The 55,068-nt window shown below is 66.4% G+C and carries 59 protein-coding genes (2 of these 59 running past the window's edge); 27 read left to right on the top strand and 32 right to left on the bottom strand.

Annotated elements, in window-relative coordinates:
* The 3 genes from AAFP30_RS08415 to AAFP30_RS08405 all read right to left on the bottom strand — a co-directional run.
* Positions 1-12 carry the 5' portion of a type II toxin-antitoxin system VapC family toxin gene (locus tag AAFP30_RS08415; protein ID WP_419229425.1) on the bottom strand. The gene continues 396 nt to the left of window position 1, outside the view, so only the first 12 of its 408 coding nucleotides appear in the window; the start codon lies at positions 10-12; its stop codon lies off the left edge, out of view.
* Positions 13-20: 8 nt separating this feature from the next.
* Positions 21-248, bottom strand: coding sequence for a FitA-like ribbon-helix-helix domain-containing protein (locus tag AAFP30_RS08410; RefSeq protein WP_419229424.1), 228 nt, complete (start codon positions 246-248; stop codon positions 21-23).
* A gap of 85 nt (positions 249-333) precedes the next feature.
* Positions 334-1,173 carry an alpha/beta fold hydrolase gene (locus AAFP30_RS08405; RefSeq protein WP_419229423.1) on the bottom strand — a complete coding sequence of 280 codons (840 nt, stop codon included), beginning with the start codon at positions 1,171-1,173 and terminating at the stop codon, positions 334-336.
* A gap of 67 nt (positions 1,174-1,240) precedes the next feature.
* Between AAFP30_RS08405 and AAFP30_RS08400 the strand changes: the two genes are divergently transcribed.
* The 3 genes from AAFP30_RS08400 (at position 1,241) to AAFP30_RS08390 (ending at position 4,061) form a co-directional block, all read left to right on the top strand.
* Complete coding sequence (locus tag AAFP30_RS08400) at positions 1,241-1,609, top strand: winged helix-turn-helix transcriptional regulator (protein WP_419229422.1); 369 nt, start codon at positions 1,241-1,243, stop codon at positions 1,607-1,609.
* Positions 1,610-1,734: 125 nt separating this feature from the next.
* The gene (locus AAFP30_RS08395; protein ID WP_419229421.1) at positions 1,735-2,355 is read left to right on the top strand and encodes a TetR/AcrR family transcriptional regulator C-terminal domain-containing protein; all 621 of its coding nucleotides are present in this window, start codon (positions 1,735-1,737) and stop codon (positions 2,353-2,355) included.
* Positions 2,356-2,378: 23 nt separating this feature from the next.
* Positions 2,379-4,061 carry an acyl-CoA dehydrogenase family protein gene (locus AAFP30_RS08390; protein ID WP_419229420.1) on the top strand — a complete coding sequence of 561 codons (1,683 nt, stop codon included), beginning with the start codon at positions 2,379-2,381 and terminating at the stop codon, positions 4,059-4,061.
* A 163-nt stretch (positions 4,062-4,224) separates the two neighbouring features.
* Here the strand turns inward: AAFP30_RS08390 and AAFP30_RS08385 are convergent, their stop codons facing one another.
* On the bottom strand, positions 4,225-5,598 hold the full coding sequence (locus tag AAFP30_RS08385) for an FAD-binding oxidoreductase (protein ID WP_419229419.1): 1,374 nt from the start codon (positions 5,596-5,598) through the stop codon (positions 4,225-4,227).
* Positions 5,599-5,638: 40 nt separating this feature from the next.
* Here AAFP30_RS08385 and AAFP30_RS08380 point away from each other — a divergent pair, with 40 nt between their 5' ends.
* The 3 genes from AAFP30_RS08380 to AAFP30_RS08370 all read left to right on the top strand — a co-directional run bounded on the left by AAFP30_RS08380 (position 5,639) and on the right by AAFP30_RS08370 (position 8,717).
* Positions 5,639-6,061, top strand: coding sequence for a nitroreductase family deazaflavin-dependent oxidoreductase (locus AAFP30_RS08380; RefSeq protein ID WP_419229418.1), 423 nt, complete (start codon positions 5,639-5,641; stop codon positions 6,059-6,061).
* A gap of 10 nt (positions 6,062-6,071) precedes the next feature.
* Positions 6,072-7,055 carry a serine/threonine-protein kinase gene (locus AAFP30_RS08375; protein ID WP_419229417.1) on the top strand — a complete coding sequence of 328 codons (984 nt, stop codon included), beginning with the start codon at positions 6,072-6,074 and terminating at the stop codon, positions 7,053-7,055.
* Between the two features lie 156 nt (positions 7,056-7,211).
* On the top strand, positions 7,212-8,717 hold the full coding sequence (locus AAFP30_RS08370) for an amino acid permease (protein WP_419229416.1): 1,506 nt from the start codon (positions 7,212-7,214) through the stop codon (positions 8,715-8,717).
* A gap of 112 nt (positions 8,718-8,829) precedes the next feature.
* Here AAFP30_RS08370 and AAFP30_RS08365 read toward each other — a convergent pair whose 3' ends face one another.
* A complete protein-coding gene (locus tag AAFP30_RS08365; RefSeq protein ID WP_419229415.1) occupies positions 8,830-9,969 on the bottom strand; it encodes an amidohydrolase family protein in 1,140 nt (379 codons plus the stop codon).
* Between the two features lie 139 nt (positions 9,970-10,108).
* On the opposite strand from AAFP30_RS08365, the gene AAFP30_RS08360 reads away from it, so the two are divergent.
* Positions 10,109-11,260 carry an FAD-binding oxidoreductase gene (locus AAFP30_RS08360; protein ID WP_419229414.1) on the top strand — a complete coding sequence of 384 codons (1,152 nt, stop codon included), beginning with the start codon at positions 10,109-10,111 and terminating at the stop codon, positions 11,258-11,260.
* A gap of 45 nt (positions 11,261-11,305) precedes the next feature.
* Here AAFP30_RS08360 and AAFP30_RS08355 read toward each other — a convergent pair whose 3' ends face one another.
* The 5 genes from AAFP30_RS08355 to dnaK all read right to left on the bottom strand — a co-directional run bounded on the left by AAFP30_RS08355 (position 11,306) and on the right by dnaK (position 16,735).
* Entirely contained in the window at positions 11,306-12,397 is a 1,092-nt protein-coding gene (locus AAFP30_RS08355) for a hypothetical protein (RefSeq protein WP_419229413.1), read from the bottom strand.
* Positions 12,398-12,514: 117 nt separating this feature from the next.
* Positions 12,515-12,871, bottom strand: coding sequence for a heat shock protein transcriptional repressor HspR (locus tag AAFP30_RS08350; protein ID WP_419229474.1), 357 nt, complete (start codon positions 12,869-12,871; stop codon positions 12,515-12,517).
* Between the two features lie 45 nt (positions 12,872-12,916).
* Entirely contained in the window at positions 12,917-14,116 is a 1,200-nt protein-coding gene (dnaJ, locus tag AAFP30_RS08345) for a molecular chaperone DnaJ (RefSeq protein WP_419229412.1), read from the bottom strand.
* Between the two features lie 136 nt (positions 14,117-14,252).
* Positions 14,253-14,882 (bottom strand): nucleotide exchange factor GrpE, encoded by a 630-nt coding sequence (gene grpE / locus AAFP30_RS08340; RefSeq protein WP_419229411.1) that lies wholly within the window; start codon positions 14,880-14,882, stop codon positions 14,253-14,255.
* Positions 14,879-16,735, bottom strand: a complete 1,857-nt coding sequence (dnaK, locus tag AAFP30_RS08335; RefSeq protein WP_419229410.1) for a molecular chaperone DnaK — start codon at positions 16,733-16,735, stop codon at positions 14,879-14,881. Before dnaK ends, grpE begins: the two co-directional genes overlap by 4 nt.
* 314 nt (positions 16,736-17,049) lie before the next feature.
* Here dnaK and AAFP30_RS08330 point away from each other — a divergent pair, with 314 nt between their 5' ends.
* Positions 17,050-17,694, top strand: a complete 645-nt coding sequence (locus tag AAFP30_RS08330) for a TetR/AcrR family transcriptional regulator (protein ID WP_419229409.1) — start codon at positions 17,050-17,052, stop codon at positions 17,692-17,694.
* Positions 17,695-17,801: 107 nt separating this feature from the next.
* Here the strand turns inward: AAFP30_RS08330 and AAFP30_RS08325 are convergent, their stop codons facing one another.
* Together AAFP30_RS08325 and lon are read right to left on the bottom strand one after the other, a co-directional pair.
* A complete protein-coding gene (locus AAFP30_RS08325) occupies positions 17,802-18,170 on the bottom strand; it encodes a hypothetical protein (RefSeq protein WP_419229408.1) in 369 nt (122 codons plus the stop codon).
* Between the two features lie 91 nt (positions 18,171-18,261).
* A complete protein-coding gene (gene lon / locus AAFP30_RS08320; protein WP_419229407.1) occupies positions 18,262-20,625 on the bottom strand; it encodes an endopeptidase La in 2,364 nt (787 codons plus the stop codon).
* Between the two features lie 233 nt (positions 20,626-20,858).
* On the opposite strand from lon, the gene AAFP30_RS08315 reads away from it, so the two are divergent.
* Both AAFP30_RS08315 and AAFP30_RS08310 read left to right on the top strand, forming a co-directional pair.
* On the top strand, positions 20,859-21,332 hold the full coding sequence (locus tag AAFP30_RS08315; protein WP_419229406.1) for a hypothetical protein: 474 nt from the start codon (positions 20,859-20,861) through the stop codon (positions 21,330-21,332).
* 36 nt (positions 21,333-21,368) lie between these two features.
* On the top strand, positions 21,369-22,754 hold the full coding sequence (locus AAFP30_RS08310) for an MFS transporter (protein WP_419229405.1): 1,386 nt from the start codon (positions 21,369-21,371) through the stop codon (positions 22,752-22,754).
* 14 nt (positions 22,755-22,768) lie between these two features.
* On the opposite strand, the gene AAFP30_RS08305 is transcribed toward AAFP30_RS08310, so the two are convergent.
* Positions 22,769-23,125 (bottom strand): hypothetical protein, encoded by a 357-nt coding sequence (locus tag AAFP30_RS08305; RefSeq protein ID WP_419229404.1) that lies wholly within the window; start codon positions 23,123-23,125, stop codon positions 22,769-22,771.
* Positions 23,126-23,338: 213 nt separating this feature from the next.
* Here AAFP30_RS08305 and AAFP30_RS08300 point away from each other — a divergent pair, with 213 nt between their 5' ends.
* The 3 genes from AAFP30_RS08300 to AAFP30_RS08290 all read left to right on the top strand — a co-directional run bounded on the left by AAFP30_RS08300 (position 23,339) and on the right by AAFP30_RS08290 (position 25,372).
* Complete coding sequence (locus tag AAFP30_RS08300; protein ID WP_419229403.1) at positions 23,339-24,208, top strand: hypothetical protein; 870 nt, start codon at positions 23,339-23,341, stop codon at positions 24,206-24,208.
* A gap of 99 nt (positions 24,209-24,307) precedes the next feature.
* Positions 24,308-24,646, top strand: a complete 339-nt coding sequence (locus tag AAFP30_RS08295) for a PIN domain-containing protein (RefSeq protein ID WP_419229402.1) — start codon at positions 24,308-24,310, stop codon at positions 24,644-24,646.
* 261 nt (positions 24,647-24,907) lie between these two features.
* Positions 24,908-25,372, top strand: coding sequence for a YdeI/OmpD-associated family protein (locus AAFP30_RS08290; RefSeq protein ID WP_419229401.1), 465 nt, complete (start codon positions 24,908-24,910; stop codon positions 25,370-25,372).
* A 21-nt stretch (positions 25,373-25,393) separates the two neighbouring features.
* Here the strand turns inward: AAFP30_RS08290 and AAFP30_RS08285 are convergent, their stop codons facing one another.
* Positions 25,394-25,987, bottom strand: coding sequence for a hypothetical protein (locus AAFP30_RS08285; protein WP_419229400.1), 594 nt, complete (start codon positions 25,985-25,987; stop codon positions 25,394-25,396).
* A 260-nt stretch (positions 25,988-26,247) separates the two neighbouring features.
* Between AAFP30_RS08285 and AAFP30_RS08280 the strand changes: the two genes are divergently transcribed.
* The gene (locus AAFP30_RS08280; RefSeq protein ID WP_419229399.1) at positions 26,248-26,721 is read left to right on the top strand and encodes a hypothetical protein; all 474 of its coding nucleotides are present in this window, start codon (positions 26,248-26,250) and stop codon (positions 26,719-26,721) included.
* Here the strand turns inward: AAFP30_RS08280 and AAFP30_RS08275 are convergent.
* Positions 26,702-27,670: an aldo/keto reductase gene (locus tag AAFP30_RS08275; protein ID WP_419229398.1), complete on the bottom strand. Its 969-nt coding sequence runs from the start codon at positions 27,668-27,670 to the stop codon at positions 26,702-26,704. The two genes, AAFP30_RS08280 and AAFP30_RS08275, sit on opposite strands and share 20 nt — an antisense overlap.
* 90 nt (positions 27,671-27,760) lie before the next feature.
* On the opposite strand from AAFP30_RS08275, the gene AAFP30_RS08270 reads away from it, so the two are divergent.
* Positions 27,761-28,330 (top strand): TetR/AcrR family transcriptional regulator, encoded by a 570-nt coding sequence (locus AAFP30_RS08270; RefSeq protein ID WP_419229397.1) that lies wholly within the window; start codon positions 27,761-27,763, stop codon positions 28,328-28,330.
* A 16-nt stretch (positions 28,331-28,346) separates the two neighbouring features.
* Here the strand turns inward: AAFP30_RS08270 and AAFP30_RS08265 are convergent, their stop codons facing one another.
* Both AAFP30_RS08265 and AAFP30_RS08260 read right to left on the bottom strand, forming a co-directional pair.
* On the bottom strand, positions 28,347-28,994 hold the full coding sequence (locus tag AAFP30_RS08265; RefSeq protein WP_419229396.1) for a dihydrofolate reductase family protein: 648 nt from the start codon (positions 28,992-28,994) through the stop codon (positions 28,347-28,349).
* 71 nt (positions 28,995-29,065) lie between these two features.
* A complete protein-coding gene (locus AAFP30_RS08260; protein WP_419229395.1) occupies positions 29,066-29,419 on the bottom strand; it encodes a nuclear transport factor 2 family protein in 354 nt (117 codons plus the stop codon).
* A 113-nt stretch (positions 29,420-29,532) separates the two neighbouring features.
* On the opposite strand from AAFP30_RS08260, the gene AAFP30_RS08255 reads away from it, so the two are divergent.
* A complete protein-coding gene (locus tag AAFP30_RS08255) occupies positions 29,533-30,312 on the top strand; it encodes a helix-turn-helix domain-containing protein (protein ID WP_419229394.1) in 780 nt (259 codons plus the stop codon).
* Between the two features lie 116 nt (positions 30,313-30,428).
* Here the strand turns inward: AAFP30_RS08255 and AAFP30_RS08250 are convergent, their stop codons facing one another.
* From AAFP30_RS08250 to AAFP30_RS08240, 3 genes are read right to left on the bottom strand one after another with little or no spacing between them, the layout of a single operon-like run.
* Positions 30,429-30,875, bottom strand: a complete 447-nt coding sequence (locus AAFP30_RS08250) for a YdeI/OmpD-associated family protein (protein ID WP_419229393.1) — start codon at positions 30,873-30,875, stop codon at positions 30,429-30,431.
* A gap of 3 nt (positions 30,876-30,878) precedes the next feature.
* Positions 30,879-31,295, bottom strand: a complete 417-nt coding sequence (locus AAFP30_RS08245) for a VOC family protein (RefSeq protein WP_419229392.1) — start codon at positions 31,293-31,295, stop codon at positions 30,879-30,881.
* A 55-nt stretch (positions 31,296-31,350) separates the two neighbouring features.
* The gene (locus AAFP30_RS08240) at positions 31,351-31,737 is read right to left on the bottom strand and encodes a helix-turn-helix domain-containing protein (protein ID WP_419229391.1); all 387 of its coding nucleotides are present in this window, start codon (positions 31,735-31,737) and stop codon (positions 31,351-31,353) included.
* Positions 31,738-31,846: 109 nt separating this feature from the next.
* On the opposite strand from AAFP30_RS08240, the gene AAFP30_RS08235 reads away from it, so the two are divergent.
* The 5 genes from AAFP30_RS08235 (at position 31,847) to AAFP30_RS08215 (ending at position 34,920) form a co-directional block, all read left to right on the top strand.
* Positions 31,847-32,143 (top strand): hypothetical protein, encoded by a 297-nt coding sequence (locus AAFP30_RS08235; RefSeq protein WP_419229390.1) that lies wholly within the window; start codon positions 31,847-31,849, stop codon positions 32,141-32,143.
* A gap of 107 nt (positions 32,144-32,250) precedes the next feature.
* Positions 32,251-32,499 (top strand): hypothetical protein, encoded by a 249-nt coding sequence (locus tag AAFP30_RS08230; RefSeq protein ID WP_419229389.1) that lies wholly within the window; start codon positions 32,251-32,253, stop codon positions 32,497-32,499.
* Between the two features lie 58 nt (positions 32,500-32,557).
* The gene (locus AAFP30_RS08225) at positions 32,558-33,310 is read left to right on the top strand and encodes a cutinase family protein (protein WP_419229388.1); all 753 of its coding nucleotides are present in this window, start codon (positions 32,558-32,560) and stop codon (positions 33,308-33,310) included.
* A 107-nt stretch (positions 33,311-33,417) separates the two neighbouring features.
* The gene (locus tag AAFP30_RS08220; RefSeq protein WP_419229387.1) at positions 33,418-34,677 is read left to right on the top strand and encodes a S8 family serine peptidase; all 1,260 of its coding nucleotides are present in this window, start codon (positions 33,418-33,420) and stop codon (positions 34,675-34,677) included.
* Between the two features lie 9 nt (positions 34,678-34,686).
* Positions 34,687-34,920, top strand: a complete 234-nt coding sequence (locus AAFP30_RS08215; RefSeq protein ID WP_419229386.1) for a hypothetical protein — start codon at positions 34,687-34,689, stop codon at positions 34,918-34,920.
* Here the strand turns inward: AAFP30_RS08215 and AAFP30_RS08210 are convergent.
* The 3 genes from AAFP30_RS08210 to AAFP30_RS08200 are packed head-to-tail and all read right to left on the bottom strand — an operon-like array spanning position 34,906 to position 38,090.
* Positions 34,906-35,259, bottom strand: a complete 354-nt coding sequence (locus AAFP30_RS08210) for a DUF2834 domain-containing protein (protein WP_419229385.1) — start codon at positions 35,257-35,259, stop codon at positions 34,906-34,908. The genes AAFP30_RS08215 and AAFP30_RS08210 overlap by 15 nt on opposite strands.
* Positions 35,260-35,264: 5 nt before the next feature.
* Positions 35,265-36,713, bottom strand: a complete 1,449-nt coding sequence (locus AAFP30_RS08205) for an MFS transporter (protein ID WP_419229384.1) — start codon at positions 36,711-36,713, stop codon at positions 35,265-35,267.
* Positions 36,714-36,725: 12 nt separating this feature from the next.
* Positions 36,726-38,090, bottom strand: coding sequence for a glucose-6-phosphate dehydrogenase (locus tag AAFP30_RS08200; RefSeq protein ID WP_419229383.1), 1,365 nt, complete (start codon positions 38,088-38,090; stop codon positions 36,726-36,728).
* A 35-nt stretch (positions 38,091-38,125) separates the two neighbouring features.
* On the opposite strand from AAFP30_RS08200, the gene AAFP30_RS08195 reads away from it, so the two are divergent.
* Complete coding sequence (locus tag AAFP30_RS08195; RefSeq protein ID WP_419229382.1) at positions 38,126-39,910, top strand: glycoside hydrolase family 15 protein; 1,785 nt, start codon at positions 38,126-38,128, stop codon at positions 39,908-39,910.
* Here the strand turns inward: AAFP30_RS08195 and AAFP30_RS08190 are convergent.
* The 4 genes from AAFP30_RS08190 to AAFP30_RS08175 all read right to left on the bottom strand — a co-directional run bounded on the left by AAFP30_RS08190 (position 39,886) and on the right by AAFP30_RS08175 (position 44,010).
* A complete protein-coding gene (locus AAFP30_RS08190; protein WP_419229381.1) occupies positions 39,886-40,317 on the bottom strand; it encodes an SRPBCC family protein in 432 nt (143 codons plus the stop codon). The two genes, AAFP30_RS08195 and AAFP30_RS08190, sit on opposite strands and share 25 nt — an antisense overlap.
* 40 nt (positions 40,318-40,357) lie before the next feature.
* Positions 40,358-41,821, bottom strand: coding sequence for a catalase (locus AAFP30_RS08185; RefSeq protein ID WP_419229380.1), 1,464 nt, complete (start codon positions 41,819-41,821; stop codon positions 40,358-40,360).
* A 77-nt stretch (positions 41,822-41,898) separates the two neighbouring features.
* Positions 41,899-42,684 (bottom strand): DUF1932 domain-containing protein, encoded by a 786-nt coding sequence (locus tag AAFP30_RS08180; RefSeq protein WP_419229379.1) that lies wholly within the window; start codon positions 42,682-42,684, stop codon positions 41,899-41,901.
* 18 nt (positions 42,685-42,702) lie between these two features.
* Positions 42,703-44,010 (bottom strand): MFS transporter, encoded by a 1,308-nt coding sequence (locus tag AAFP30_RS08175; RefSeq protein WP_419229378.1) that lies wholly within the window; start codon positions 44,008-44,010, stop codon positions 42,703-42,705.
* A 65-nt stretch (positions 44,011-44,075) separates the two neighbouring features.
* Here AAFP30_RS08175 and AAFP30_RS08170 point away from each other — a divergent pair, with 65 nt between their 5' ends.
* Positions 44,076-44,519: a MarR family winged helix-turn-helix transcriptional regulator gene (locus tag AAFP30_RS08170; protein ID WP_419229377.1), complete on the top strand. Its 444-nt coding sequence runs from the start codon at positions 44,076-44,078 to the stop codon at positions 44,517-44,519.
* Position 44,520: 1 nt separating this feature from the next.
* Here the strand turns inward: AAFP30_RS08170 and AAFP30_RS08165 are convergent, their stop codons facing one another.
* Complete coding sequence (locus tag AAFP30_RS08165; RefSeq protein WP_419229376.1) at positions 44,521-45,270, bottom strand: SDR family oxidoreductase; 750 nt, start codon at positions 45,268-45,270, stop codon at positions 44,521-44,523.
* A 100-nt stretch (positions 45,271-45,370) separates the two neighbouring features.
* On the opposite strand from AAFP30_RS08165, the gene AAFP30_RS08160 reads away from it, so the two are divergent.
* The gene (locus AAFP30_RS08160) at positions 45,371-46,207 is read left to right on the top strand and encodes a helix-turn-helix transcriptional regulator (protein WP_419229375.1); all 837 of its coding nucleotides are present in this window, start codon (positions 45,371-45,373) and stop codon (positions 46,205-46,207) included.
* Here AAFP30_RS08160 and AAFP30_RS08155 read toward each other — a convergent pair whose 3' ends face one another.
* On the bottom strand, positions 46,208-47,143 hold the full coding sequence (locus AAFP30_RS08155; RefSeq protein ID WP_419229374.1) for an oxidoreductase: 936 nt from the start codon (positions 47,141-47,143) through the stop codon (positions 46,208-46,210). It abuts the gene before it with no gap.
* A 78-nt stretch (positions 47,144-47,221) separates the two neighbouring features.
* Here AAFP30_RS08155 and AAFP30_RS08150 point away from each other — a divergent pair, with 78 nt between their 5' ends.
* A complete protein-coding gene (locus tag AAFP30_RS08150; protein ID WP_419229373.1) occupies positions 47,222-48,238 on the top strand; it encodes an alpha/beta hydrolase family protein in 1,017 nt (338 codons plus the stop codon).
* A 3-nt stretch (positions 48,239-48,241) separates the two neighbouring features.
* Here the strand turns inward: AAFP30_RS08150 and AAFP30_RS08145 are convergent, their stop codons facing one another.
* Positions 48,242-49,600, bottom strand: a complete 1,359-nt coding sequence (locus tag AAFP30_RS08145; RefSeq protein ID WP_419229372.1) for a styrene monooxygenase/indole monooxygenase family protein — start codon at positions 49,598-49,600, stop codon at positions 48,242-48,244.
* Positions 49,601-49,747: 147 nt separating this feature from the next.
* Between AAFP30_RS08145 and AAFP30_RS08140 the strand changes: the two genes are divergently transcribed.
* Both AAFP30_RS08140 and AAFP30_RS08135 read left to right on the top strand, forming a co-directional pair.
* On the top strand, positions 49,748-51,865 hold the full coding sequence (locus AAFP30_RS08140) for an acyltransferase family protein (protein ID WP_419229371.1): 2,118 nt from the start codon (positions 49,748-49,750) through the stop codon (positions 51,863-51,865).
* A 147-nt stretch (positions 51,866-52,012) separates the two neighbouring features.
* A complete protein-coding gene (locus tag AAFP30_RS08135; protein ID WP_419229370.1) occupies positions 52,013-53,257 on the top strand; it encodes an acyltransferase in 1,245 nt (414 codons plus the stop codon).
* Positions 53,258-53,262: 5 nt separating this feature from the next.
* On the opposite strand, the gene AAFP30_RS08130 is transcribed toward AAFP30_RS08135, so the two are convergent.
* Both AAFP30_RS08130 and AAFP30_RS08125 read right to left on the bottom strand, forming a co-directional pair.
* On the bottom strand, positions 53,263-54,804 hold the full coding sequence (locus AAFP30_RS08130; protein ID WP_419229369.1) for an AMP-binding protein: 1,542 nt from the start codon (positions 54,802-54,804) through the stop codon (positions 53,263-53,265).
* Positions 54,801-55,068, bottom strand: partial view of a glycosyltransferase family 2 protein gene (locus AAFP30_RS08125; protein WP_419229368.1) — the final stretch only. The gene runs 482 nt beyond the window's last position; the window shows 268 of its 750 coding nt (coding positions 483-750); the start codon falls outside the window, past its right edge; it ends in the stop codon at positions 54,801-54,803. Before AAFP30_RS08125 ends, AAFP30_RS08130 begins: the two co-directional genes overlap by 4 nt.

Below are 55,068 nucleotides of genomic sequence, written 5' to 3'. Positions count from 1 at the left end.
GTTGGTGTCCAAGACATACCTCACAACTCAGCAGTTCGGACGGTTAAACCGAGGCGTTCTGGCTCGAAGTCGAAGTCGGCACCGTCATCAGAACTCAGCAGGTCGACGAGCGTAACCGGTTCCCGCGCAAGAGCTTCGCCGATGATCTCCCGCGCCTCCGCCTCGACCGATCGGTGATTCTCCTCGGCACGTGCCCGCAGGGCCGCCTTTGTTCCTGCGGGTAGGTTGCGGATCAAGATCTGTTCCACTACGACACCTCCGATATCATGTCTACGATATCACGTCGATTCGTTGACCGCCGCGTTCGAACAGATCACCTCCGGACCCGGTTGCTCACTCGGCGTCGAGGAACGGGCCGATGAGGTCGAGCAGTGGTCGCGGGGCATCGACCGGGATGATGTGGCCGCAATCCGGGATCACGTGTCCTCGGAGGTCGTCGGCGATGGGACGTAGCTGGCGGTACGTCGAGTCACCGACGGGCCTTGCACCTATTGCCATGGCCGGCACGGTGAGGCGCGCGCTAGCGGCAGCCGCGATGTCAGTGGAATTCGCCTGTGCCGCACGGTAGTACTCGAAAGCGCATCGCAACGACTCGGCGTCGCCATACGCGTCCAGAATCGACTCACGCACCTCGCCCTGCAGCCCCTGACCGTCGGCCGTACCCTGCCGCAGAAAGAAGTCGGTGTGGGCGCGTTCGTTTCCGGCCAACACCGACTCCGCCAGTCCCGGCACCGAGTGAAACCCGAACCACCACGGCAGACCACCGGCCAGGAAGTCCTCGGCGCCGGGCAACGACCCGATGAGACCCTCCATCACCACCAGACGCGCTACGCGGTCGCTGTGCTTCGCGGCCAGTAGGAAAGCCGGTGCAACGCCGGCGTCGAGTGCGACGACGGAGAAATGGCCTTCATCGAGTTCATCGAGAACGGCCAGCACATCGGAAGCAAGTGTGGTCGCGTCGTAGCCGCCGAGCGCACGTTCGCTGCCACCGATGCCACGCAGATCCGGCGCGATGACCCGGTGTCGCGTCGCCAACTCAGGGATGACAGCCGACCAGATCCGCCAGGTGTGTGGAAATCCGTGAAGCAAGATCACCGCCGGACCGTCGCCGGCAGTCGCGACATTGAGGTGGACCCCATTCACCTCGACGACTCGAGTCGAAATCGTGGACACTGACAAGGGACCTACCTTTGATTGACCTGAGCCGATCCGGCCACTTCTCGACGCTAAGGACATCCTCGTGAGCGCACAAGAACGCACTTTGCCCGCACCTGGTCACTCCGAAGTGACCGACCCCGACCTGTGCCCCACCCGCCGCCTGCTCGATCACCTCGGCACCCGATGGACCGCCCTCGTCGTCAAGATTCTCGCCCATTGGCCCGAGCAGGAGATGCGCTACTCCGACCTACGCCGAGAAACCGTCGGAATCTCGCCGAAGATGTTGGCCCACACCCTCCGAGAGATGGAACAGGCCGGGTTCATCGACCGCCGAGTAGAGCCGACAACGCCGCCGCGAGTCCACTATTCACTGACCCCGAAAGGTCGATCTCTTGAACAACTGCTGGTCACGGTTCGCAGCTGGGCGGAGCTAAACATGCAATCCGCCTGATTCACAGGAGGAACCGGGACTTCTCTCTCCCTCTTCTTCTCCCTGCTGCTGCTCCTCCTCCTCCTTGCAAAGCGCACTACTCTCGTTTATTGTTTGCCATACAAACACTTGAGAGAACCGAGTCCATGACCACCACCCGCCGCGCCACCCGCGACGCAGGTAAGGCAACACGGCAGTCCCTGCTGCGCGCCGCCACCGAGGTCTTCGCCGAGCATGGCGAGACCGCGTCGGTCGCGCAGATCTGCCAGCGAGCAGACGCCTATCCGAACCAGGTCACCTACTACTTCGGCTCCAAGGAGCAGCTGTTCGTCGAAGTCGCGTGCGCCGCCGTCCTGCGCGCCGGTCGACATGCCGAAGAATCCGCCGCGCAGGCCGCGACCGTTCGCGACTACACCAGCACCCTGGTCACCTCCCTACTCGGCGATCATGGCCGCGACATCGAACTCTTCACCACCGCAATGCTTCTCGTGTCCCGTCGCACCGACCTCCGCGAGCGCATCGCCGACACCCTGCGTACCCTTCATGAACGTGGCGAACAGGCGCTGGTCGCCACGCTGGTCCGCACCGGGTGGCAGTTGCGGGCGGGCATCGACGTCGAAGCCAAGGCGTTCTGGACGGCGATCTTCGGTATCGCGGTCCAGAAGGCCGCCACCGGAAGCGAATTCGACTCGACCCTCGAAGACGCGGTCACCATCATCTTCACCAATCTGCAGATCCCCGACGCCGTCCTCGACCACAAACTCTGACCCTCCAGTCGAAAGGTTTCATCATGACGCAGTCCACCACCCACGCCCACCCACAACCGCATGTCACCCACGAGGTGTTCAACCAGTCGACCCCGCGCGTCGACATCAACGAGTACGAGCTCAACACTGTTCTCGTCGAAGCAGTTACGCGCCACGACGGCGCGTGGGCGCAGGACGAACTGCGTGAGATCGGCGCGCTCGTCGGCACTGAGCAGTTCCAGCATGACGCCAAGCTCGCCAACACCATCACCCCGGAGCTGCACACGTTCAATCGCTGGGGGCAGCGCATCGACGAGGTCGAGTACCACCCGTCGTATCACCGCATCATCTCCGCGTCGATCGCCCATGGCGCCCACACCCGTTGCTGGGACGACCCGCAGCCCGGGTCGCACGTGGTGCGCGCGGCGGCGTTCATGCTTTTCGGCCAGATCGAGCCCGGCCACGCCTGCCCGGTGTCGATGACGCACGCGGTCATCCCGTCGCTCGAGATGCAGCCCGACGTGGCCGCTCTCTGGGTGCCAAAGGCGCTGTCGCGCAGCTACTCCCCCGAACTCTCCGCCGACAAGCAGTCGGCGATCTTCGGCATGTCGATGACCGAGAAGCAGGGCGGCTCCGATGTCCGCGCCAACACCACCGTCGCGGTGCCGGTCGGTGCCGGCGGCCCGGGCGCCGAGTACCTGCTGACCGGGCACAAGTGGTTCTGCTCGGCTCCGATGTCGGACGCATTCCTGGTGCTCGCGCAGGCGCAAGGCGCTGCGGGCGAAGGGCTCTCGTGCTTCCTGCTGCCGCGCGTGCTGCCCGACGGCACCCGCAACGTGTTCAAGATCCAGCGCCTGAAGAACAAGCTGGGCAACAAGTCCAACGCGTCGAGCGAGATCGAGCTCGACGGCACCGTCGCGGTGATGATCGGCGAACCAGGCCGCGGTGTGCGCACCATCATCGAGATGGTGTCGCAGACCCGCCTCGACTGTCTCCTCGGCAGCGCCGCCGGCATGCGTCAATCGGTCGCCGAAGCGGTGTGGCACGCGCGGCATCGCGCGGCCTTCGGTGCGACCCTGGCCGATCAGCCGGCGATGGCGGCGGTACTCGCCGACCTCGCGCTCGAGTCCGAGGCAGCGACGGTCACCGCGATGCGACTGGCCCGTGCGCACGACGAGGATGCCAACGACCAGGAGCGCGCCTTCCGTCGCCTCGCCGTCGCGGTGTCGAAGTACTGGATCTGCAAGCGCGGCCCGCACCACTCTTATGAAGCGCTGGAATGCTTGGGCGGCAACGGTTATACCGAAGACTTCCCCCTCGCCATGCGCTACCGCGAGCAGCCGGTCATGGCCGTCTGGGAAGGCTCGGGCAACGTGATCGCCCTCGACGTGCTGCGCGCGATGACCCGCGAGCCGGAGTCGGTCGCCGCCTTCGACGCCGAACTCCACCTCGCCCGCGGCAACAACCCAACCCTCGACGCCCACATCGACCGGCTGCGCATCGATCTCGGGGAGCTGCACCGCAATGGCGCAGAGTCTGCGCAGCGACGAGCCCGCGCGGTCGTCGAAGCGATGGCGCTGGCGTTGCAAGCCTCACTGCTGGTTCGGTTCTCGCCCGCCGCGGTCGCTGATGCGTTCATCGCGGCACGGATGGGTGAGCATCGGAACTTCGAGTACGGCGCGCTGCCGGAGGGTGCGGACCTCGGCGCGATTCTGGAGCGGCACTGAGTGCTCGCTGGTCATCGGATGGGGTTTCGACCAGCGTCGGACTCGCTTCGCTCGCTCGTCGCGCTCAACCAGCGGTAGGTGCGGTCGGGGCCGGTTTCGACCAGCGTCGGGCTCGCTGCGCTCGCTCGTCGCGCTCAACCAGCGGTGGGTGCGGTCGGCTGCTCTACAGAATCACGCCGGGATTGAGCAGGCCCTGCGGGTCGAGGGCATCCTTGATCCGCTGGGTCAACTCCATGACGTCGGGGCCGACCTGATCGGGGAGCCAGCCCTTCTTCAGCCGACCGACGCCGTGTTCGCCGGTGATGGTGCCGCCCAATTCGATGGCCAGATCCATCACCTGACCGAACGCGGTCTGCGCGCGGGCGGCCTCGTCGGCGTCGTCGGGATTGAACACGATCAGCGGGTGGGTGTTGCCGTCGCCGGCATGGGCGATCACCGAGATCATCACCTGGTTGTCGGTGGCGATCTTCTCCACCCCATCGATCAGGGCCGGCAACGCTGGTAGCGGCACGCCGACGTCTTCGAGGAGCAGTGAGCCGATCTTCTCCACCGCGGGAATGGCCGCGCGGCGAGCGGCGGTGAACGCCTCTCCTTCTTCTGCGTCACTGGTGGAGAACACCTCGTCGGCGCCATTGGACTCGAAGGCCTGCTGGATGATCTCCACCTCGGCGATACCGGCGGGCCCGGGGGCATCGGATTGGGCGACGAGCAGCGCACCGGCTTCGCGGTCGAGGTCCATGTGCAGCAGGTCCTCGACGGCGTTGATGGACACCTTGTCCATGAACTCGAGCATCGCCGGCCGGATCTGCGAGGTGATCGCGAGCACCGCCTCGCTGGCGTCGTGCACCGAGGCGAAGGTACCGACGACCGTGCACTTCGGTGCCTGCGGCGGCAGCAGCCGCAACGTCACCTCGGTGATGATGCCGAGCAATCCCTCGCTGCCGACGAACAGTTTCGTCAGCGGCAGGCCCGCCGAGTCCTTGAGTTGCTTGCCGCCGAGCCGCACCGCGCGACCATCGGCGAGCACCACCTCGAGCCCGAGGACGTAGTCGGTCGTCACGCCGTACTTCACACAGCACAGGCCGCCGGCGTTGGTCGCCGCGTTGCCGCCGATGGTGCAGATCTCGAACGACGACGGGTCCGGCGGATACCAGAGTCCCTCGGCGGCGGCCGCGGCCTTGACCTCGGAGTTGAACAAGCCCGGCTGGGTCACCGCGGTGCGTGTCGCGGTGTCGATGGTCATCTCCCGCATCTTCTCCGTCGAGATCATCACCGCACCGTCGACGGCGGTCGCACCACCGGACAGGCTGGTGCCGGCGCCGCGGGTGATGATCTTGACGTCGTTCTCCGCGCACCACCGCACGACGGTCTGCACCTCGGCGGTGGTAGTCGGCCGGATCAGCGCCAGCGGCGTCCCGGCGTCCGGATCCTGGGCGCGATCCTGCCGGTAACCGGCAAGGATGTCGGGATCGGTCACCACCATCCCGTCCGGGAGTGCGGTGGCCAACGATTCCGTGCTCAAGGTGGTGACGCTCATGTCACCACCATAGGCACCCGCACCCGGCACAATGAAGGGCGTGAGCGACTTCAATAGCCAGATCATCGACGAGTTCCGCACGAACAACGGACGCGTCACCACGGCCGGATTCGGGAGCAACCTGATCCTGGTGCACACCGTGGGCGCCAAGTCCGGTGCGCCACGCGTCAATCCGCTCCTGGCGCTGCCCGACGACGGAGCCTGGCTCGTCATCGGATCGGCCGGCGGCTCACCCAAGACGCCGGCCTGGGTCCACAACATCCGCGCGATGTCCGAGGTGACCGTCGAAACCCCGGCGTCCGACGGCATCACCGAGCACCACGCATCGGTGTCCGAGGTGCCCGACGACGAGTGGGACGCCGTCTGGCAGCGGTTCCTCGACAAGTCCGACGGTTTCCGCAAGTACACCGAGACCGCCGAGGGCCGACGGTTCCCGATCTTCCGGCTCACCCCCACCGACTGATACCGCTCCGATGGCCACCACCGGCGAACACTCGGGCATCCGAGGGGCACTGCGGTCCGACGGCGTGCTCGCTGCGGGCCGGGTGGTGGCCGACTACGTGATCGACGCCCATGTCGGCAGCGGCAGCAGCGCCGACGTGTATCGCGCGCATCGCATCGACGACGCACGACCGGTCGCACTCAAGGTGCTGCACACGCGGTCGGTTGATCCGATCCGACTCCGGGACCGATTCGACCGCGAGTTCACCATCGCCTCCCTCCTGCATCACCCAAACATCGTCGAAATGTACGCACGCGGCGAGATCCCCTCGGTCGATTCACCCGATACCGATTCTCCCGCAACAACGTTGTGGATCGCGATGGAGTACGTCGCCGGCACCTCCGCGATGAACTTGATCCCGTCCGAGAAAACCGAACCCGACATTGCTCGGATCGTGGCGCTCGGCGACCAGATCGCTGCCGCCCTCGACCACGCCCACCGCCACGATGTACTGCACCGAGATGTGAAGCCGGGCAACATCATCGTCGAATCAGACGGCCACTCGACGCATGCAGTCCTCACGGACTTCGGCATCGCACAACTCCTCGATGATGCACGCCCACTGGCCCGCAACGGTCGAGTCCAGGGATCTATTGCGTATGCCGCACCGGAACTCTTGACTGCACAACGCCTCTCACCGCAGACCGATGAGTATGCGTTGGCCGCCAGCATGTTCGAACTCCTGGTGGGTTCGCCGCCGTATCCGCGGCCGACCGCGTTCGCGGTGACCCATGCCCACCTGCACGACCAGGTCCCCCTGCTGACCCGCACCCGGCCCTGGTTACCGTCGTCGTTGAATTCCGTGTTCGCCAAGGCTTTGGCGAAAGATCCGCGTGACCGCTACGACACCTGCGGCGAGTTCACCGCGATCATCACCCGCACATTGCGCGACGTTCCGGTGCCCGAACCCGCCCCACCGCGGCGCTTCGGGTTGCCCCGTAAGTCCGATTCGTGACGCCTGTGGTTCGGTGACATAGATTTAACGTCCGTCGAGATGCCAGCGGTCGTGAGCGCGGCTAACGTTGGCTGACGTTGTGCCCGAAACCAATGGGGTTTGCGTGATCCGCGACGCCCACAACAATCAACCGCCACACCCGACACCGAGGGAATCATGACGGCCGAATCGCCCACGACATATGACAATTCAGCACTCGCCCATGAGGACGAGGGCTATCACAAGAGTCTCAAACCGCGCCAGATCCAGATGATCGCCATCGGCGGCGCGATCGGCACCGGCCTGTTCATGGGCGCCGGCAGTCGACTGCACGACGCCGGGCCGGGCCTGTTCCTGGTGTACGCGATCTGCGGTGTCTTCGTCTTCTTCATCTTGCGTGCGCTTGGCGAACTCGTGTTGCACCGCCCGTCGTCGGGCTCGTTCGTCTCGTATGCGCGTGAGTTCTTCGGCGAGAAAACGGCTTTCGTCACCGGATGGTTGTATTTCTTCAACTGGGCGGCCACCGCGATCGTCGACGTGACCGCTGTTGCGCTCTACGTCCACTATTGGGGCATGTTCGAGGCGATACCGCAGTGGCTGATCGCGCTGATCGCGCTGTGCATCGTGCTCACCATGAATGTCATCTCGGTGAAACTGTTCGGCGAGATGGAGTTCTGGGCGTCGATCGTCAAGGTCACCGCACTGGTCGCGTTCCTCGTTGTCGGAATCGTGTTCCTGGCCGGACGGTTCGAGATCGACGGCCAGCCCACCGGTATCAGCGTCATCACCGACAACGGCGGTCTGTTCCCGGTCGGCGTCTTCCCACTCTGTATCGTCACGTCAGGTGTCATCTTCGCCTACGCTGCAGTCGAATTGGTCGGCATCGCGGCCGGAGAAACCGCCGACCCGCCCAAAGTGATGCCCCGGGCGATCAACTCGGTGATCGTACGTATCGCGGTATTCTACGTCGGGTCGGTGCTGTTGCTCGCACTCCTGTTGCCCTACAACGCATATCACAAGGGTGAGAGTCCGTTCGTCACGTTCTTCTCCAAGGTCGGTATGCCCGCCGCCGGCGGGATCATGAACGTGGTGGTGCTGACGGCGGCGTTGTCGAGCCTCAATGCCGGCCTGTACTCCACCGGCCGCATCCTGCGGTCGATGGCGATGAACGGCAGCGGGCCCGCGTTCACCGCGAAGATGAACCGCAATGGGGTGCCGTTCGGCGGGATCGCGCTCACCGGCGCACTGACGCTGCTGGGTATCGTGCTGAATCTCTTTGTGCCCGAGGATGCCTTCAACATCGCGCTGGACCTGTCGGCGCTCGGCATCATCTCGACCTGGGCGATGATCGTGGCCTGCCAGATCCAGCTGTACCGCTGGGAGCGCAAGGGCATCGTCACTCGACCGAAGTTCCGACTCCCGGGTACCCCGTGGACCAGCTATGCGACGCTGGTGTTCCTGGCCGCGGTAACGATCCTCATGTGCTACGAAAACTATTGGAACGCAATCGCCATCGGCGTGCTGATCCCGATGCTGATCGGCGGCTGGTATGCGGTGCGCGGCAAGGTGATGGCGATGGCCGCGGCGCGTGAGGGGTACACCGGCGAATACCCGGTGGTACCGCAGCCGCCGGTGCCGGAGGGACCGCATCACGGCGACCACCGGGGCGGTGCGGAGGAGTGAGGGTTTTCGGGTAGCGGCTGTGGGTTTCGACCAGCGTCGGGCTCGCTCCGCTCGCTCGTCGCGCTCAACCGGCGGGGAGAACTCGTCGCGCTCAACCGGCGGATGGGCTCGATCAAACCGAGGGCGGCGGGTCGATCCGGTAGACGCGCAGGGCGGTCTCCCGGAACACGTTGCGCAGCACGTAATCCCCGCGGTCGGCCAAGAGGTCGACGAGAGCGCCGACCATCATGTCGATCGTGGCGTTGGGCTTGTCGATCGGGAAGTTGGAGCCGAACATGATGCGGTCGGAACCGAAGTGCCACATGAGGTGATGGACCAGCGGGCCGATCATCTCGGCCAGTGTCGCGCGACTGCCGATGTTGCCCCAGCGTTCGCGCCCGTAGCCGAGGATCGGGAGGGCGAGCCCGGACAGCTTCACCTTGACGTTCGGGTAGGCGGCGAGGGTGACCATGCGTTCACGCCAGAGGCGCAGGATGTCGGCGCGGGCGCTCGCGCTCTGACCGGTGCGCGCACCGACGGGGCCGAAGATGCCCACGGGTGCACCGAGATGATCGACGACGATGGTCACCTCGGGGAACTCGCGGGCCAGGGTCGCGACGTCGTAGAGCTGATGCGAGTAGACGAACGCGTCGAAGACGAGCTTGCGACGCGCCACCTCCTGGAAGCCCTTCAGGAATGCGCTGGTGGCGAGGATGCCGTCGGCGTCGACGCCGTCGCGCACACGCGGGTCGGGGTGTCGGGTGGTGATCCACCGGACGCCGCGGAGACGGTCGCTGACCTCGAGGTGATCGTCGAGTAGTTGACCGAACCGCTCCACCCGTGGATCGGCGTGCGCGACAATCGCACCGAGCCGTGGTGTCTGCCCCACCCCAAACGGCAGGCCCTCCACATATCGGGTTTCGTCGACGGCCGAGTCGCGGGTCACCGACGCGGTGGTGCCGGACAGTCCGGCTGCACGCCAATGGGACTCCATGTGCACCACGGTGTCGATGCGGACTCCCGCGATTGTCGGGACCGCTGCGGCATCCGCGAGATATTGCGGCGGCTCATACAGGCGGCCGACGGTGTTCGGGGTGAGGACGTACTCGCGGTCGGACTGCGGCACGACCATCGGGAAGATCCGGTCGCCGATGCCGGGGATGAAGCGGTACAACTTCGAGAGCCGGGTCGCGGCCCACGGGGTGGTGCGTGGATTCCACTGGTGCAGATGGGCATCGACAATGCCCGGCACCAGCCCCTCCAGCGACGTCACCACCTGAGCGTGCCACACGTGGCCGCCGGGCGATATCGGTTGTCCGATCCAAAGTTCCCGTCGAACACCTATTACCTTCGATAGTCTGGTCGGAGCCCGGAATCGGGGACGATCGGCGGTACGAGGAGGTGAGCGACGCGTGGCCAATCATTCACGGCACACGCTGCATCACCTTCGCCAGTTGATCAACCGTGACCCCGACCGCTTCTCGACCAACGTGTACAGCCGGATGTTCGCGATCGACCCGGACCTGCGTGACCTGTTCCCGGCCGTGATGGCCGGTCAGCGTGATGCGTTCTTCCGGGTGATCGATCACATCCTCGACGTCATCCCCGCCGAGACCGGACACACCGAACTCGTCGAGTTCCTCGCCCAACTCGGTCGCGACCACCGCAAGTTCGGGGTCCGGCCCGAGCACTACGAGGTCATCTACCGCGCGCTCATCGACGAGTTCGCCTACCTGCTGGGCGACCACTGGGATACCGAGGCCGAGGAGACCGTCGCCCAGGCCATGATGCTGACGACCGGGGTGATGCGCGGTGCGGCCGAGACCGCGCCGATGCCTGCGCTGTGGACGGCGCGGGTGGTGGAGAAGTTCCGCATCACCCGGGATCTCGCGGTGGTACGCCTGGTGACGACGGCGCCGCTGCGGTTTGCCGCCGGCCAATACCTCGAGGTCCACGTCCCGCAGCGGCCGCGGCTGTGGCGCAACCTCTCGCCGTCGATTCCGCCGAATCCGGCAGGCGAACTGGAGTTCCACGTCCGTGCCATCCCGGGTGGGGCGATGAGCGGCGCCATCGTCGCCGAAACGCGGCCCGACGACGTGTGGACGTTCTCGCAGATGCACGGCACCCTGCGGGTCGACCCGAGTCGGCCGGTCCTGATGATCGCCGGCGGCACCGGGCTGGCGCCGCTGCGCGCGCTGCTGATCGATATGGCCCGTCGCGCCGATTCACCACCGACGCACCTCTTCTACGGCATGCGGTACCCGGGTGAGCTGTACGACCTGTCCGTCCTCCGACGACTCGCTGCCACCAACCCCTGGCTGACCGTCACGGCCGTGTCCGAGGAGACCGCCGACCCATGGTGGATCACCTCACCGAACACGCCTGAGGCGCTCGGCATCGAGCATCTCGTCGGTACGCTCGCCGACGTCGTGCCACTGGCCGGCGACTGGACGGAACGGCAGGTACTGATCGCGGGGTCGGCGGGAATGATCGAGACCACGCGGCGACGACTGCTGATCGCTGGGGTGCCGGGACGGTTGATTCAGCACGATCCCGTGCACTGAGCTGTGGGTGCGCAGGCGCCCTTCGTGGCTCGCCTAGCGGCTCGCTCAGGGAGCGGGGGACACACCCCCGCCGACGCCTCCGTTGGCGGTTTCGGTGACGGTGACCGTCGTCGGGTCGGCGGTTTCGGTGACCGTCTCGGTGACGGTTTCCGTTGCGGTGCTGGGCTGGGCGTCTCGAGAGGCGGTGACGGTCTCGGTTTCACGCTGGGTCTCGACCTGGGTCTGCGTCACCGCTTGAGCGGTCTCGGTGACGGTGGTCGTCGACGCCGGTTGGGTGATGGTGGTCGTGGGTGCGGCCTCGTCCTGGTCGGCTTCGACACCGGCGAAGACTGCCGATGCGGCGATCGCACCGAGGGCGATGGCCCCCGCGAGGGCGGCGCCGATCAACCACCAGCGTCGCTGATTGGACGAATTACGGTGCGCGACAGTATTTTTGGCAGCCACCAGGGCGGCGCCGACGGCGGGTGCGAGGGCGGGTTGGTCGACGACGGTGACCGGACGGGCGAGTGCGTACTCCAGCGTGGATGCGGCATCGGGGATGTCGGCGCCGGGGCCGGTGCACACCACCGAGGTGACCGACGATCCGCCGGGGGCGGCAGTCAGGGCGTCGGCGACCTCCCGCGCACAGCTGGGATCGGTGACCGGGCCGGGTGAGCCGTAGGCGAACTCGGCGGTGCCGAGGACTTCGCCGGTGGCCGAGTCGAGGGTGACCAACGATGCGCCGGGCGAGGGCACCGCGGAACGGTCGAGGTCGATGGCCGCGATGATGCCGCGGGCGGGGAGTTCGTTGCGGGCGGTCTCGGCGAGGGCGGCCGGCAGGTCGGTGACCGACACCTTGGCGTACCACACCGGACGCGACGACCCGGGACTCAGATTGGCCTGCAGATAGTTCTGCGTGGCGGGCCGGGCGCAGGCGATACCGATCCGCTCGATCTCGTAGGGCACCGAGTCGACGAGTTCACCGATCGCGTTCTGTGCGCTCTGCGCAGACGGGTCGGCCAGGTCAACCAGGTTGCTGGCGATGATCGCACCGTCCGGATCACGCACCACCGACGCGATCTGATCCTCGATCACCGAGACGCCAAGGACCGAACCCACCGACGGACCGCCTGTGCGCGCGGCGGTGGTGTCGGCCATGGTTCGGTCCTGTCGTCGGGTTCGTGGTCGTAGACGGCCCGGCCACACGTATGCGACCGGACGGTTGCGGTGTCAGGGTAGCGAACCCCGCGCCGTGCAGGTCAGTCGGTGTCGCGGTCAGTCGGCGCTGCGTTTGCGGCGCGGCTGCCACACCACCAGCGCGCTGGTTCGCGGCACCGGCACGAGTTCGCCACCGCGTCGTTGGGTGGTCTGCTCGAGTTGGGCCTGCAGTTCCCGGACGCGCTGCTGCAGGGCATCGACCTGGTTTTCCAGATCGATGATCCGCTTGATGCCGGCGAGGTTGACGCCCTCGTCCTGGGAGAGACGCTGGATCTCGCGGAGCAGCTCGACGTCGCGCGAGGAGTACCGGCGCCCGCCACCGCTGGCCCGCTGGGGCGTGACGAGCCCCAGGCGGTCATAGGTGCGCAGGGTCTGCGCGTGCATCCCGGCGAGTTCGGCGGCGACCGAGATCATGAAGGTCGCCGTCGCGTCGAGGTCCTTGTCGCTGGCTGCCACGGCTCATCGCCCCCAATCCGATCGAGGGTCGAAACCGCTGGCCTTCTCGGCCTCGGCGTAGCTGCGCATCGCGTCGATGGCGGCGTCGTCGAGCTTGGGCGGCACGGCCACCTTGACGGTCACCAGCAGGTCGCCGGCGCCTCCGGAGCGCTTGGGCACGCCGCGTCCGCGGACGCGCAGGGTGCGGCCGTCGGTGGTGTTGGCCGGGATCTTGACCCCGACCGATCCCTCCAGCGTCGGCACGGACACCGTGGCCCCGAGCACCAGCTCGGAGATACTCACGGGCAGCTGCACTTTCAGGTCGTTACCGCTGCGGGTGAACACCTTGTCCGGCGTGACGTGCACGACGACGTAGAGGTCACCCGACGGGGCACCGCGTCGACCGGCCTCGCCTTGTCCGGCGAGCCGGATGCGTTGACCGTCTTCGACGCCGGCGGGGATGCGCACGTTGATGGTGCGCGCCCGTACCTTGACGCCGGAGCCGTCGCAGTCGCTGCACGGGTCGTCGATCCGCGATCCGGTGCCCTGGCAGTCCTGGCACGGCTCGCTGAAGCCGAACGCACCCTGGTTGCGGCTGACGAAACCGGAACCGTTGCAGTTCGGGCAGACCCGCGGGCTGGTGCCCGGCTTGGCGCCGCTGCCGTGACAGGTGGTGCACGGCGCGGGGCTCGTGACCCGGAGTTGCACGGTGGTACCAAGTGCGGCGTCTTTGAAGCTCAGCGTCGTCTCGGTTTCGAGGTCGTTGCCGCGCTTGGGTCGGCTCGCCGTCGAGGTGCGCTGACTGCGCCCCCCGCCACCGGTGAACAGGTCACCGAACAGGTCGCCGAGGCCTCCGGCGTCGGCTCCCCCACCGCCGCCGAACAGGTCACCGATGTTGAAGTCGCCACCGGTGGTTGTGTAAGTCGTGCCCCCACCCGGGTATCCCCCGGGGAATCCGTTGCCGCCGCCACGGAATCGTCCGCCGGCGAACATCGCGCGGGTTTCGTCGTACTCTTTGCGCTTGTCGGCGTCGGACAGGACGCTGTGGGCTTCGGACACCCGCTTGAAGCGTTCCTCGGCCGCCGTGTCGCCCGGATTGGCGTCCGGGTGCAGCTCGCGTGCGAGCTTGCGGTAGGCCTTCTTGATCTCTTCAGCCGAAGCGTCAGAAGCAACGCCCAGGTCCTTGTAGAAGTCTTGTTCCAACCACTCACGTTGCGGAGCCATCAGACGTCACCTCCTTCGATATGTCTGTTGTCTGGATGAAGTTGTGTGTTCGCCCCGTGCGGAGCGAGCCACGAAGGGCCACCTGGGCCCTTCGTGGCTCGGCTAGCGCCTCGCACCTCAGGGAGCGGGATTGCGCTTATTGTGCACCAGTCTCTTCGGTTTCCGGTGCTGCCGCGGGTGCGGCGCCTGGCGCGGGATCGGTGACCGTGACCATCGCGGTACGGATCACCTTCTCGCCGAGCCGATATCCGCTGCGGTACACCTGGCCGAGGACCGGGTTGGCGCCGTCACCGTCGTGCTGGACGGCTTCGTGCAGTTCCGGGGCGAACGCGTCGCCCGGTTCACCGAACTTGGCCAGTCCTTCACCGGTGAGGGTGCTGCCGAGCTTGTCGGCGATGGATTTCATCGGGCCGTCTTCGAGGTCGCCGTGCTCGCGGGCACGGTCGAGATCGTCGAGCAGCGGCAGCAGTTTCTCGATGAGCACCTGCTTGCCGAAGGCGACCGAACCCTGCTTCTCTTCCGCGGCACGCCGCTTGAAGTTCGCGAACTGGGCGCGCTCGCGCTGGAGCGCGGCGGTCAGTTCGGCGATCTCCTCGTCGGCCACCGAGCTGGGGACCGCCTCTTCCGAACCCGGTGCCGGCTCACCGGCCGGCCGGCGCACCTCTCCCGTGTCGGGATCGATGACGCGCCGGTCGGTCACGGTGATCGGCATGTCGACCTCGTTGTCGGGGTCAACCGGATCGAGTTCGGGACCGCTCTGGGTCACTTGTTGTCTCCGGAGTTGCTCGGCTCGTCGACAACCTCGGCGTCGACGACGTCACTGTCGGCGTCGGCGGTGGCGCCCTCGGGGCCTTCACCGTTCGACGACTCGGCAGCCGAAGCAGCGTAGATCGCCTGACCCATCTCCTGCGACTCCGTCGAGAGCTTCTCGATCGCGGACTTGATGGCCGCGATGTCGGTGCCCTTGAGCGCCTCGTTGGCCTCGGCGATGGCCGCGTTCACCTTGTCCTTGACCTCGCCGGGAACCTTGTCCTCGTTGTCCTTGAGGAACTTCTCGGTGTGGTTGACCAGGGACTCGGCCTGGTTGCGGGTCTCGGCCTCTTCACGACGCTTGCGGTCCTCGTCGGCGTGCGCCTCGGCGTCCTTGATCATCCGGTCGATCTCGTCCTTGCTCAGGCCGGAACCGTCCTGGATGCGGATCGAGTTCTCCTTGCCGGTGCCCTTGTCCTTCGCGGTGACGTGCACGATGCCGTTGGCGTCGATGTCGAAGGTCACCTCGATCTGCGGGACACCCTGCGGCGCCGGAGCGATACCGCCGAGCTCGAAGCTGCCGAGCAGCTTGTTGTGCGAGGCGATCTCGCGCTCACCCTGATAAACCTGGATCTGCACCGACGGCTGGTTGTCCTCAGCGGTGGTGTAGGTCTCGCTGCGCTTGGTCGGGATGGTGGTGTTGCGTTCGATCAGCTTGTGCATCACGCCGCCCTTGGTCTCGATGCCGAGGGACAGCGGGGTGACGTCGAGCAGCAGCACGTCCTTGACCTCGCCGCGCAGCACGCCGGCCTGCAGGGCGGCGCCGACGGCGACGACCTCGTCCGGGTTGACACCCTTGTTGGGCTCCTGGCCGCCGGTCAGTTCCTTGACCAGATCGGTGACCGCAGGCATACGGGTCGAGCCGCCGACCATGACCACGTGGTCGATGTCGCCGACCGAGATCCCGGCGTCCTTGATGACCGCCTGGAACGGAGCGCGGGTGCGCTCGAGCAGATCCGAGGTGATCTTCTGGAACTCGCTGCGGGAGAGCTGCTCGTCGAGGAACAGCGGGTTCTTGTCGGCGTCGACGGTGATGTAGGGCAGGTTGATCGAGGTGCTCTGCGAGGCAGACAGTTCGATCTTGGCCTTCTCGGCAGCCTCACGCAGACGCTGCATCGCCATCTTGTCCTTGGTCAGGTCGATGCCGTTCTGGCTCTTGAACTTCTCGACGAGCCAGTCGACGATGCGCTGATCCCAGTCGTCGCCACCGAGGTGGTTGTCACCCGAGGTCGCGCGGACCTCGACGACGCCGTCGCCGATTTCCAGCAGCGAGACGTCGAAGGTGCCGCCACCGAGGTCGAAGACCAGGATGGTCTGTTCCTTCTCGCCCTTGTCCAGGCCGTAGGCCAGAGCGGCCGCGGTCGGCTCGTTGACGATGCGCAGGACGTTGAGGCCCGCGATCTGTCCGGCTTCCTTGGTGGCTTGACGCTGCGAGTCGTTGAAGTACGCCGGCACGGTGATGACCGCGTCGGTGACGTCCTCACCCAGGTAGGCCTCGGCGTCGCGCTTGAGCTTCATCAGCGTGCGGGCGCTGATCTCCTGAGCGGTGTAGTTCTTGTCGTCGATGCTGACGGACCAGTCGCCTTCGCCGATGTGGCGCTTGACCGACCGGATGGTGCGGTCGACGTTGGTGACCGCCTGGTTCTTCGCCGGCTGTCCGACCAGCACCTCGCCGTTACGCGCGAACGCGACCACCGACGGGGTCGTACGGGAGCCTTCGGCGTTGGCGATGACGGTCGGCTCGCCACCCTCGAGCACGGAGATGGCCGAGTTCGTGGTGCCGAGGTCGATTCCAACTGCACGGGACATATGTTTTTCCTCCTAGTTCATGGGTGTGCACCCAAGTACGTGTCTTTCGAACCTGGACTTCAGCGCAACCGACTCATGTCTTACTGAACGATCGAGTCGGAGTCAACCCGACTTGAGCCTACATCACTCAGGTTCTCGTAGGGTCCAACGGGTCGGCTCCCGGGATTGTTCCCGAAACGCGAGAAAAAGTTGCGCGAGATCGACTCAAGTTTACGCGGGTGATTCAGCTCACCCTCTCACTGGTCTCCCGTCGCGGTGTCCGGCTGACCTCGGTCCGTTTACACTCACTGCAACGCGATGTGGGGGGCCTTGGGGTGAGCAGGAACGCGGGCACGAGGGGCGATGCCGCGCCGGATCGGCGCACACGGTTCGCCCGTGCGACGCTCGAGGTCATCTCGACGCGCGGCCTGCACGGCCTCACCCATCGCTCCGTCGACGAGGCGGCCGGACTGCCCGCCGGATCGGTCAACTACTACGCGCCAACTCGATCGAAGTTGCTCGCGCTGGCGATGGAAGCCGCCCATGAACTCATGTGGAACATCGCGATGCGGGCCTTCGGCCCGATGCTGGCCGGCGAGGACGCCTCACCCGATCTCGTGCTCGACTGCACCACCGACTTCGTGATCGCGGTGTGCGCCGAGGGCGAGGTCTTCGTCAAGGCGCACTTCGCGATTCTGGTGGAGGCGCAGTTCGACGAGGACCTGCGCGCGCTGATGCTGCGGAACCGGGCGGCATTCATCGACTTCACCGAACCGTTCGTGTCCCGCTACGAGCCGAACCGGCCCGAGCGCACCGCCGAACTGGTGGTCGCGTTGATGGAGGGACTGATCCAGCAGCAGACGCTGGTGGCCACCGAGATGTTCCCGCGGTTCATCATCAAGGGCACCATCGCCCGGATCTTCGGGTTTCCGGGTGGGGAGTTGGAGCGGATCGCCCCGCCCCCCTCGCTGGTCGAGTAAGCCCGGCGACGAAGGAGCCGAGCGCATCGAGGCCAAGGCGCACAGTCGATCTCGATGCGGTTCCTCGCAAGCTCGGAGCCTTACTCGATCAGCGAATGGGCACTCGATCAGCGGACAGGCGCCTCGGGCTCCGGCGGGAGCGCGTCCCCGGGGAACCCGCGCGCCGGGTGCACGTCGAAGGTGAAGACTCCACCCTGGACGCCGGGGTCGTCGTTCATCAGCGCCCGCGTCGTCTCGAGGTCACGGTCGAAGATGCCGACGCCGCAGACGTCGGAGTCGTCGATGACCGGCAGGACCACCGAGAGAGCGCCCGCCGCGCGCAGTGCCATGTTGCGGCGGCCGTGTTCCCAGATGATCTGCGCCGCTTCGGGTGCACCGTATTTCAGGCCGGCCCGCAGGATGACGATCGAATACGGCTGGGCGTATTGCAGGATCGTCTGCATTTCTTCATCGGTGATCTCCGGCAGTTCGGACATACGATCTCCTCTGCTCGCGTAAACAACACGAAATACGCGGTACCGCGACAATTATTGTCGCGGTACCGCGCATTCGTGTCGGTTATGCGGATCAGGCAGCAGCAGTTGCCGTTTGCTCTGCCGGCTCCAGCGCCTGCTGCACGATCTCGGCCACGTCGGCCACCGGCGTCACCGTCACCGCGTCGAGCACCTCGGCCGGCACGTCGTCGAGGTCGGCCTCGTTGCGCGGCGAGATGAACACCTGAGTGAGTCCATTGCGTTGGGCGGCAAGCAGTTTCTGCTTGAGTCCACCGATGGGCAGGACCCGACCGTTGAGCGTGACCTCACCGGTCATGCCAACCTCGGCGCGCACCTTGCGGCCGGTGGCCATCGACGCCAGCGCGGTCACCATGGTGATGCCGGCGCTGGGGCCGTCCTTGGGCACCGCCCCTGCGGGCACGTGTACGTGGATTGTCCCGTCGAGCGCGGTCGGGTCGATACCGAGTTGGGCCGCATGCGCCCGGACGTAGGAGAGTGCGATCTGCGCCGACTCTTTCATCACGTCGCCGAGTTGTCCGGTCAGCTGTAGTCCACCCTTTCCGTCGCCGGCGTCGGTGCGGCTCGCCTCGATGAACAGGACGTCGCCGCCCATGCCGGTGACCGCCAACCCTGTTGCGACGCCGGGCACCGCGGTGCGTTCCTCGGATTCCGGGGTGAACCGTGGGCGTCCCAGGTACTCCTTCAGGTCGGATTTCTCGACCGTCACCGGCGTGGTGGCCTTGCCGGACTCGACGTTGGTCGCGACCTTGCGCAGCGCCTTGGCGAGCAGCCGTTCGAACTGTCGCACACCGGGTTCGCGGGTGTAGTTCGCGGCAATCTCCCGCAGCGCGTCGTCGGTGACCGTGACTTCCTCGGGGGTCAGTGCGGCGCGGTCGGCCTGCCGCGGGAGCAGGTAGTCGCGGGCGATGGCCACCTTGTCGTCCTCGGTGTAGCCGTCGATGGTCACCAACTCCATCCGGTCCAGCAGTGCCGATGGGATGTTCTCGATGACGTTGGCGGTCGCCAGGAACAGGACGTCGGACAGGTCGAGGTCCAGGTCGAGGTAGTGATCACGGAAGGTGTGGTTCTGCGCGGGGTCGAGGACCTCGAGCAGCGCCGCCGCGGGGTCACCGCGGTAGTCCGAACCCACCTTGTCGATCTCATCCAGCAGCACAACGGGATTCATCGATCCCGCCTCGCCGATGGCACGCACGATCCGGCCGGGCAGCGCGCCGACGTAGGTGCGTCGGTGTCCGCGGATCTCGGCCTCGTCGCGTACACCGCCGAGGGCGACGCGCACGAACTTCCGACCCAGGGCACGGGCGACGGACTCCCCCAGCGACGTCTTGCCGACACCGGGCGGACCGGCCAGCACCATCACGGCACCGGACCCGCGGCCGCCGACAACCTGCAGGCCCCGTTCGGCGCGACGCGCCCGCACGGCCAGGTACTCGACGATGCGGTCCTTGACGTCCTCGAGTCCGTGATGGTCGGCGTCGAGGATCTCACGGGCTCCGGCGACGTCGGTGTTGTCGTCGGTTTTGACATCCCACGGCAGGTCCAGAACGGTGTCCAACCATGTTCTGATCCAACCGGTTTCGGGTGACTGATCGCTGGCACGTTCGAGCTTGCCGACCTCCCGGAGCGCGGCTTCGCGCACCTTGTCGGGCAGATCGGCGGCTTCGACGCGACCGCGGTAGTCGTCGGCGCCCTCGGGTTCGTCCTCGCCGAGTTCCTTGCGGATGGCGTTGAGTTGTTGGCGCAGCAAGAATTCCTTCTGCTGCTTCTCCATGCCGTTGCGGACGTCGTCGGCGATCTTGTCGCTGACCTCGGTCTCGGCGATGTGCTCGCTGGTCCAGTCGATGAGCAGCCGCAGCCGTGCATCGATGTCCGGGGTCTCGAGCAGTTCGCGCTTCTGGACGTCGGTGAGCCACGACGAGTAGCCCGATGTGTCGGCGAGTGCGGACGGGTCGGTCATCTTGTTGACGCCGTCGATGATCTGCCACGCCTCGCGACGCTGCAGCATGGCCAGTACGAGTTGCTTGTATTCGGCGGCGAGCGCCTTGATGTCGGGGGTGATCTCCGGGTCGTCGACCTCGGTGACCTCCACCCACAGCGCGTTGCCGGCCCCGGTGGTTCCGGTGCCGATGTGGGCGCGCTTCTCGCCCTTGACCACTGCGGCTTGGCCGCCTCCCGGCATACGTCCCACCTGCACGATCGAGGCGATCACGCCGTAGGTGGGGTACCGGTCGTCCAACCGTGGCGCGACCAGCAGTTTTCCGGACTCACTCGCCGGGGCAAGCGAAGCGTCGGGGGATGTGCGCGCCGCGTCGACGGTCGCCTGCGCGGCGTCGTCGAGCGGGATCGGCACCACCATGCCGGGCAGGACGACCAGGTCGGGGACGAAGAGGACGGGCAGTGAATATGTCTGCGACATGTAACCTCCAAAGTTCAGTCTGACCGACTCAACTGTCGTGGCGGGATGTTTGTTCCCGATGGGTTTTCTGCCGTGGGCGAACACCACCCTCCACCAATCGGCGGACATCGACATCAACCGGTACATCCACCGGCCGGCGGAATGTCATCGACCTTGCTGGGCGGCAAAGTCATTGGTGTCAGAAACACCGCCCAGCCCCGACCGGGACCGGACGACACACTTCAGGAGACATCATGACCATCTCGAAGAACGTCAAGACCCGCACCCTCGCCGCCATCGCTGGGCTCGGAATCGCCGGCACACTCGCGGTCGGCGGGGCCGGATTGGCCAACGCCGGCACCCTGCCGATCACCCATCCCGGAGAGCCCACCGTCGCCATGACGCTGACCAACCACACCAACAAGACCGAATGGCTCGCCTCGGCGACCCCCGGCAGCGGCCACTGGGTCCAGGCACCCTCGCGCTCGCTGGCGCCCGGAGCTTCGGAGACGGTTGTGAGCGTCGCACCGAACAGCACCTACGAGACCGTGTTCGTCAACTACCGAATCGGCGCCGTCGGCCCGACCGCCACTTACAACCTCGAGAACGTGCGCGGCAACGTCAACACCGCCATGACCGGCACCTCCGGCGGCGGTCACTACTTCATCAACCAACCCCACATCAGCACGGGCTACCCGAACGTCAACGTCAGCTACGACCTCTGGTGACCCTCGTCCTGAAATCCTGATTCGAACGGAGGCACGATGAACACCTTGCCCGGTCAACGACGCACCGCCGACGTTGACCGGGCTGCTCGTCGTGAACGGTTGCTGATCGCAGCGTTGACCTCGACCATGGTGCTGCTCGTGCTCGACTCGAGCATCGTCGGCGTGATGCTCCCCAGCATGACCCGCGATCTGGAGCTGTCGGGATCACAAGGGGCATGGCTGGTTTCGGCGTACCTGCTGACCCTGGCCGTGTTCCTACCGCTCGGTGGGCGTCTGTCCGACGCGTACGGGCCGGTCAACCTCTTTCGCATCGGCATGGCCGGGTTCATTCTGTCGTCGTTGGGAATTGCGCTGATTCCCGACTTCGCCGGTGTCGTGGGTTGCCGGGCGATCGCCGGGATCTCCGCCGCAATGCTCATGCCAGCGACGCTCAGCGTGCTCACCCAAGCCGTTCGGGAACAACGACGTGCCGCGGCAATGGCCATCTATACCGGTGTCGGACAGGGGTTTGCCCTCATTGGTCCCGCCGTGGGCGGCATCTGCGCCCAGTTCGTCGGCTGGCAATGGGGTTTCCTGATCAACGTGCCGGTTGGCGTCGTCGGCATCGTGCTCATCGAACTCGTACGACCCGACACCACCCGACACCCCGTGCGCTCATGGGATCTGCTGGGTGTGGTCCTCGTCGTCGGAGGCCTATCGGCCATCATGACCGCCCTGCTGCAGGCCCCCGAATGGGGCTGGTCATCGCCAACGTTTCTGGCGGTCGCCGCGGTCGGAATCGCCCTGACGGTGGGTTTCGTCGTGCACGCCCGACGCGCCGCCGATCCGATCCTCGACATCGGACTTTTCGCCAATCGGCGATTCGCCACCAACACCGCAGCGCTTGCCGCGCTGGGATTCGCTATGACGATCGCAACGATCTACGGAGCCACGGCGTTGCAGGACGCATTGCACCTGACTCCGGCCGAAGCGGGGATAAGTCTGTTGCCGTTGGTGATTCCGCTGCTGGTCACTACCCGAACCGTCGGTGCGCGTTACGAGACGCTCGGTTTGCGGCGCGTCGTCGTCGCGGGAAGTCTCGCTCTCGCGGCCGGGCTGGCCATTGCCGCAATCGGTTTCGCGGTGTCGTCGTTGGTCGTCGTGAGCGTCGGCATGGTGTTCGCCGGTTCAGGAATCGGTGCGATTCTCAGTCCCTTGACGACCGCGACGATCGCGACCGCACCCGCCGACCAGCGCGGACAGGCATCCGGATTGATGACCACGTGCCGGCAGACGGGCGGCGTCGTCGGAATTGCGGTGTTCTCGGCGGTGATCGTCGACGTCCACGGGACATCCGGCACCGCCGTTGGCTTCGCCATCACCGCCCTTGTCATGGCGGCCGCGGCCGCCGCGGCCTACCGCGGGCTCGCCGAAGGCGAGTGATGAGGTAGGTCAGATCACCGACGTGCGATGGTGCTGGGTCCCGACCCGATCTGCACCGGCGGCAGCGCGCGAATGACAGTCACCAGCGGTCCGCAGTAGATGGCGCTCGACATGCACACGAACCGGCCGGTCTTGTCGTAGTTCCAGGCGTCGCCGTGGAACGACCACGTCAGTCCGTCTCTCGACGGCGACATCGGGCACTGGGACGTGGTCGCGCCCTTGCATGGCCCCTCGATACGCCAAGGACCTACGGGATAGGCGTCGGCCGCTCCCGCCGCCACGAAGCCGCCCGATACGGCAGCACCCGCGAGCACCGCGGCGGCGACTCCTCGGCGCAACCAATTGATTCTTGCGGCGCTGGTGATCTTCATCTGTCCGCTCCTCGGCCGGGCGGGAACCACGGTGTGGCTCTTGCCTTCACTATCGCGGACTGCACCGGCCGTCGTTACGAGTGAAGGGTGGTTGGCCGGTGTGACAACACACGGGTATCCCCTTCGTACGAGTCCGAGTGAAATCGGCTGTCACCCGAGGGATCGATCACGCACAATGGAGCCAAAGACGACGCCAAGCCAAACCATCAGGAGGTGAATATCGTGGCCACACAATTCGAATTCCATCTTCAAGGCGCTAATGCCCCCGAGGGGCAGCTGGCCGCTGATGACTTGGTTGCGATCATCCAAAGCCTCAAGAGCGTCGCGCTGAGCATCGGACGGCATGGGACAGATGCGGAGCGGCTGGGTCGCGCCCCTGCGCGGGTCCATCGAGTTGCCACCTTGGTCATCGGGATGGCGCCTGGCAGCACGACGATTCTTGCCCGTCGAGCCGGAGCCGGTGCAGACACTTTGGATTTCGACCTTGCCGACGAGGAAGCTTTCGACACGAGGTTCGAAGCGCTCATAGAATCCATCGCGCTGGACCGGAGACCTGAGTGGGCCGATGACACACTCGCGGTAACCGTAGCACAATTGGCTGCTGCGCTGCAGCACGCCGCCCCTGAGGTCGAATTCAAGGTCAATGGCCGCACGCAGAGCCGCTTCTCCACTACCGGTCTGCAATCGACAACATGGACCTCAACGGCCCCAAAGCCGCTGAGTGACACCACCTTCGTGGGCCGCTTGCTCGCAGTGAACCTGCACACACACCGCCTGTCGGTTCACGACGACGTCGGTCACCAGGTGGCATTGCCTAACGTGACAGACGATGGCGAACTCGGACCACTCCTGGGAAAACACGTAGTCGTCACCGGGTCACCCGAGTTTGATTCTCAAGGACAGCTGAAACGCATTCACGGAGCGGCTATTACGGCTGCAACCGACCCGATCGGTTCGCACACCATACCCGAGGCACTATCGCTAGAAGAGATCCTCGCCAGTGCTCCTGGAATCGAGCCGGGCGGAATCGAAGGACTGACCGAAGCGGAATCGGGCGCTTTCTTCGACGCGATCGGCTTGTGACGGCATCCGTGGATGTAAATAGTCCTCGTAGACACAGATGTCTACAGCTCGCTCTACATAGACCCCGCCGTTGCCCAGAAGCGCGGCCTTCCGGTTGAGGTGTGGCGCACCCAACTCTCCGGTGTACACGTACTCATTTCCTTTCAGACAAGGGCTGAGGTGATCGCGGGGACACAGATTGGCAATTGGGGCGAGCGACGAGTGTCTGATGCAAGAGACAAGCTTGACCTGACCCCCACGATCCCCGCCGACAAGGAGGTCATCGAGTCGTACGCCGCGCTAACCGCAGCCTGTCGAAGCGATGGTCATGCATTACACGACAAGGTCCACACGGCAGATCGCTGGGTCGCAGCCTGCGCTATTGCTAAGCGACTTCCGCTACTCAGCGGGGATGGCATCTACCACGATGCACCGCAACTTCAGCTCCTAAGAGACTGAAACCAGCGTCGAATCTGAGTCCACCGTCCAGTGGGGCTGGGCCTAGTTTGTCGGCGCACCTGGCTCCTCCAGACCCACGCGGACTCCGTCGGCGACCCGTCGCGCATCGGCCAGGACGAGACGGGCGCGCCATTTGGTGAAGCGCAGCATTGCGAATCCGCCCGCTCGGACGTGTGTGCGTTCAGCCGATTCATCCGACTAGTTGTCGTAATCGGGAAGAGAAAGACGGTCATGTCACACACAGCTGCCAGAATCCGTCAGATGGATGTGACCGCCGTGAATGGAGAACGCATGGAGTTCCGCGCGATCGTCGAGCCACCGGAACCGATGAAGGGGCTCGAAGTCCCGACCGGTCTCGTGGAGGATCTCGGTGCCGGAAGTCGTCCGCGGGTCATCGTGACGATCAACTCGCATACCTGGCACACGCGGATCGCCTATCTACGCGGCCGACATCTGATCGGCGTCAGCCACGCCCATCGTGCCGCAGCCGGAGTCGAGATCGGTGACGAGGTGCTGGTGACCGTCGACCTTGATCTCGAACCCCCAACCGTCACCGAGCCTGCCGAATTGACCGCCGCGTTGGACGCATCACCGTCCGTGCGGCAGGCCTTCGATCGACTCACAATCAGCCAGCGTCGTCAACACATCCGCGTGCTCGAACAAGCGAAGAAGCCCGAAACCCGGACACGGCGAATCGAGAAGCTGATCTCGCAGTTAACCGGCTGATCCGTTGGCGTGGGCCGATCGTCAAGCCGGTTCGAGCGACCGCTTTGCCTTCTCCAGCGCCGCCAACGTGCGCAGCACGACATCACGTTTCGCGGTCAGGTCGGCCACCTTCGCCTTCCGGCTGAGCCCCGAATCCTGCTCCGCGACCGCGAGGCGTTCGTCGATGTCGGCGAGCTGCGCCAGCAGTCCCTCGGCACGGCTCATGAGTTCGGCGTGGTCTGGGCGGGAGACCGTCGGACGACTGGTCGTTCCGGACATGACCATCTCGGCCTTGGTGGTGCCCGCCCCGCCCGCCTTGCCGGCAGTGGGGGTGGAGCCCGCCTTGGTCGCACGGTGCCCGGACCGCGACGCCCGGCGAGGCGGAGTGTGCGTCCGGGTCCGGGTCAGCTCTGCGTACGCCTCGCGGGCGGCGACCCGGTGGTCGCGCTCCTCGTCGTCCTCGGATTCCACGGACCCGCCGATGGGTCGCAGGCCATAGAACCGGACGAACTCGCGGGCCTCGGCGATGGCGTGTTCCAACGTGCGGCAGCGCCCGCATCGCGACTCACCACCGAGGTTCGCGATGTCGTCGGTGGACGAGCACCACACGCAGTCGGGGGCGGTGGCATGGGTCACAGAGGCAGTGGCAGCGGGCGAGATCACGAGTGAACAGACTACGACACAACGGCTTTCATCTCATAACGGGCTTCTCGATTTCATCCGGTTTCGCCTCACCACGAGGCCATATCCGCCAATCGGGGGACACCACGATCCCCCGGACGATCAGCCGGTGGGTGGACGGTGGACTTCCTCGCTGACCGGCAAAGTCATGGGTGTCAGAACAGCAACCGCCCAGCCCCGACCGGGACCGGACGACAACTTCCAGGAGACACATCATGACGATGTCGAAGAACGTCAAGATCCGTACCGCCGCCGCTCTGGCCGGCCTGGGCATCGCGGCAGGACTCGCCGTCGGCGGCAGCGGACTCGCCAATGCGGGCACCTTGCCGGTCACCCACCCCGGGGAGCCGACCGTGGCCATGACTCTCACCAACCACACCAACCACACCGAGTGGCTGGCCTCGGCCACCCCCGGCACCGGGCACTGGGTGCAGGCGCCGTCCCGGACGCTGGCGCCCGGCGCGTCGGAGACGGTCGTGAGTGCCGCGCCGACAACCCCCTACGAGACTGATTTCGTCACCTACCGGATCGGTGCGTTCGGCCCGACGGCCACCTACAACGTCGAGAACGTGCGCGGTGACGTGAACACCGCCATGACCGGTACGGCGGGCGGCGGGCACTACTTCATCAACGCCCCGCACATCGCCAGCGGGTATCCGAACGTCAACGTCAGCTACGACCTGTGGTGACGTCCGCGTCGCCCGGCCAACTCGGCGGCGCGATCGGCACGGTCGTCGTCGCGGCACCAACCGCATCCAGCGCGGCGGTGGTGGCGGCGTCGAGTTCGATGCCGCCGACCGCCAGGTTGGTCTCGAGGTGCGCGATGTCGCCGGTGCCGGGAATGAGGAGCGTGTTGTCGGCGTGTCCGAGGAGCCAGGCGAGGCCGATCTGCGCGGGGCTCACCCCAGCAGCCTTCGACGCGGCGATCACCTCGGGAGCCTCGGTCACCTTTGGGATGCCGGGGAACGCAGATCCCAGAGGAAAGTAAGGAACCCACGAAACTTGTTCGGCTGCACACAATTCGAGCGCGTTCTCGAATCGTCGGTCGAGCAGGCTGTAGGGATTCTGCACACAGGCGATACCTGCCGGCAGGGCACGCCGGATCGTGTCGACCGTCACCGCGCTGATGCCGATGGCGCCGATCTTGCCCTCGTCGCGCAATGCGATCATCTCGGCGAGTTGGTCGTCGACGTCGACGATCTGATCGCCGTGAGCGGCGAGGCCGGGCCCGATCTCGAGGCGGCGGAGATTGACCAGGGCGATCGAGTCACGGCCGAGGGCGCGGAGGTTGTCCTCGACCGCGGTGCGCAATTCGGCGGGCTGCTGGGCAGGCCGCATCGGAAACGGCCCATCGGGGTCGGGTGCGGCGCCGACCTTGGAGGCGATGAATACGTCGCTGTCGGCGGGGATCGCCTGCCGAATGAGGTCGTTGACGAAGCCGTTGCCGTAGAACTGGGCGGTGTCGATGTGATCGACACCGAGTTCGAGGGCGCGTCGCAGGACCGCCACGCCCACGGCCGGATCGTCGTGGTGACGCTCGAGTTGCATTGCGCCATAGCCGATTCGTGCGACGGACCGCCCGGCAAGGGGTCCGGTCCCGCCCGGACGAGCATTGGTCGTGGTGGATCGATCGCTCATCGTGGACTCCTGTCCTTGTAGCATTCGAAGAGAAGCGGAGGAAGCTCCGGTTCGCTACCCACCGTACACCTAAGCGGAGGAGCCTCCACTTTGTCGACGCCCTCGTCACCCCGACCTAGGGCAGATGCCCACCGCAATCGGGAGAAGTTGCTGGTCGCCGCGCGCGACGCGTTCGCTGCCGGCGAGGGCGACGTGACGCTGGACGCGCTCGCCCGGCGCGCCGGTGTCGGGATCGGCACGCTCTACCGCAACTTCCCGACCCGGCAGACGCTCGTCGAGGCCGTCTATCGATCCGAACTCGACGACGTCGTCGCGAGTGCGGAGGCATTGCTCGAGAGCCGGCCGGCGGATGTGGCGCTGCGCCAGTGGATCGACCGGTATGCGACGTTCGTCGCGACGAAACAGGGTATGGCGGAGGCGTTTCAGCAGGCGGTGGCCTCTGGTTCCATCGCGGCGAGTGACACGCGCGGTCGCATCCGCGCCACGCTCGCACGATTTCTGGTGGCGGGCGCCGAGTCCGGCACCCTGCGCGCAGACGTCGATCCGGACGTCGCGACGATGGCGCTGCTCGGGGCGTTTCTCGGTACCACAGCGGCGACCGATCGCTCCCAGCGCGACCGGGTCCTCGACCTGCTGGTCGACGGACTCCGGCCCCGCTGAACCCAGCGCTCTGGATTTACTTGCGCCAGAACAGATGATGGATCACGCCGCTCGGGCTGGGGATCACATCGCAGTGGTAGCGGTCGAACAGTTCCTCGGGTGATTCCCACAGCCGTTCGCCGGAGCCGAGCGTCACGTGCGGTGACATCGCGATGTGCAGGGTGTCGATGAGACCGGCGTCGAGGAACTCGCGGATGACCGTGACGCCGCCGCCGAGCCGGACATCCTTGCCGTCCGCGGCGTCCTTCGCCTTGTCCAGGACAATGGCGGGTTCGTCGTCGACGAAGTGAAAGGTGGTGTCGGACAGAGTGAACGATGGCCGCAGGTGATGGGTCATCACGAAAACCGGGGTGTGGAACGGCGGTTCATCTCCCCACCAACCGAGCCATTCGTGATCGGCCCATTCACCGCGCTGATACCCGAACTTGTTGCGGCCCATGATCTCCGCGCCGATGTTGTAATGGAAATCGCGGACCAGGTGATCGTCGAGACCCATGCTGCCGCCCGGGTCGGTGCGGTTGGGCCAGCTGGCGGTTGCGCCGGCCCAGGCGGCCAACTCGGCGGGATTGGCGTGACCGAACGGACGCTCCTGGCTCTGCCCTTCGCCGGTGCCGAACCCGTCGCCCGACAGGAAGAAATTCTGCACCTTCAGCAACTGACTCATCCGACTCTCCTACGCTCGCACCGATGTTCTACCGATGGTGAGACCATAGGCGAGTGCCGGATTCATCGGCGTCAGGTCGGTACCTTGTCGAGAAAGCCACGCACGTCGCGGATGCGATCGTTGTCGTCGGCCACCACCACGTCGAATCCGACGACAACCGGTGTCTCACCGGACGGGCCGAGGCCCCACTGGAAGCGGGCTTGCTGATGGTGGGTGTCGACGTCGCCGACCTGGCTGAACACCCACCCCGGGAATTGAGCGTGCACGGCTTCGATGGTCGCGCCCACCGCGTCGCGGCCGGCGACGTCGGCGAGTGGGTCGACGTAGGCGCAGTTCTCCGACCAATGCGTGGCCAGCAGTTCGGCGCGCGCCGAATCATCGGTGGCGTTCCAGGTGTCGAGGTATCGAGTCACGATCTCGTTCATGGTGTTCCCTTCTCGGTTGCGGTTGCACCACGAACACTCCCCTGTCCGCCTGCACGCGTCGATTACCTGTGAGGTCATGGTCACCATGACCTCGGATGCCTACGCTGGCGAGCATGTCCTCCACTGCGACGCCCTCGGTCGGCAGCGAACTGCGGCGCTGGCGCAAGACGCGGTCGCTGAGCCAACTCGCCCTGGCCACCCGCGCGGAGGTGAGCACACGGCACGTCAGCTTCGTGGAGAACGGGCGGTCGCGGCCCACATCGGAGATGATCGTCCGTCTCGCCGAGGTGATGCAACTGCCTTTGGCCGAGCAGAACCGGTTGCTGCTGGCCGGCGGTTTTGCCCCGCGTTACCCCCATCGCGGCACCGACGACGCGGCCCTCGCCCCGGTCATGGCCGGATTGCGCGCCCTGCTCGATGCGCACGCGCCGTACCCGGCGCTGCTGCTGGACGATCAGTGGGATGTCGTCGACGCCAACGAGCCGGTCGACATGCTGCTCGCCGACTGCGATCCCGCCCTGCTCGACCCGCCGCTCAACGTCATCCGCCTGTGCCTGGACCCACGCGGACTAGCGCCGCGTATCCGAAATCTGCCGACGTGGCGGGCCCATCTCCTTCACCAACTCGCCCAACGTATCTCGCACACGGGTGGCGATCCGGTACTCGTCGCGCTACAGGCGGAGATGCTCGGTCATGCCACCGACGACGCGCCTCCTCCCCGACCGCTCGTCGATCCCGTTGTGCCGCTGGAGATCGAGGTCGGTGGGCACGTACTGCGGATGTTCAGCGTGGCGAGTCGGATCGAGAGCGCGGCCGATGTGACGCTGAGCGGACTACACCTCGAGACGTTCGTACCCGCCGACCATCAGACGCGGGAGCTGCTCACGGGGTGAGCATGCGGTCCGCTCCGGCGGTGCGGCCGCAAGAATTACGCGCGCAGTTCTTCCCCCTGCTTTGCGAAGACCCTACGGTTGCAACCGAGGGATGAACAAGTTTGCGGGGGAAGAACTTACGGGCGGACGGCGGCGAGCACCGCCTCGATGCGCCGTGTGCGGGTCTCCTCTTTCTTGGCGTCCGCGACCGAACGCGCGAACTCCTTGCGGCGGGTGTAGGACAACTTCTCGAAGGCGGCCTGCGCACCGGGTTCAGCGGCGAGCGCCTCCGCAAGTGCCGGTGGAATCTCGACCTCGCGCGGCGCGTCGTCGAGGGCGATCTCGATTTCGATGGTGTCACCTGCGGCCACCCCGAGGGTGGTGCGCGCCGCCTTGCTGAAGCCGATCAGATTCTCCCCGCCCATCCGCGCGATCCGACCCTGGACGCGAATCCCGTTGACGGTAACCGCGACCGGCAGCGTCTTACCTGCGCCGAAGGAGGCGACCTGTTCATCGGTGAGGATCACCGCCGCAGCCGGCCCGCGAGGCTCCAATACCGTTGTCAACCGCAGTGTTTCAGCCATCTGTCAGAATCCCTCTTTCATCTGGACTATGCGCATGCGGTTGCCGAAGGGGTCGCGGATGCCGAAGTCGGTGCCGTAGTCGCGTTCGACGGGGTCGTCGGTGAAGTCCACACCTTTGGCACGCAACTTCTCGGCGGCGGCGAACGCGTCGTCGGTCGTCATGGAAAACCAGCCTCCGCCAGCACCTTTCGTCAGCGCATCGCGGACCTGCGCGGCGATCTCCGGGCTCAGCGACGGTGGCCCGGGGATCTCGAGCATGATCTCGCGGTCGCGTTCTCCGGGCAGGTTCACCGTCAGCCAGCGCATGAAGCCCATGTCGACGTCGGAGTGCACCTCGAAACCGAGCTTGCCGACGTAGAAGTCGAGGGCTTGCTCGTGGTCGAGGACGTAGATCTGGGAGAGTCGGATCGAGTTCAGCATGGTTCGAACCGTACTGATCGCAGCGATGGATTCCTTGTCCAAAACTGCTCTCTTCTCACGCCGGCCGCCGCAAAGACTTCACCGCGCAGGTGGGTGCGACGCCGTCCCCGGACCGCAGCCGATGACTGCTGGGCGTCTCCCCGATGATCTGCCCGAAGGTGCGGGTGAACGTGGCAAAGCTACCGAAGCCGACCGCGGTGCTGATGTCGCTGATCGACATCGTCGTCTCCCGCAACAGCGCCGAGGCCCGCTCGATCCGTCGGCGCTGCAGGTAGCGGTGCGGGGTCTCGCCGAATGTCGCCTTGAATACGCGGCTGAAGTGCGCGGGCGAGATATGGGCGACCGCGGCCAGCGCGGCGACGTCGAGCGGCTCGGCGTAGCGGCGGTCCATCGTGTCACGGGCACGCAGCATGCGCCGGTTGCGGTCCTCGGCGTAGTTCACGGGTCAATTGTGCCGTGTGGTTGTCCACAGACGCGGCAAATGTCGGCTGTGCTGTGGAGAACGCGGATCGTCGGTCGGACTCCGGCGGGGTTCGTGGTTCGTTTGGGTCATGCCTGCACAAGCATGGGCGACCCTTGTCGTCGGCGTTGTCGCGACGGTCGGCGTGATCGTGACAATTCTTCAGCGGAATCGTTCGGAGAACCGCAGCGAGTGGTGGAGACGATTTCAATGGGCGCTCGACGCAACACACAGCGACGTCCCGCAACGCCGCGACGATGGCTGGGCAGTCATCGCCGAACTCATGAGGTCCCCACTGATGACGCCCAGCGAAGAAGTGTTCATCAAGGTCGTGGCACAAGCTCGTGCCATGCACGATACTGGGGCTGGGACAGACCCAGTCGATTAGAGGTGAATCCGTTGAGTAACCCTTACAGCCGACCGGGAAGCACACTTTCCGAGCGACAAGGCGCTGCCCGAGTCCTCGTCGTCCTCGCCGAGAAGCACAATGAACCAGTGCCGGACTGGGTCACCGAACTACTTGCCCGGAAGCCGGAGGCCATGCCCCGGCGGCCCCACGACGAACGATCGACTGGTCCGGACGAGAGTCCAGGTGACCGGTACAGCCAGCCCGGAAGCACGCTTTCCGAGCGGCAGGCCGCCGCACGTGTTCTCGTCGTCCTCGCCGAAAAGCACAATGAACCCGTACCCGACTGGGTCACCGAACTCCTCGCGCGCACGCCGGAGACCGACGCTCGACGCTGATCATCAGGATCGCGAAAAGTCGACCCATCCGATTCCCATCCCCATCCGAACACTCCGTATGACCCTGAAATCCAGAAGTTCGGCCCGTGTCCGTTCACGATTGGAGCGATCGGTGGTGCTGGTCGCCTGTCTCTTCGCTGCGCTCGGCGGCACCGCTCTGACCAGCGGCGCAAAGGCTGCTGCCGCTCCGGGCTGCTCCGACGTCGCGGTCATCTTCGCCCGCGGCACCGCAGAGCCGGCGCCGCCGATCGGACTGACCGGCCAGTCGTTCGTCAACGCGGTACGAGCGCAACTGCCCGGCAAGTCGGTGTCCGCGTACGGCGTCAACTACCCGGCAAGCAGTGACTTCAACAACCGTATGCGCATCGCGGAGAGCGTGGCCGACGGCGTCACCAACGCCCAGAACCGGGCCAAGTTGATCGCGCGCACCTGCCCCAACACCAAGATCGTCCTCGGCGGGTACTCCCAGGGCGCGGCGGTCGCCGGCTACGCGACCAGCGGCAAGATCACCATCCCCGACCGCTACCGCCAGTACGAGGCCAAGGTGCCGGCGCCGCTGCCGGCGAACGTCGCCAAGAACATCGCCGCCGTGGTGCTGTTCGCCCCGCCGTCGGATCGCTGGATCAGCGACGTCGGCGCACCGCCGATCCGCGTGGGTGCCCCCTATGCACCGAAAACCGTGCGCTACTGCATCCCCGGCGACACCGTCTGCGACGGCGCACCGGTTCAGCAGCCGAACGCACTGCACGTGCTGTACACGGTCAACGGTGACACCGTGCGCGGCGCGCAGTACGTGGCATCGCGCGTCTGATCGGTGGCGCGTGTCCACCTGACGGTCGATGTCGGTGTGCCGACGTAGTGTCGGTGACATAGCCAGCGCCGGTGCGCTGGGACGTCGATCGTGATCAGGGGGTCCGCGTGACAACTCCGTACTCCACCAACCGCGTGGTCGTGGTCTTCGGTGGTCCCGACGAGGTCACCGACCCTGCGGATGTGCTGCGGCAGATCGCCGGGATCTCCGAGGTCGCCAGCACCGCCGACTTCCACGGTCAGGCGCTCGACATGTCGCGGGCGGAGGCCGCCGATGCCACGGTGTTCGCCGAACTCGGGGTGGCGGTGGTCGACGCGGACCCCGACCAGGCCGCCGCCCTGCGGGCCGTCGACGGCGGGGTGATCCTCGCCGTGGAACCCGAACGGATCTTCTATGCGATCGATGCACCGGAGTCTGCGGATTACCTTCGCGGCTACCGGGATGGGGTCGCCGACCTGTCGGCGCGACTGATCCCTGGCGAGGGAGTTCCGGGCATGCGCGAGATCTTCGACGACACCGACAGCTACACGTGGGGGCTGCAGGCGACCGGCGCGGACGGTACTTCGACGACCGGCGCCGGGGCCAAGGTCGCGGTCCTCGACACCGGCTTCGCCTTCGACCATCCCGATTTCGCCGGCCGCACCATCGTCTCCAAGTCGTTCATCGCCGGTGAAGACGCCACCGATGTCCACGGCCACGGCACGCACTGCGTGGGAACCGTTGCCGGACCTGCACATCCGGCTGACGCGCGACGCTACGGCGTGGCACCCGACGTCGAGATCCACGTCGGAAAGGTGCTCGGCAACGACGGTTCCGGCACCGACGCAGGCATCCTGGCCGGCATCAACTGGGCGATTGCGTCCGGCTGCCAGGTGGTGTCCATGTCGTTGGGCGCCGACGTCCGCACGCCGTCGGTCGCCTACGAGCGGGTCGGGTCCCGGGCGCTGTCGGCGGGCACGCTGATCGTGGCCGCGGCCGGCAACAACGCCAACCGTCCCGGTGATCCCGGTTTCGTCGGTGTGCCGGCGAACAGTCCGTCGGTGATGGCGATCGCGGCCGTCGACCACACGCTGCGTGTCGCACAGTTCTCCGCGGCAGGCACCGCCGTCGATGGCGGTCAGATCGACGTGGCCGCACCGGGTGTCGATGTGTACTCGTCGTGGGTGATGCCGCAGCGCTACAACACGATCAGCGGCACCAGCATGGCGACACCGCACGTCGCCGGCCTGGCGGCGCTGTGGCATCAGCAGACCGGCGCGGTCGGCCGCGACCTGTGGACCCAACTCATCCAGCATGCGCAGCGACTGACCGCGGCGTCGACCGATGTGGGCAGCGGATTGTGCCTGGCGCCGCCTCCTGCCAGCTAACCTGAACGCATGCACGACGTCACGCTGACCGTGGCCGACGACCACCTGGGCAAGATCACCGAGGTCGCCGCAGCGGCGCGTGCCGCAGGCATGACCGTCGATCAGGTCCTCGATCAGGTCGGCGTCATCTGCGGAACGGCGCCCGAACGATGCGCACCCGCGCTGCAGGCGCTCGACGGTGTGGACGCCGTGGAACTCGGCCAGACATTCCGGGTGCCGCCGCCGGATTCACCGGTTCAGTAGGGCACGGTCGCGCGCCAGGAAGAAGAACGGGATCGCGGTGGCGATGCCGACGCCGAAGGTCAGAACCACCGACGCAATCCACCACCGCATGATGTTGAGACGTCTGGCTTCGGTCAACGCCCACGCGTGAAATCCGATGACCACGTAGGTCAGATCGACCATCGCGAAGCGGCCCGGCGTGGTCTTGAGGATGTCACCACCGAAAAAGTCTGCGGTGGAACGCCATCCATTCTTGCGGACGTAGGGGATGGCAATCGCGTTCTGGGTGACGAACGCGGCGAGGAAGATCGCGAGCAGGGAGCGTTGGCGCCATTGCGTGGGAATCTCGGGTGGAGTCATGTTCGTCAGTATTCCTCACTGGCCGGCTCCGGCGGCTGACAGGCGTGACTCACCGACGGCTGCACATGCGGTCGGGGACCCGCCCCGGACCGAATCGTCGCGAAAGCGATCAATCCACCTGCTGCACAACAGATCGCCGCGATGATCATGGCTGTGGAGAATCCCGAGCCCAAGGGTTGCCCGGGTCCGGTGTCGAGGCCGGCGACGACGGGCAACACTGCAACGGCGAGCAGGCTCGCGATGCGGGCGACCGCATTGTTGACCCCCGACGCGATGCCGGAGCGGGTGGCGTCGACGGCACCGAGCGCGGCCGCGGTCAATGGTGCGACGGTGATGGTCATGCCGAGACCGAAGACGACGACCGCGGGGAGTACCGCGTCGTAGTAGCCGGTGCCGGGAACGATGCGGGCCATCAACGCCAAACCCGTTGCCGCGATGAGCGGTCCGATGGTCATCGGGAGCCTCGGTCCGGTCAGGCCGGCGAGCCTGCCCGCCAGTGGCGAACCAAACAGCATGATCACGGTGAACGGCATGGTCGCCATGCCCGCCTCGAGTGCCGAATAGCCCATGCTCTGCTGTAGTTGCAGCGCAAGCAGAAACAGCGCGCCACCGAGTCCGGCATACACCATCAGCGTGGTCAGGTTGGCGCCGGTGAATTGAGCCGATCGGAACAAGTCGAGCGGTAAGAGTGGTGCGGTAGCGCGGGTTTCGATCACCATAAACGCAATAATGGCCAGCACGCCGATCGCAGCGGCGGCGATAATGGGGGCATCCCAGCCTTGCGCCGGTCCTTCGATGAGGGCGTAGATGATCCCGGCGAGACCGACGGTGATGGCGGCGGCGCCGGCGATGTCGAGGGACCCAGCGTCGGCGAGGTCGCGAGACTCCGGGATGTGCCGCACCGCAATCCACATGGCTCCGAGGGCGAGGGGAACGCTGAGGAAGAACACCCACCGCCAGGACCCGGTGTCGACCAGCCAGCCTCCGACGAAGGGACCCAATGCCGTTGTCGCACCGGACATACCGGCCCACAGGCCGATGGCGCGACCGCGTTCCTCGGGAACGATCTCGGCGTCGATGAGCGCCAGACTGCCCGGGACCACTGCGGCCGCTCCGACACCTTGCACGATGCGGGCGGCGATCAGCCAGCCGGCGGTCGGCGCCAATGCGCAGGCGATGGTGGCGATTGCGAACAATCCGAGGCCGAGGACGAACACCCGTCGGCGGCCGTAGCGATCGCCGGCCGCGCCGCCGGCGAGGATCAGCGCGCCGAGGGTGAGCATGTAACCGTCGAGAACCCATTGCTGCCCTTGCAGTCCGGTGTCGAGGTCGCGCGAGATGGCGGGCAGCGCAACGTTGACGACGGTGCTGTCCAGGAATGCGACACCCGAACCGAGCACGCTGCCGGCGATGAGCCAGCGGCCGGCGGCCGACGAGACGGTCACTCCGGACATGTCAGGCAGCGATCAGACCGACGGCCAGTCGGCGGGTCCGGACGACCCGGCGGGGTACTCGTCGAGCGGTACCTTGTCGGCCTTCCACGCATCGAGGATCGGTGCGACGATCCGCCAGCACTGTTCGGCGGCGTCGCCGCGCACCGCGAGGGTGGCGTCGCCGTCGAGGATGCCGGCCAGCACCTCGGCGTAGGCACGTACCGACCCGGCCCCCAGGTCGGTGGTCACCTCGGCGCGGGTGAGCTCGAAAGGCTTTGTTCCGCTGTGCACATTGACGCAGATGGTCATCTGGTCGGGCGAGAAGCGCAGGTGCAGCCGGTTGGGTCGGCGATCGCCGCTGAATTGCTCGGGTAGGTGTCGCACCGGGCGGAATGTCAGGACGATCTCCTTGTCCGCGGGCTCTAGCGCCTTGCCGGACCGCAGGGTGAACGGCACGCCCTGCCACCGCGCGGTGCGTACTTCGAACGTTGCCTCGGCCAGGGTTTCGGTGTTGCGGGACGGGTCCACACCGTCCTCGTCGACGTACGACGGGAGCTGTTTGCCGTCGACCTGCCCCGCGGTGTAGCGCGCGCGTCGGGAGGAGGCGACGGGATTGTCGTCCCAGATGTGCGTGGCGCGCAGAGCAGCCGTGGTGGCGTCACGCAGGTCGCGTTCACCCAACGACGCAGGCGAATCCATGGCGATCACCGCGAGCAACTCCAACAGGTGGCTCTGCAACATGTCCTTGAACGCGCCGGAGGCGTCGTAGTAGCCGGCGCGGCCTTCGAGTCCGAGCGTTTCGTCGTAGCGGATGACGACGGATTCGATGTGGTCGGCCGACCAGATCGGCTCGAAGATCCGATTGGCGAAGCGGACGCCGAAGAGATCGAGCAAGATCGATTGCCCGAGAAAATGATCGACCCGGAACACCTGGTTCTCCGGGACGAGTCCGGTTAGCAGCTCGTTGAACGCGTGCGCGCTGGCCTCGTCGGTGCCGAAGGGTTTCTCCGGCGCCAGGATCGTGCCGTCGGGGATGTCGACGTCCTGCATCGCGGTGCAGGACGCCTGCGCCACACTCGGCGGCACCGCGAAGTAGAGCACCGCGCGCCCCTGTGCGTCGTCGAACACGGTGCGCAGCCCGTCGGCGGTGGTGACGTCGGCGGTCAGGTAGGTGGCGTCGTCGGCGACCTGGGTGGCCGACGGACCGACGTCGTCGCCGAAGCATTCGCGGACCTCGTTGCGCCACTGGTCGTCGTCGACCTCGCGTCTGCCGACCCCGACAAGTCGGACTTTGCGGTCGGCTTCCAGCGTCAGCAACTGCCCGAGTGCGGGGAGCAGAAGTCGCTTGGTGAGGTCGCCGCCGGCCCCGAAGATGAACAGTGTCGTGGTATCGGCCATATACGACGGTAACCGCATCGGCCACAATCGAGCACATGACCCGTATCGAGGATTACGCCATCGTCGGAGACTGCCGCACCGCCGCCCTGATCTCGCTGCGCGGCGGCATCGACTGGTTCTGCCTGCCGCGCTACGACTCGGCCTCGATCTTCGCTGCGCTCCTCGGCACCGAGGAGCACGGACATTGGACGTTGGCACCGAGCGATCCCGACGCCACGGTCAGCCGACGCTACGACGGCGACACGCTGATCCTCGTCACCCGCTGGGAGACCGGCACCGGGGTCGCCGAGGTCCACGAGTTCATGCCGATCGACGGTGGGCGGGTCGATCTGGTGCGGCGGGTGGTGGGAATCTCCGGGCACGTGGAGTTCACCTCCGAGTTGCGGATGCGGTTCGACTACGCGCGGGCGGTGCCGTGGGTGCGGCAGGTCGGCGACGAGAACGGGCCGGGGCTGCGGGCCATCGCGGGACCGGACGCAATCGTGGTGCGGGGCCTCGAACATCACGCCGCCGACAACGTGCACCGTGGCTACTTCACCGTGGAGCCGACCATCACCGAGAACCTGACACTCACCTGGTATCACTCCTATCGACCGGAACCGGATGTGCTCGACATCGATGCGGTGCTGACCGAGACCCGTGACTGGTGGACCACGTGGGCGAGCCGCATCGAGCATTCCGGCCCGCATCACGAGGCCGTCACCCGATCGCTGATCACGTTGCGCGCCTTGAGTAATCTCGACACCGGCGGGATCGTCGCGGCGGCCACCACGTCACTGCCGGAACAGTTCGGCGGTGGACGCAACTGGGATTATCGCTACGTCTGGCTGCGCGACGCGTCGTTGACCCTGGAAGTTCTTGTCAATCACGGTTTTCTGCACATCGCCGAGCACTGGCGGATGTGGTTGCTGCGGGCGATCGCGGGTAATTCCGACGAACTACAGATCATGTATGGCATTGCCGGAGAACGGGATCTGCCCGAACGGGAACTCGCACACCTGCCCGGCTATGAGTCGTCGACGCCGGTCCGTGTCGGCAACGGCGCGGTCGGCCAGTATCAGGCCGATGTGATCGGCGAGGTGATGGTCGGACTCGAATCGGCCCGCACCGCCGGCCTCACCGAGACGAAACTGTCGTGGTCGCTGCAGAAGTCGTTGCTCGAGCTGGTCGAGTCGACGATGGAACGGCCGGACAACGGTATCTGGGAGATGCGCGGGGAACCCCAGATGTTCACGTACTCGCGGGCGATGATCTGGGCTGCGTTCGATCGTGGTGTCCGCGCGGTGGAGGACTACCGGCTCGAAGGGTCCGCCGATCATTGGCGTGAACTGCGCGACCGGGTGCGCGATGAGATAGATACCGAAGGCGTGCACAAGGATTCGGGATATTTCACGCAGTACGCGGGCAGCGACGAGGTCGATGCCTCGTTGCTGCTGCTCCCCCAGGTCGGGTTCTGCGCCTACGACGACCCCCGCATGCTGGCGACGGTCGCCGAGATCGAACAGAAATTGATGCGTGGTGGGCTGGTCATGCGCTACCGCACCGGTTCCGGCGTCGACGGCCTGGCCGGCGGCGAGCATCCGTTCCTGGCGTGCAGTTTCTGGCTGGTCACCCAGTACGCCTACAGCGGCCGCCGCGACGACGCGCTGGCATTGATGGACCGGGCCTGCGGCACCGCCAACGACGTCGGGTTGTTCGCCGAGGAGTACAATGTCGACGACGAACGACAGGCCGGCAATGTGCCGCAAGCCTTCTCGCATCTGGCGATGGTGCAGGCGGCGGATGCGCTGGCGGCTCAGGGAGCCGACGAGGCGAGCTGATCGGCGGCCGACCGGAGATCGGCAGCCAGCGCTCGCGGCGTGATCAACCGCAAGGGCAGGACGCCCGGCGCGACCATGACGGGGACGGTCAACCACGCCCGTGCCCGCACATCGGTGGGTCCATCGTCGGTGCCGTCGAAGTCGAGGATCAGGCTGGCATCGACGAAATACCACTGCCCGATCTCCCGCCACCGTCGCGGTCGGTCGGCTTCGACGACCTCCATCCGCGGCGAGATACCGGGTACCGCAGTGACATCGGTCCAGGCCGTCCCGACATCACCACGGATCGAACCCGCCGTGCGCAGATCGTCGATGCGTCGCAGGCTCGACTGCCACCGCGGACGATTGGCCGGGTCGGCAAGATAGTCGAACGCCACGTCCGGTGGGGCGCAAACCCGCACCGTCACATCGGCAATCCGCACACGGCGGGTCTTTCCGAGCACAGTGTTACGACTCGCCGGCCTTCTCGGTGACCCCGGCCTTGATCCGCGCACCGACGTCCGGATCGATGCGGCTCCAGTATTCGAAGGCACGCGCCAGCACCGGTTCACTCACCCCATCGAGGAGATGACCGACGACGTTGTCCACCAACCGGTCTCGTGCCGCGTCGTCCATCACCTCACGGACCAGGGTGCCCGGCTGCCCCCAGTCGTCGTCCTCGGGATGATCGACGTAGGCGCTCCGGACGATGTCGCCGTCGGCCGCCCACTGCGGTTCGGGCTGGCCCGGATATTCCGCCTTGGGGCCACCCTTGGAGTTCGGGGCGTACACCGGATCGGACACCGGATTGATGCGCATCGCACCGTCTTTCGAGTACGAGTGCACCTCGTTGCGCGGCGCGTTGACCGGGATCTGCTTGTAGTTCACGCCGAGTCGGGCGCGATGGGCGTCGGCGTAGGAGAACACCCGGCCCAGCAACATGCGGTCGGGGCTGAATCCGATGCCGGGCACGACGTTGTTCGGTTCGAATGCGGCTTGCTCGATCTGCGCATGATTGTCGGTTGGGTTGGTGTGCAAGGTCATCTTGCCGACGACGTGCAGCGGATAGTCGCTGTGCGGCCACACCTTGGTGAGATCGAAGGGGTTGAACCGGTAGCTCACCGCGTCGTCGTAGGGCATCAGCTGCACCTTGAGTGTCCAGCTCGGGCGGTCGCCGTTGGCGATCGAGTCGAACAGGTCGCGCATGTGGTAGTCGGAGTCCTGCCCGGCCATCTGGTCGGCGTCGTCCTGGGTGAAGTACTCGATGCCCTGATCACTGATGAAGTGGTACTTCACCCAGTGTTTGACCCCCTGGGCGTTCACCCACAGGTAGGTGTGCGAGCTGTAGCCATTCATGTGGCGCCACGTCTTCGGGATGCCACGGTCCCCCATCAGCCAGGTGACCTGATGCGCGGACTCCGGCGACAGCGTCCAGAAATCCCACTGCATGTCGTGATCGCGAAGATTGTTGTCGGCGCGACGTTTCTGCGACCGGATGAAGTGCTGGAACTTCATCGGGTCCTTGACGAAGAAGACCGGCGTGTTGTTGCCGACCATGTCGTAGTTGCCTTCGGACGTGTAGAACTTCAGCGAGAATCCGCGCGGGTCACGCCACGTGTCGGGGCTGCCCCGCTCACCGGCCACCGTGGAGAAGCGCGCCACCATCTCGGTTTTCACGCCGGGCTGGAACAGTGCGGCGCACGTGTACTCGGAGATGTCTTCGGTGGTCTCGAAGGTGCCGAAGGCACCACTGCCTTTGGCGTGCGGCTGGCGTTCCGGGATGCGTTCCCGGTTGAACTGGGCCATCTGTTCGATCAGGTAGTGATCGTGCAGCACGATGGGGCCGGCGGCACCGACGGTCAGCGAGTGTTCGTTGCTGCCGGCCGGGGCTCCAGAATCCCGCGTCGTGTAGAAATCGTTCTTCTCGGACATATCGCCTCCAAAGGCGTCGGATCCGGCGTCGCTCGGACGATGATGGTGCCGGGCTGTTTCAGCACCTGCCCTCGACTCTAACGCGGTCCGACGCCGAGATTCGGGTATCGCTCGAACACCTGAGCGGCAGCAGTGCCGAACCCGCCTGGTGATCCGGTGGATTCGAAGGTTTCGGCGATCTGCCGCATCTCCTCGACCCAGCGCCATGCCTTGCCGGACGCCGAGGACACCGCCGATTCGTGGCGGGCGATCAGGTCCGGTTGCGAGTGCCGCCACTCCGCGTCGAGCGCGTCGCCGACGCCGAGGTCGTCGGCGACCGCCCGGGCCGAGAGCAGCAGTGCTGCGGAGATCTTGGTCCAGGAGGCGTAGGCCATCTTCAAGCTCGATGCCGCGAAGGTGTCACCGGGCAGCACGGGGATCTCCAGTTCCGGGCCGCAGGACAACAGCGTGGCGGCCGCATCCGCGGCATCTCCACTCAGATAGAGGCGCGTCGCCCGAGCCCGGCCCGGATCGGGCGGCGCTCCGATGATCGACCCGTCGACGTAGGTGCCACCGCTTTCCTCGACGACGCGCGCGACTCCGGCCGCCGTCGCCGGGCTGATTGCGTTGGCGTCGACGTAGAGATCCGCGGCGTGCCCGAAGGACGCCGCGGTCTCCTGCGCGTGGGCGGGCGGGACCACCGAGAGCACCAGGTCGGGCCGATCGGCCGGCTCCCACGGCCGTAGGCCGGCCCGGTGCGCGCGTTCGGCGGTCTCGGTGCTGCGGCCCGCGGGCACCCAGCTCACCCGGTGACCCGCGGCGACGAGCGAGGCGCCGAGGCCGGCTCCCATGTTCCCGGGATGGAGCACGAGGATGTGCGTCATGGGTTCGATCATGCCGCGTCAGGCGCGGTGCACGATCCGCTCGTCCTCGAGATAAGCGGTCTCGGCGAGGATCGACTCCTCCTCGACGGCCGGGATCTGCATCACCGCGTCCTCGGCATCCTGCCGTTCGCGGGACTCCGGCAGTTCCTCTTCGCGGTCGGCGACGTCGAGGGCGGCGTGCACGGTGCTCAGAACTACCGCACCGACGGCGACGGCGATCGCGCCGATGATGAACGGAACGTGAGCGTTGTAGTGCTCCACCAGCTTTCCGGCGGCGAATGGTGCCAGGCCGCCACCGATGAAGCGGACGAAACCGTAGGTTGCCGAGGCAACCGGACGCGGCACCGGCGCGATGCTCATGACGGCGGTGGTGACCAGGGTGTTGTTCAGGCCGACGAAGATGCCCGACGCGATGACCGCGCCGATGACGACCCAGCGATCATCCGACCAGATGCCGATGATCAGGCAGACGACGGCCATCCCGGCCAGGGCACCGTAGAGGGTCTTGGGAGTTCCGAAGTGCGACTTGAGGAGCGGCGCACCGAACACCGCGAACAGGGCGACAAGGATGCCCCAGCCGAAGAACACGAAGCCGAGCTGGATGGCCGACAGGTGCATCAGGAACGGGGCGTAGCCGAGGATGGTGAAGAAGCCCCAGTTGTACAGCAGGCCGGTGACGCTGGTCGTCGCCAGGCTCCGATGCTTCAGTGCGGCAATGGGTTCGAGGATCGATGACTTCTCGGTGGGTGTCGGGGTGGCGGGCAGCATCACGATCGTCGCGACGAGGGCGATCAGCATGAGGACGGCGACGCCGAAGAACGGGCCGCGCCAGCTGACCGTGCCGAGCAGGCCACCGACCAGTGGGCCGAGCGCGATGCCCACTCCGAGCGCGGTCTCATACAGCACGATCGCGCCGGCGAATCCGCCGCTGGACGCCCCGACGATCACCGCGAGCGAGGTTGCGATGAACAGCGCGTTGCCCAGGCCCCAGCCGGCGCGGAAGCCGACGATCTGGGCGATCGAACCACTGAAGCCGGCCGCGGCGGCGAACACCACGATGAGTACGAGTCCGACGATCAGGGTGCGTTTGGCACCGATCCGGCTCGACACCCAGCCGGTGATCAGCATGGCGAACGCGGTGACCACCAGGTAGCTGGTGAACAGCAGAGTGACCTGCGACGGCGTGGCGTTGAGCTGGGCCGAGAGGGACGGGAGGATCGGGTCGACCAATCCGATTCCCATGAAAGAGACGACGCAAGCGAACGCAACGGCCCAGACGGCTCGTGGCTGCTTGAACGCCGACGTGATCGAAGCTGTGGAAGACATAAGTACATAGATACTCTATATAAATGTTCTATGCAATCACCGTGTGAGCCAATAGACTGATCCGCATGCACGACGACCTGCACGAATCCGCGAATGCCCTGTACTCGCTGATCTCCGACTTCCTGCGCCAGCAGCCACGCGACATGAGCCTGACCTCGGTGTCGACCCTTGGCACCCTGCGTCGGATGGGACCGCAGCGCATCACCGCGCTCGCCGGCATCCAAGGCGTCGCGCAGCCCTCGATGACCTCGCTGGTCGGCGCGCTCGAGAAGTCCGGGCACGTACGTCGCCGGCCCGATCCCGCTGATCGACGCGCCACCCTCGTCGAGTTGACCGAACTCGGCATGGAGTACTCACTGGGCCGGGTGGAACGCGGCACCGACCGCATCGTCGAACTACTGGGTCGACTACCCGACGATCAACTGCGCGCGCTCGTGGACGCCACCCCGGCCATCCGGCGGCTCGACGAACTCTCCCAGGAGTCGCCGGCCGCCGCCGGAGCGAAGTAGCTCATCCCCCCATCTGGGCGAGAGCCGCCATCAGCGTGTCTCGGTTGCCATCCCGCTCGGAGAACCGCAGCGGCCGAACGCGTTCGACGAGGATCTCGCCGGTGGCCGTGGGCAGCAACGACATCACCTCGTCGAGGAAGTCGTCGAGCGGCATCGCCCAGTCCGCCTCGGCCTGTCCAGGCATCAGGTCGGTCTGCACCGCCGGCGGGGCGAGTTCCAGGACCTCGATCCCCTTGTCGGCGAACTGGATTCGCATGCTGTCGGTGAACGAGTGGATGGCCGCCTTGGTGGCGCTGTAAGTCGGGGTACCGGCCATCGGGGTGAAGGCCAGCCCGGAGGAGACGGTGATGATGGTCGCCCCATCGGGTTGCGCGGCAAAGAACTTGGTGAATGCAGCCACCAGACGCAGCGGTCCGAGGATGTTGGTCTCGACCTCGGCGACCGCGGTGTCGAGGAACGCGGGATCGCTCAGATCCTCGGCACGCATGATGCCGGCCATCGCGATGAGCACGTTGGTGTCGGGGAAGCGGTTCTGCACGTCGGCGGACACCCGGGCCACGTCGTCGGCGTCGGCGGTGTCGATGCGCACGGTCTCGATGCCGGGATGTGCATCGGCGATCTGGGTGAGCAGTTCGGTGCGGCGTCCGCCGATGATCACGGAGTTGCCGGCGTCGTGGAGCCGCAGCGCGAGTCCAAGTCCGATGCCGGAGGTGGCGCCCGGGATGAAGATGGTGTTTCCGGTGATGTTCATGCCTCGATTTCACCGGAAGTCGGTGGACACCGCCAGGCATCAGACATCCACGGATCGCGAGTCCCTGGATACCGTCGGCGATCTGCCGCACAGTGGACGCATGACGACCGACCGGGCCGGACTGGCCGAGTTCCTGCGACTTCGACGCGAGGCCCTGACCCCCGCCGACGTCGGGCTCGCGCCGGGGTCGCGGCGCCGGACCGCCGGGTTGCGGCGCGAGGAGGTCGCGCTGCTCGCCGGGATGTCGACGGACTACTACAGCCGCCTGGAACAGCAACGCGGCCCGCACCCCTCGGAGCAAATGCTCGGCGCGATCGCCCGGGCCTTGCACCTGTCGCTCGATGAGCGCGATCATCTGTTCCGGCTGGCCGGGCAGCACCCACCCGACCGGATCACCCACGACGACCATGTCGGCCCCGGGATGATGCGCATCGTCGATCGGCTCGCGGACACGCCGGCCATGGTGGTCAACAGTGCCGGGGAGACGCTGTTCCAGACCCCACCGGCCATCGCTTTGGTCGGCGACGAGATGCACCTGAACGGATACAACCGCAGTATCGCCTATCGCTGGTTCACCGATTCCGTGACGCGCCAACGGTTCCCGGCAGAGGACCACGAGCTACATAGTCGCGCGCACACGGCGCGGCTGCGGGAAGCGGTGACGCGACAGGGTAAGTCGTCGCGGGCGGCCGCGATCGCCGACGCGCTGCTGGCACACAGCGCGGAGTTCAGCGAGTACTGGCAACATCACGACGTCGCGACCCGTCTCACCGATCAACGAAAACGGTTGCTACATCCCGAACTCGGGCTCATCGAGGTGAACTGCCAGACCCTCGTCGACCCGGCCACGACCCACGTGCTGCTGGTCTACACCGCGACGCCGGGCAGCGACAGTCATCAGAAGCTGGCGATGCTGGCCGCTGTGGGTGTCAGCTGATCAGAGCGTGTAGCCGACACCGGTGAGGTCTTCGGCGGTGTCCCACAAGCGAACTGCGAGCTCCTCGTCGAAGGCCTTGGCGTTCGGCGCGACGACGATCGGCGGTCCGGAGGAACCCATCGGGCCTGACGGTCCGTAGTACTGGCCGCCGAGCACACCGGGATCAGTGGCCGCCCGCAACGACGGCAACGCCCCTTCGGGTCCGTCCATGATGAAGGTGCGACGGATCGGCCGCAGCGACGGGGCGGTGAAAAGCCAACCGAGCAACCGATTCTGGTTGCGCATCACACCGCTGTGCGTACTGCCCGGATGTGCGGCCACCGACATCGTGGTGGTGCGTCCGCTCGCGACGAGACGTCGCTGGAGTTCGATCGCGCCGATCAGTTGCGCCAGCTTCGACCGGGCATACGCCTTCGCGGGGTTGAAACCTCTATCCATGAGCAGGTCGTCGAAGTCGATGACGCCGGCACGATGGACGTTGCTGCTCACCGTGACCACCCGCGCGGCGGGTGCCGCGTCCAACCTGTCGAGGAGCAATCCGGTGAGCGCGAAGTGGCCGAGGAAGTTGGTGCCGAAGTCCATTTCGAAGCCGTCGGCGGTGAGCTCGCGACGCCCGGACATCACGCCGGCATTGTTGACGAGCACGTCGAGGCCGGGAGCGGCGGCAGCGATCTCGTCGGCGGCCTTGCGGACCGACGCGAGGTCGGCGAGGTCGAGGGTGATGAGCTCGAGTTGCGCGCCGGGGGCGGCGCCGAGGATGTCGTCGCGGGCGGTGGTCGCGGCGTCGACGTTGCGGCAGGCCAGCATCACACGCGCGCCGAGGACCGCGAGGTGGCGTGCGGTCGCGAGTCCGACCCCCGAGTTCGCCCCGGTCACCACCGCCGTCTTGCCGACCATCGATGGCGCGTCGGCTGCCGACCAGCCCTTCCGAGACATCTGTTTCCCCTTTGTCGCACTGCGGTGATGGTGTTCCACAGTGCCACAGCGGTCGCGCACAGCATGCAGAATGGTCCGGTGTACCAGCGACCGACGACAGCACGCGCACTCATCGCCGCGTCCGTGATCCTCATCATGAGCGTTACGGCGGTGGGCTGCTCGACGTCGTCGGCCCCGCGGCAGCCGGCGGCAGCGCCGTCGTCCGCCCAGGTGCCGCAAGCCCACCGCGGTGGTCCCGGTTTGGCCATAAAGGATCTGCGCAACCTGCCGGAGTCGTCGACCATCGGCGTGCGGCGCTATTACTACTCGGTCCCCGACGGCCCGGCCGACCCGAAGCAGAACTGGGTCGACCTCTATCTGCCCGGGGCGGCCGGCAAAGAAGCGACGCCGGTGGTGGTGTTGATCCACGGCGGTGCGTGGCAATCGCAGATCGGCGCCGACAGCTTCGTCACCTTTGCCCGCCATCTTGCCGAACGCGGCCTGGCAGTGTTCAACGTCGAATACCGCCGCGTCGGCAGCGGCGGCGGCTGGCCGACGACCTTTACCGACGTCGCATCCGCGTTGGACACGATCCCGGAGGTCGCGAAGGGCTTGCCGCAACTCGACATCAAGGAGTCGGTCGTTGTCGGGCACTCGGCCGGTGGGCAGTTGGCCGTGTGGGCCGGTACTCGGCACCGACTCGACCACCACGAGTTGGGTTCGGCGCCGGAGTTCACCCCGGAACACGTGATCTCGCTGGCCGGACCACTGGACATGCGGCGCGCCGTCGCCCTCGGCGACAGCCGGATCGTGCGGGTGCTCGGTGGTACGCCCACCCAGTATCCGCAGCGGTATGCCGCCGTCGATCCGATCCAGAACCTCGATCCGAGCATCGGGGTGATCGCGGTCAACGGCGGCGCCGACACCACCGTCCCTCCGGTCCTCGCCGAAAAGTACGTCGATGCCGACAACGCCGCGGGTGGCCGGGCACGCGCGATCATCATGCCCGGCCAGACCCACTCGTCGATCGTGAATCCGCATACCCGCGCGTTCGATCAGATCGTCGAGTTGATCACCCGCATCGCCAACGACGCGCACGCCGACGAGTTGGAGTAGAGCTCAGCCTGCAGCGACCACCGCCGAGCGGAACTCACCCGCGGGTTCGAAGCGGCGGAGGACGTCATCGGCCGGTTCGCCGGACACCGCGGAGATGAAACCGAGGACGTCGTCGCGGGTCTCCAGCGTGAGCAGCGGGTTGGGGTCGGACAGCAGTCCGAACAGTGCGGACGCGACGTTGGTGTCGACGGCGGCCGCCGGGAACGACAGTTCGAGGTGCGTGGCGTAGGCGGGGTCGCCAAGGTAGAGGCGGGTGACCTCGACGGCGGCGCGGCCGCGGCGCTCCCAGTGCTTCTCGAATTCCTCCTCCAGCCAGTCGGCGGTGAACGGGCCATCGTGGTCACGAGCGGCCGCCACCAGTTCGGCGATCTGGATCAGGGTGTTCTGCGCGCCCTGCCCGGCGACGGGGTCGACGGCGATCGCGGTGTCGCCGATGGCTGCGACCGCATGTCCGCCGCGGGTGGTGGCCACCGCGTGGCGCACGGTCGGGGTGACCGCACCGGTCAGCCAGGACACCGGGTCGTCGTCGATGACCTGCAGGCGGTCGATGACAGGAGCGTCGTGCGGGAAGTATTCGGTGAAGATGTCACCGATCACCCGACGAGCGGATGCGGCGTCGGTGACGTCGTCGATTTGGGGTGCCCAGGCCCCGTCGGGTTTGGCGAACACGATGAACGACCAGGTGGCACCGGCGTCCTTGTGCAGGAACGGGCCGACGAAGATCTCCCCGTTCTCGCTGTCGAGGTTGAACAGCGAGTGGCCGCCGCCCCCGCGGCTGCGGTAGCCGAAGGTGTCGGGTCCGTGGTCGAGTCCGGTCAGTGTGACCTGCAGCAGTCGGCGCTGCGGTTCGCGGTAGTGCGTGCGCGATTCGTTGACCGGGAACAACGACGACAGCCCGCCCTTGCCGGTGGCGACGAGGGTGAGCTCGTGGGTGCCGGCGATCTCGTCGAGCCGATCGAGGTCGATGGCCCCAACCTCGAAGCGGCCACCGCTGTCGAGGAAGCGGGCGAGCCGGTCGTCAGCGCGTAAACGCAGGTCGACGGCCTGCGCGGTGTAGCCGTAGTCGGGGTTGAACTCGAGGACGTCGGCCCGGTCGTCGCCGCTGCCGGAGTGCAGGCGGACGCTGATCCCCGAGGTGTTCCCCACGTCGTAGAGGTCTTCGATGATCTGGGCGTCCCAATCGCGGGACGCACCGAACAGCACTCCGACGCCGGTGGGCGGCACCTTGTCGCGCAACGTTTCCCGATCGCGGTCGCTGTAGAGCGTGACATCGAAACCGGCGTCGAGCAGTCCGAGCGCGGCAGTGGTTCCGGCGAGTCCGGCGCCGATGATCGCGGCGGTCCGCGGGGCGTGCTGTGGCATGGGTGTTCCCTTTCGCAAAGTTCGTGATCTGCCGCGAACAGTGCCGGTCGAAACCCCGCAACTGAAGGGTTACGCGCACGCCGAATGAATCGCCACGAACCGCCGCGCTGCCGGTTATGTCGTCCTCAGGAAGTAGCATCGCTGCCTGTGAGCACTGTCGTAACCGCGTCGCCGGGGAGTCAGCCGACCCCGAACGAGGACGCGGCGACGGGCAATACGTCGGCCTATCGGCACGATCTGGACGGTCTGCGCGGCATCGCGATCGCGCTCGTCGCGATCTTCCACGTCTGGTTCGGCCGCGTCTCCGGCGGCGTGGATGTGTTCCTGACCCTGTCCGGCTACTTCTTTGTCGCATCCCTGCTCAAGCATGTGATCGCGACCCAACCGGCGTCGGTGTCGTGGTCGGCGGCAATCAATCCGTGGCCACGGCTCTGGCGGCTGGTACGCCGGTTGCTGCCGGCGCTGCTGGTGGTCTTGGTCGTCATCACCGCGCTGATCGCGCTGATCATGCCGAAGACGCGGTGGGGACCACTCGGCTCCGAGGTGCAGGCGAGCGCCCTGTACTACCAGAACTGGCACTTGGCGTTCGATTCGCAGGACTATCAGGCCGCCGACTCGGCCAACAGCCCGATGCAGCACCTGTGGTCGATGTCGATGCAGGGCCAATTCTTCGTGTTGACGCTGGTGTGCGCATTGGCGCTGGGTGGGCTGCTGCGGTTGCTGTCGCGACGATTCCCCGCGGTGGGCACGCCGTCGGTGATCCGCGCGGTGGTCGGGGTCGCGCTGCTGGCCGTCGCTCTGCTGTCATTCGCGTGGGCGAATTATCGGCACGGGGTGAACCAGCCGTTCAACTACTACGACACGGTGTCGCGACTGTGGGAGCCATTGGCCGGTGGGCTGCTCGCGGTGTGGATGCCGCGAATTGCGCTGCGCGGTTGGCTGCGGACCGCGCTCGGCGTGTTCGCTCTCGCGCTGATCATCACGTGCGGCTGGTGGATCGCCGGCGTGCAGCAGTATCCCGGGGCGTGGGCGCTGGTGCCGGTGGGCGCGACCCTGCTGCTCATCTGGACCGGCGCGCAGCAGGGGGCACCGGTGACCCGCGCGCTCGCCCACCCGCGGCTGGTATGGCTGGGATCGATCGCGTACGCGCTGTACCTGTGGCACTGGCCGCTGCTGATCTTCTACTTGGCGTGGCGCTATCAGGACGATGTCAACTGGCTCGAGGGCACCGCGATCCTCGCGGTGTCGGTGGTGCTGGCGTGGGCGACGACCAAGTTCATCGAGGCACCGATGCGCTCGGGGCGGGCGACGACGCTGCCGCGCGCGTATCGGCGGGCGCTTCTCGGGATCATCCTGGTCTCCAGCGTCATCGCCGGCTCGACGGTCGTCGTGTGGCAGTACAACGCGGCGAACGCCACGGTGAACACTGCCAACCTCGACCCGCGGCTCTACCCGGGTGCCCGGGCGTTCCTGGATGGCGCGCCCGTACCGAAGGTGGACCCGCAGCCGAGTCCGGAGGTCGCCGACAAGGACTGGCCGATCACGTCCTACGACTCGATCATCAGCGGGTGGAAGGACCCGTCGATCAAGGTCGGGGTGTACGGCGACAAGACCGCCACCCGCACCATCGCGCTGGTCGGCGGGTCGCACGCCGAGTACTGGATCACCGCGCTCGACGACATCGGCAAGCGGCACGGATTCCGGGTGACCACGTACCTGAAGGTCGGGTGTGCGCTCACCACCAGCCACGTGTTCACCTGGTTCGGGCAGAAGTACTACCAATGCAACGACTGGTCACGCCGCGTGATGGATCGTCTCGCCGTCGATAAACCCGACGTGGTGTTCACCAATTCGACGCGACCGGTCGAGCAGGGGCCCGGCGACTACGTGCCGCAGGACTACCGCGACATCTTCGCGCAGTTCCGCGACCGCGGGCAGCAGGTCGTCGCCGTCCGCGACAACCCGTGGGCGCACGGCAAGCTCAAGCCACCGGAGTGCCTCGCCGAGGGCAAGAAACCACAGGTCTGCGGGGTGCCCCGGGATCTCGCGCTGGCCCCGACCGATCCGGCGCTGGCGATCGCGCCCGACTACCCGAACATGACGTTCCTGGATTACTCCGACGGCATGTGCACTGCGACGTATTGCCCGGCCGTGGTCGGCAATATCCTGCTGTGGCACGACTACCACCACCTGACCGCCACCTTCGTCCGCAGCCTGATCCCCTATGTCGAGCAGGATCTGCAGACCTCCCTGCACTGGTGGTGACATCGCTCACATAGGGGCGATCAAACCTGCAGGTCAGCGCATGTAACGGGAGCGTCACAGGATGACCCAAGGTTGGGCTGTTAACGTGGCTTCGTTGCTCAATCAAACGACTTATCGTGTCGAACAGGGGATGGCTGAAGCACGCGTATGACCACGATCGCGCCGGAACAGGACAAGGCAACCGCAGCATCGGCGGTGCTCGACACCGTCACCCGCTCGTCGGATGCGGTTCGGCAAGCCGGTCGGCGGGCGTATCTGCATCACCTGGATCTGATCCGCGCGACGACCTTTTCGTTGGTCATCTTCGTCCACTGCCTGACCAACACGACCGACGAGTTCGGCAGCCTCGGCGTCAACACCACGGCACTGCTACTGCACTTCACGCGCAACACGTTCTTCGCGCTGACCGGTTTCGTGCTGATGTACCAGAACTTCGACAAGGCGGACTTCAGCACAACTGCGTTCTGGCGCAAGCGAATCAAGCTGGTGATCTTCCCGTACCTGGCGTGGTCGGCGATCTACTGGGTCGTCACCGACATGTGGGCCAACGGGCGGCTGACCGAAATCCCCACCAGCCTGGGCGAGTTCGCCGGCAAGGTCAGCTGGGGCCTGTCCGGCTTCCAGATGTACTTCCTGTTCGTGATGCTGCAGGTCTACCTGTTGTTCCCGCTCGTACTGTGGCTGGTGCGCGCCACCGTCGGCCATCATGCGCAACTGCTGGTGGCGAGTCTGGTTGTCCAACTGGCCATTACCTCGACGATCACCAATTGGAATCCGCCCGCGGTGATCGCCCAGTACTGGTGGCACAACTACGCGACCTTCGTGCCGTACCAGTTCTTCATCCTCTACGGCGCGATCGGCGCAGTGCATCGCGAGCAGATCGGCCGCTGGCTCGCCGGCAAGGGCTGGTGGCTGTTCGGCGCGCTCGTCGCGACCGGTGCACTCGCCGTCGGCATGTACGTCGGCGGGGTGTGGTTCGCGGGCAAGCCGGTGCACGACAACAACTCGGCGTTCCACCCGACGCTGCTGCCCTTCCTGATCGTGGCGATGACATGCCTGTACGCGATGGCGCTGAACTGGGGCGAACGGTGGCGTGAGTTCACACCGCGGTTCGCTCGCGCAGTGTCGTTTGCGTCGAACCGGTCGTTCGGCGTGTTCCTCTCGCATGTCCTGGTGCTCTGGCTGCTGCTGCGCCCGAAGTCGGGCGACCAACCGTGGCTGCTGGCCACACTGGGTCAGCCGTGGGGCACGGCGGTCACCTATCTGCTCACCATCGCCGGTTCCCTGCTGCTGGTCGAGGTGTTGCGTCGACTGCCGGGGTCCCTGTATCTGACCGGCCGCCCCCGGTTGGCGCTGCCATCGCTACGGCGCAGGGCTGCCGTCGCCGCGTGATGCGCTCACCCGCGTAGCTGCGCGGCCAGAGCTCGACGATCGGGTTTGCGGAGGCGCCCGGCACGCGGGATCTCGTCGACGACGACGATCCGGTCGGGCTGCGATCCCCGGTCGATGAGATCGTCGAGATGTCGACGGACCCGATCCTCGGCGGATGGTTCGTCGACGACGAGTGCGAGGACCACGGTGGGATCTCCGACGTCGTCCCCACCGATACCGACGATCGCGCACTCCCGGACCCCGGAGATGGCCGAGATCGCGGGCTCGTAAAGCGCCGGATAGATGTTGACCGTCCCGCGGATGATCATGTCCTTGGTGCGACCGATCAGCGCGAGTCGTCCGTCGACTTCAGTGGCCAGATCCCCCGTGGCGATCTCGTCGACCGCGGTCAACGTGCCGTCGACCGGCGACAGATAGCCTGCGCAGAGGCCATGGCCGGAGATGACCAGTTCACCGTCGTCGAGCCGGGTACGCACGCCGTCGACGACGGTGCCGAGCGGGTCGCCGGGCCCGGTCCACACGAGTTTCTCGGCGCCGGTGGCGACGGCGATCGGGACGCGTTCGGTCATCCCGTAGATGGCGTAGAGGTCGACGTCGGGCAACCGCTGCGCCACCATGCGGGCGAGTCCGGGCGTGACCGGTGCGCCGCCACAGACGATCGCCGACAACCCTTTTGGCGGACCGTCGAGACGGTCGAGGACCTCGGGCAGTTCGCCGGGCACGACGAACGTGTGGGTGATCTCGGTGTCGGAGCCGAGGATTCGGGTCATGCGCGCCGGCCCTGCGTGGGTGGCCAGGCCGAGACGCGGCAGGATCCATCGGGCACCCGACAGGAGTACGGGCAGCCCGATCATCGCCTGGTCGGTGAGGACCACGGCGTCGGGATCGATCCGCAATGCCGCAGTGGCGCTGCGGAACCCGGCGAGCAGGGAGTCGTGGGTGTGGACCACCCCGCGGGGCTGCGCCGTAGTGCCCGAGGTGAACACGATGAGCGCTTCATCGGGGATCGATGCCATCCGCGGTATGGGCGCCGGCCGACGACGTAGGCGTCGGGTGGACGACGCGGCTCGGGGCACGCCGGGAAGCCATGGGCCCGAACGAATATGAACGACGTCGAGGTCCGCGAGACGCGGCAGCGTAAGACCACGACGACGGGCGAGCGCGCCGATCGGACCGCGGGCGCCCGCGGAGTAGATGAGCGATTCGACCGCCGCGTGCGTGGGGGCGACGACACGGACTCGCGCGTCGAACAGCGCTCGGCTCATGCCTGGGTCGGCGAAGACGATCGAGCCGCCGGCGGCCAGCGCGGCGGCCAGGAAGATCATCGAGTCCGGTGCCGGGCGGATGGAGAACAGCATGCGATGCCCGGGTCCGAAGCCGTTGTCGCGCAGAGCTTCGGCGGTACCTTCGATACGACCGCCGACGTCACCGTAGGTGACCGGCGCGCGATGCGGAGTTCCGATCGCCGGACGATCACGATACGTGGTGCAGGCGTCGAGGATTGCCTCGGCGAGGACTCCGGTCCTCGGATTCGGATGTCGGCTCATCGGATGTCGACGATGTCGGGTCGGTAGCGATGATCGGCGTACCAGCCGAGGGTGCGGATGACCCCCCAGGCACGTTCGCGGCGCGCCGACACCCGCACCCGCACGTCGCGATGGGTGGCGTAGTCGGTGGTGACGGTACGCACGGCGTTGACCAGGGCACGGTCCTCGTGCACGTCCTCGATCCGGGTACGGGGGAAACCACCACTGCGCGTATAGAGTTCGGCGGTGATCGCCATGTTGCAGCCGGGCGTCATCATGTACGGG

The organism is Gordonia sp. CPCC 205515 (genome assembly GCF_048537925.1).
Taxonomy (GTDB): Bacteria; Actinomycetota; Actinomycetes; order Mycobacteriales; family Mycobacteriaceae; genus Gordonia.
Note: the sequence above shows the minus strand (reverse complement) of the source record. Positions and strands in the feature narration are given on the sequence as shown.

What these genes read in the sequence shown, in the direction of transcription:
- AAFP30_RS08395 (WP_419229421.1), top strand. Translation starts at nt 1,735, where the DNA reads ATGACCACCACCCGCCGCGCCACCCGCGACGCAGGTAAGGCAACACGG.
- AAFP30_RS08390 (WP_419229420.1), top strand. Translation starts at nt 2,379, where the DNA reads ATGACGCAGTCCACCACCCACGCCCACCCACAACCGCATGTCACCCAC.
- AAFP30_RS08385 (WP_419229419.1), bottom strand. Translation starts at nt 5,598, where the DNA reads ATGAGCGTCACCACCTTGAGCACGGAATCGTTGGCCACCGCACTCCCG.
- AAFP30_RS08375 (WP_419229417.1), top strand. Translation starts at nt 6,072, where the DNA reads ATGGCCACCACCGGCGAACACTCGGGCATCCGAGGGGCACTGCGGTCC.
- AAFP30_RS08370 (WP_419229416.1), top strand. Translation starts at nt 7,212, where the DNA reads ATGACGGCCGAATCGCCCACGACATATGACAATTCAGCACTCGCCCAT.
- AAFP30_RS08355 (WP_419229413.1), bottom strand. Translation starts at nt 12,397, where the DNA reads ATGGCCGACACCACCGCCGCGCGCACAGGCGGTCCGTCGGTGGGTTCG.
- AAFP30_RS08350 (WP_419229474.1), bottom strand. Translation starts at nt 12,871, where the DNA reads ATGATCTCGGTCGCCGCCGAACTCGCCGGGATGCACGCGCAGACCCTG.
- dnaJ (WP_419229412.1), bottom strand. Translation starts at nt 14,116, where the DNA reads ATGGCTCCGCAACGTGAGTGGTTGGAACAAGACTTCTACAAGGACCTG.
- dnaK (WP_419229410.1), bottom strand. Translation starts at nt 16,735, where the DNA reads ATGTCCCGTGCAGTTGGAATCGACCTCGGCACCACGAACTCGGCCATC.
- AAFP30_RS08325 (WP_419229408.1), bottom strand. Translation starts at nt 18,170, where the DNA reads ATGTCCGAACTGCCGGAGATCACCGATGAAGAAATGCAGACGATCCTG.
- lon (WP_419229407.1), bottom strand. Translation starts at nt 20,625, where the DNA reads ATGTCGCAGACATATTCACTGCCCGTCCTCTTCGTCCCCGACCTGGTC.
- AAFP30_RS08315 (WP_419229406.1), top strand. Translation starts at nt 20,859, where the DNA reads ATGACCATCTCGAAGAACGTCAAGACCCGCACCCTCGCCGCCATCGCT.
- AAFP30_RS08310 (WP_419229405.1), top strand. Translation starts at nt 21,369, where the DNA reads ATGAACACCTTGCCCGGTCAACGACGCACCGCCGACGTTGACCGGGCT.
- AAFP30_RS08305 (WP_419229404.1), bottom strand. Translation starts at nt 23,125, where the DNA reads ATGAAGATCACCAGCGCCGCAAGAATCAATTGGTTGCGCCGAGGAGTC.
- AAFP30_RS08290 (WP_419229401.1), top strand. Translation starts at nt 24,908, where the DNA reads ATGGATGTGACCGCCGTGAATGGAGAACGCATGGAGTTCCGCGCGATC.
- AAFP30_RS08280 (WP_419229399.1), top strand. Translation starts at nt 26,248, where the DNA reads ATGACGATGTCGAAGAACGTCAAGATCCGTACCGCCGCCGCTCTGGCC.
- AAFP30_RS08275 (WP_419229398.1), bottom strand. Translation starts at nt 27,670, where the DNA reads ATGAGCGATCGATCCACCACGACCAATGCTCGTCCGGGCGGGACCGGA.
- AAFP30_RS08265 (WP_419229396.1), bottom strand. Translation starts at nt 28,994, where the DNA reads ATGAGTCAGTTGCTGAAGGTGCAGAATTTCTTCCTGTCGGGCGACGGG.
- AAFP30_RS08260 (WP_419229395.1), bottom strand. Translation starts at nt 29,419, where the DNA reads ATGAACGAGATCGTGACTCGATACCTCGACACCTGGAACGCCACCGAT.
- AAFP30_RS08255 (WP_419229394.1), top strand. Translation starts at nt 29,533, where the DNA reads ATGTCCTCCACTGCGACGCCCTCGGTCGGCAGCGAACTGCGGCGCTGG.
- AAFP30_RS08250 (WP_419229393.1), bottom strand. Translation starts at nt 30,875, where the DNA reads ATGGCTGAAACACTGCGGTTGACAACGGTATTGGAGCCTCGCGGGCCG.
- AAFP30_RS08245 (WP_419229392.1), bottom strand. Translation starts at nt 31,295, where the DNA reads ATGCTGAACTCGATCCGACTCTCCCAGATCTACGTCCTCGACCACGAG.
- AAFP30_RS08235 (WP_419229390.1), top strand. Translation starts at nt 31,847, where the DNA reads ATGCCTGCACAAGCATGGGCGACCCTTGTCGTCGGCGTTGTCGCGACG.
- AAFP30_RS08225 (WP_419229388.1), top strand. Translation starts at nt 32,558, where the DNA reads ATGACCCTGAAATCCAGAAGTTCGGCCCGTGTCCGTTCACGATTGGAG.
- AAFP30_RS08215 (WP_419229386.1), top strand. Translation starts at nt 34,687, where the DNA reads ATGCACGACGTCACGCTGACCGTGGCCGACGACCACCTGGGCAAGATC.
- AAFP30_RS08210 (WP_419229385.1), bottom strand. Translation starts at nt 35,259, where the DNA reads ATGACTCCACCCGAGATTCCCACGCAATGGCGCCAACGCTCCCTGCTC.
- AAFP30_RS08205 (WP_419229384.1), bottom strand. Translation starts at nt 36,713, where the DNA reads ATGTCCGGAGTGACCGTCTCGTCGGCCGCCGGCCGCTGGCTCATCGCC.
- AAFP30_RS08200 (WP_419229383.1), bottom strand. Translation starts at nt 38,090, where the DNA reads ATGGCCGATACCACGACACTGTTCATCTTCGGGGCCGGCGGCGACCTC.
- AAFP30_RS08195 (WP_419229382.1), top strand. Translation starts at nt 38,126, where the DNA reads ATGACCCGTATCGAGGATTACGCCATCGTCGGAGACTGCCGCACCGCC.
- AAFP30_RS08185 (WP_419229380.1), bottom strand. Translation starts at nt 41,821, where the DNA reads ATGTCCGAGAAGAACGATTTCTACACGACGCGGGATTCTGGAGCCCCG.
- AAFP30_RS08180 (WP_419229379.1), bottom strand. Translation starts at nt 42,684, where the DNA reads ATGACGCACATCCTCGTGCTCCATCCCGGGAACATGGGAGCCGGCCTC.
- AAFP30_RS08175 (WP_419229378.1), bottom strand. Translation starts at nt 44,010, where the DNA reads ATGTCTTCCACAGCTTCGATCACGTCGGCGTTCAAGCAGCCACGAGCC.
- AAFP30_RS08170 (WP_419229377.1), top strand. Translation starts at nt 44,076, where the DNA reads ATGCACGACGACCTGCACGAATCCGCGAATGCCCTGTACTCGCTGATC.
- AAFP30_RS08165 (WP_419229376.1), bottom strand. Translation starts at nt 45,270, where the DNA reads ATGAACATCACCGGAAACACCATCTTCATCCCGGGCGCCACCTCCGGC.
- AAFP30_RS08160 (WP_419229375.1), top strand. Translation starts at nt 45,371, where the DNA reads ATGACGACCGACCGGGCCGGACTGGCCGAGTTCCTGCGACTTCGACGC.
- AAFP30_RS08155 (WP_419229374.1), bottom strand. Translation starts at nt 47,143, where the DNA reads ATGTCTCGGAAGGGCTGGTCGGCAGCCGACGCGCCATCGATGGTCGGC.
- AAFP30_RS08145 (WP_419229372.1), bottom strand. Translation starts at nt 49,600, where the DNA reads ATGCCACAGCACGCCCCGCGGACCGCCGCGATCATCGGCGCCGGACTC.
- AAFP30_RS08135 (WP_419229370.1), top strand. Translation starts at nt 52,013, where the DNA reads ATGACCACGATCGCGCCGGAACAGGACAAGGCAACCGCAGCATCGGCG.
- AAFP30_RS08130 (WP_419229369.1), bottom strand. Translation starts at nt 54,804, where the DNA reads ATGAGCCGACATCCGAATCCGAGGACCGGAGTCCTCGCCGAGGCAATC.